Genomic DNA, 57,095 nt, shown 5'->3' with positions numbered 1-57,095 from the left:
CTGCCGATCTCGTGCATCCGCACCAGGCGCTGCAACCGCAGAGGCCGAAGGTACCTTACCACCTCGAGCGAGACGAGGCGGGTCTCCGCTCCGGTCACGGGGTCGGTGCGCAGGAGCTCATCGGCGAGGACCGTGAAGCGATCGACCCTGATGGTTTCCAGTCCCTGGTCGAGCGTTCCGGCCTCGCGCGCGGCTTCGATCCGCGCTTCCACCAGCCCGAGATACTCGTCGAATATGGCGTTCTGCAGCGCGATCGGCAGCGCGAGGATGCGGTTGAGCCAGCGCTGGATCGTGGGGAGATTGTCGGTCAGCCCGCCATCGGGATTTTCAAGCCGGAGGCCGGTGCGCTCCACGAAGTTGCCGAAGCTCGTGGCCTCTAGCTTGCCGTCATAGAGCAGCTGGAACCAGCGGCTGAGCGCGTCGCGTGCATAGTCGCTTTCGAGATTGTCTGCCGGATCGAACAGGTTCTGTCCGCCGGTCTGGCGCTGACCTCGCGTGAGCGCGCCCAATGCATCGAGCCTGCGGGCAATGGTCGAGATGAAGCGGCGCTCGCCCTTCACATCGGTGGTGACCGGGCGGAACAGCGGGGCCGAGGCCTGGTTGGTGCGGTTGGTGCGGCCGAGCCCCTGGATGGCGTTGTCAGCGCGCCAGCCCGGCTCGAGCAGGAAATGAACCCGGCGCTGCTGGTTCCTGGCGCCCAAATCAGCATGGTAGGAACGCCCAGTCCCGCCCGCATCCGAAAAGACCAGGATGCGCTTAATTCCTTCCATGAAGCTTTGCGCTTCTGCCACGTTGGCGCTTGGGCTTCGCCGTTCGAGGCGCTGCTGGCCATCGCGCCCCAGGACAAGCCTGCGGGTTCGGCCTGTGACCTCGGCCACGGCTTCGGTTCCAAAGTGCTCGATGATCGCATCGAGCGCTGTGGCGATCGGCGGCAGCGCGCAGAGTTGCTCGATCAGTGCATCGCGTGCTGCCACGGCGCGCGGGCAGAAAACGGGATTGCCCTCCCCGTCGCTCATCGCCTCGGAGCGAAGATTGCCATCCTCGTCGGCGAAGACCTGCATCAGGCGCACCGGGAAGCTCTTCGCAAGATAGTCGATGACGTATTCACGCGGCGAGAGATCGATATCGAGCGCTTCGCGTTCCTCGTCGGAGAGGTCGGCGAGGCGCCGGTCGAGCATAGCCTCGGCGGTCGAGACCAGCTGCACGACAACCGAATGGTCTTCGCCAAGCGCCGCTTCCATCGCGGGGATCAGGCTCGGCAGTTTCATGGAGAGCAGGAGCTGGGCAAAGAAGCGCTGCTTGGTGCCTTCGAAGATCGACAGCGCCGCAGCCTTGGCGTTGCGGTTGAGCGTATCGCCGCTGTCCTCGTCGACCACGCGGGTCGCTTCGAGCGCCGCCTCGAGATTGCGGTGAATGATCGCCCAGGCCTCGGCATAGGCATCGTAGATCCGCACCTGTGCTTCGCTCAGGTTATGTTCGAGGATTTCGTACTCGACCCCGGCGAAGGACAGCGCACGGGCGAGATAGAGGCCCTGCGCCTTGAGGTCGCGGGCGACGAGTTCCATCGCCGCGACGCCGCCAGCGCGGATCTCGGTCATGAAAGCCTCGTGGGTCGGGAAAGCAGTCTCGGGTCCCCAGAGACCAAGCCGGGATGTGTAGCCAAGGTTGGCGATATCCGAAGCGCCAGTGGCAGACGCGTAGAGCACCCGGGCGCGCGGCAGATGGTTCTGCAGCCTGAGGCCCGCCATGCCCTGTTCGGAGCCCCTGACCTTGCCGCGGTTTGAAGAGCCACGGAGTGCATTGGCCATGGCGTGAGCCTCGTCGAAGGCAATCACGCCGTCGAAACTCTCACCCGCCCAGGCAAGGATCTGGTCGAGCCGCGTATCCTCGGCACGCCCCGAGCACAGCGTCGGATAAGTGACGAAGAGAATACCTTCGGACATCGTGACCGGGTGGCCGAGTTTCCAGCGCGAGAGCGGCTGGAGATCGAGCGGCAGCCCGCCAAGCGCTTCCCAGTCGCGGCGTGCATCTTCGAGCAGCGCCTCGTTCTTGGTGATCCAGACATGTCGGCGCTCGCCTGCGAGCCAGCGATCCATGATGACCGCGGCGATCTGCCGTCCTTTGCCCGCTCCGGTTCCGTCGCCGAGGAAGAAGCCTTGGCGGTAGGAGTGTCCGTCCTCGGAGAGTTCCAGCGAGGTGCCTTCCTGGCTCACGTTGAACTGACCCGGAAGATCGCGCGCAAATGCCTGGGCAGCGTAGACCAGTGTCTCGCATTGCGCTTCGGACAGCAGGCCATCGGCCTGCCAACATGCGGGAAGGCGCGGGCAAACATCGGGCTGCGGTGCCGCGACCGAACCCATGGCGACCGATTCCACGAGCGGGGTGGGATGGACCGGAGCATCTTCGAAGGCGATGCGGCTGGGCCGGTAAGGCAGGTATATGCCTGCCTGTTCGGGCACAGGCGCGGGGTCGGCGAGGACCGAATAGGCAAGGTCGATCGCATTCGCCGTGGCTGCTGGTGTCGCAGCGAACGGCGCCAGCGGCCGCACCGGCGCGCTTTGGGCCGAAGTCTTGCCAACGAGGCGCACTGGCTTGCCGAGCGGCAGGCGATAGATGTTGGCGGAGGTCTGTACGCGTGGCGGAAGCGCGGTGATAAGCTCGTGGAGCGAGATGAGGTCGGCAGTATCTCCGATGATCGCAGGCGAGGACGCAGTCGGCGTCTTGTCGAACACAACCAGGCGAACAGCGATCCCCGTCCCTGTCCGGCGAAACATCTGCTGCAGCCGAGCATCGAGGAGCAGCGATGCTTCGTCCTGTTCCTTGGCGAAGGTGGAGGCGTCGAAGCCTTCAGGCATAATGGCGACGATCCTCGCCCGATTAGCAGCGGCCCGGATTGCACCGCGTAGGTGACGCATAGCGGTCTCACCGTCCTTGCCGCGTTCCAGGCTGTGAGCGAACGGCGGGTTCGTCAGCACGGCAGACGGAACATGGCCGCGAAGCAAGTCGGCGATCAGTTCCCCGTCATGCGCAGTGATGGTGGCCGTGGGGAAGACGTGGGCCAGACCGTCTCGTCTTGCCGGATCGATCTCGTTGAGAAGCAGCGAAGCGTTCTGGAGGCAACCCCAGAGAGCAAGGGCACCATCGCCTGCGGACGGTTCGAGGAGCGTGTCTTGCGCGCAGACAGCTGCGGACTTCGCCATCAGCCAGGCCAGCATTGGCGGGGTCGAGAACTGCTGGAGCTCGACCTGTGCTTCGCTGCGAACGTGCCGCGGCGGCAAGGCTGCTTCGAGCCAGTCGAACCGCGCTTCGGCTTCGTGTACATTCGTCGCCAGATCGATCCGTGAGGACTCTCGAAGCCAGAGTAGTGCGGCGATCTCGACCGCGCTGTTGTAGTCGTCGATCGTCCAGGCACCTCCCCAGTCCAGAACACCGGCCTCTTCGGCGAACAGCCCGGAAATGTCGGTACGGGTAAGATGACGTCCCGAAGCAAGAAGCGCGGCAACTCGGGTGCCAATGGCATAGGCCATGGGCATGGACGGCAACTGCTCGCCGGCGGGAAACAAGTCAGATTGAAACATGGCAATTCGTCCTCCTGATGGGGGCATCGGGACACGCCCTCTGCCGGATCAGGAATTCGAGAAGCTTTCTCTCCTCTACCGCGCCGCTTTGCGGCGCAGCCATGCTGTAAGTTCATCGTTCCAGTCGGTGTCGCGTGAGGATGGTTTGCGAACGTGGATCGTCCGCCCTTCGCGGGCATAAGCGGCCAGGCCACGCGACGCGGCCAGCTCGCCGCCAGTATCGTGATCGACGAAGAGGTGAAGCTCGGTCACGCTCTCAGGCACGCTGACGAGACCGAAGCGCTCATTGCCCAGGGTCGCCCAGACGGGAATGCCGGTGAGAGCATAGGCCGACATCGCGCTCTCGACCCCCTCGGCAAGGCCAAGCTTGCCGGAAACTGGAGCGAAGAGACGAACAGCAGCTTCACCGAGCGCGCCGAGCGCGCGTTTCGGCTTTTCGAAAGCGGCCTTGCCTGAAGCCTCGGTAGACAGGAACGTGCGGTGGATGGCGATCGGGCCCTCGTCGAGGCTGACTGCCGCGATCATGGCGGGCAGAAAGCGGGCCCGTCCTTTCGGGCCAAGCGGCGTTCGTGGAAGGAAGCGGAGCGCCGGAGATGCGGCGAGGATGCCGCGGCTTTCAAGATATGCCTTTGCCGGACTAGCACGCAGTGGCTGTGCATCGCGCCAGATCCTCAGCGCTACCGCCGAGGGTTTGCAGGTGCTGGTTGATTCGGGTTCGTTGGTGGTCGCAGAACCTGAAAAAAGCGCCGGTGCCTCGAAACCTTCACGCGCCAGAGCAGCCAGCACGCTCTGCTGATCGCATCCCGCGAAACAGTGGAAGAGGATGGCCTGTCGGCCGAGCGACACACCGAGTGACGGCGTGCGGTCATCATGCGCGGGGCAACAGGCCATGCCCTTTGTGCCGGACCATTTGCCCCCTCGCGATTCGCAAATGCGACGGGCGGTCTCGGCAAGCGACCGGTTGGGATGAGTTTGGACAGACAGGGACATGCGAGCTCCTCAGCATGCAAAGTGGCCCCCTCATCAGCGTTCCTCTCCTCTCCCAAAGGCAGGCATTCGCGGCTTTCCTACAGGCACATGTTCTTTTTATGTTCTCTTTCGATTCGAATCAATGGAGCACAAGACGAGATGAACTGCCTCAATTGTCTGACCGCGCTAGCGGTCGCCTGTCTGGGGATGATCGCGACCTCCTCACAGCAAGTACGCGCCCAGGATTTCACCTTGTTCGAGCACGCGATCGTTCCGCCGAAGACGGGCCAGCAGCCGGCAAGGGAATATCTTCCTGCAATCTACCAGGCCGAGCCAGCAAACGTATCCTACCGGGAAGGCTTGTATATGGCGGCGATAGCCGAGGCTGAACGCCGTTACGGGCTTCCGACCAACCTGCTTCGTGCTCTTATCTGGGCTGAGTCCCGCTTCAATCCGATGGCTGTTAGTCCAGCCGGTGCTGCCGGGCTGGCTCAGCTTATGCCGGCCACGGCGAGAGAACTGGGCGTCCGGAACCGTCATGACCCTCTTGCATCGATCAACGGTGGCGCCAGGTACCTTCGCGATATGTTGGACCGGTTCGACGCAGTCCACCTGGCCTTGGCTGCTTACAATGCTGGCCCAGGTGCCGTCTCCCGATCACGCGGCATTCCCAACAATGGTGAAACGCCGCAATATGTCCGGTCTGTGTTGGGACGTTGGCAAGCAATTGGTAGGTACAATTGACGAAACTACCTGATTTCCGGCTATTGTCTGAAATCATGTGCCGGAATGAAGACGGACAACGCCAGTGAATGAGACCCCAGGTGAGCCGTTCGACTTTCGCAAGGCGTTGAAGGCACAGAAGCGCCGGAAGCTGAGAAAGGAGATCGCGTTGGGTTTGGGAGCATTCGCGATCGTATTTGCTGGAGGGATGCTGGCACTCAACTGGCCAGTCCATGATGCCAGCCTTGCTAACGACGATCAGCAGCCTCAGGCTTTATTCCAGCAAGCAAGCTCCCCACAATTCGACATCTGCGGATCCATCCGGCGCACATGCGTCGTGGATGGAGATACTTTCTGGCTTGATGGCGTGAAGATCCGGATTGCCGACATCGACACTCCCGAGATCAGCGAGCCTCGTTGCGACTATGAATACCAGCTCGGCATGCGCGCGACACACCGCCTTGTCGAATTGCTGAATGGCGGGCCCTTCGAACTGAGGACCATCGGTAGCAGAGACGAGGATCAGTACGGTCGCAAATTGCGGGTTGTAACGCGCGGCGGCCGCTCGCTTGGCGATCAGCTGGTCAGCGAAGGCCTGGCGCGAACCTGGACCGGGAGACGTGAACCATGGTGCTGAACCGCGATCAGGAATTGTGGGCCGTCGCGCTCTGGGTCGAAAAGAACCATGGCGAAGAGGGAACCGCGTATATCGCGCAGCAAATCCAGCGGCTATCCAACGAAGGGGGCGAGGCAGGCATAGCAACGTGGAAGACTGTTGCTGAGCGCTTCGATCAGCTTAGCTGCCAAAGCTCTACGAACTGAGGCTCGGCACGATGCGGAAGTGGCTTAAGGTCTGGGGCATCAGAATTGAGTTCGCCTTGCTCGCGTCAGTGTCCCTGATAGGGCTCGTCCTGAGCCTTCAATCCTGCACTGGCTGAGAAGAAATTCGTTCTTCCGATCAACCATTCGCAAACTTTCCCATGATGACCTTTCCTCCTGTCCGGAGCTCATCGAGGTAGTCGCTCCACCATTGAGCCATGCGCACGCGCTCTTCCCAATGTTTGCCGCGATGGTAGATGCCACGCACAACATTGCTGTCGCCATGTGCCAGGGCACGCTCGATCGCATCGGGATTCCAAAGGCCCGACTCGTTCAGGAATGTCGATGCTGTCGCCCGGAGTCCATGCGCGGTGACTTCTTCCTTCGAATATCCCATGCGACGAAATGCGGCATTGAGCGTGTTTTCACTCATGGGACGCTTGGAGCTGCGCGCAGACGGGAAGACATATCCTTCGCGGCCGAGCATCTCGGCCAGGTCTGTGAGATAACCTCTAACTTGCTTGGACAGCGGGACGGCATGCGCTCGGCGCGCTTTCATTTTACCGGCAGGGATCTTCCAGACCCCATCGACCAGGTCGATCTCATGCCATTCGGCGTGGCGGAGTTCGCCGGGACGTACGAACACATGCGGCGCGATCTGCAAAGCAAACTTGGTCACCATGTAGCCAGTGAAGTCGTCGATTGCGCGCAGCAGCCCGCCTAGCTCGGTGGGCTCGAGGATTGCTGCATAATGCGTGGCTCTCGGCGTTACGAGAGCGCCCCTCAGCATACTGGTCGGATCGGATTTGCAGCGGGTGGTAGCGACACCGTAGCGAAACACGCGGCCTGCGAACGAGCGGCATTTCTTCGCAGTCTCGTGCTTACCAGTGGCTTCCAGTCGTTTCAGAGGAGCCAGGACTTCGAACGGCTCGATCTCGTGGATGGGTCGGTTACCGATGGCAGGCGCAAGCTTGTCGAGGAAATAATTGGCCTTGACGATCGTGCCATCGGCGCGGCCATTCTGGACCATCATCTGCTCGATATATTCACGCGCGACTGCCTCGAACGTCTGTGCAGAAAGGAACTCGGCGCGGATTTTCCGCTTCCGCTTCTCAAAGGCCGGGTCGCCCCCAGAAGCAACAGCTCGTCGTGCCTCGTAGGCTGCGTCTCGGGCTTGCTTGAGGCTGATGTCAGGATAGCTGCCGATGCAGAGCTTCTTTTGCGCACCACCGATCCGGTATCGGAATCGCCAAAGCTTGCTGCCGGTCGGCGTGACCTCAACATATAGGCCGCGCTCATCGGTTACCTTGTACGGTTTGTCCTTGGGCTTGAGAGTGCGGAGGCGAGTATCTGTCAGCGGCATGTGGGGGCCTTTTCATCTGGGCCTTTGCGAAACGGCCTCAAAAGGCCCACAAAAGTGTCTGGAACCCCCGAGAACAGGCGGGACGATCCGGAACGATCCAAGGGCCAAATCCCTAGGATTTCTGCGGGTTTTATAGATTATTTGGGTGAACGTGAGAAGAACAAATGGTGCCCAGAAGAGGACTCGAACCTCCACGCCCTTGCGAGCGCCGCCACCTGAAGACGGTGCGTCTACCAATTCCGCCATCTGGGCACACATGCGGCAACCGGTCGTCTGTGCCGGGCCGCGGGTAGGAGCGCGCCACTAGCGAAGGGGGACGATTCTTGTCAACTGCAATCGCATGGCTCTCGAAGCCGTCGCGCTCCTCAGAACGCTTGCGGCGCGGCGCGGGTTGTGGCTAGGGGCGCAACGACAATTCTTACGATCCGGACACAGGCAGTAGCGATGGCGAAAAGCAGTGCGTTGAACGGCAAGCTCGTGGTGCTGATGGGCGGCAGTGGCTTCATCGGCAATTACGTGGCGCAGGCCATGCTGGAGCGCGGGGCGCGCGTGCGGATCGCCAGTCGCAACCCGGAAAAAGCCTTCACGCTGAAGCCGCTCGCCAATCTCGGCCAGCTGCAATTCGCGCGCTGCGATGCGACCGACCGGCAGAGCGTCGAGCGCTGCATCGAGGGCGCAGATGCGGTCGTCAATCTGGTCGGCAGCTTCGAGGGTAATCTCTACAAGCTGATGGGCGAGAGCCCGGGCTGGATGGCCGAGGCAGCCAAGGCGCAAGGTGCGAGCGCTTTCGTACACGTCAGCGCGATCGCGGCGGAACCGGACGAGGACACCGAGATCGAATATGCCGGTGCCAAGAAATTAGGCGAGGAGCGCGTCATGGCGGCCTTCCCCAAGGCAACGATCCTGCGCCCCTCGATCCTGTTCGGCAAGGACGACGAGTTCCTCAACATGTTCGGCGGGCTGATCGCGCGCCTGCCCGTGCTGCCCGTGTTTGCGCCCGACAGCAAATTGCAGCTGGTCTATGTCGATGACGTTGCCGAAGCCTGCGCCCGCGCCGCCGAAGACCCGGCGGCGCATGGCGGAAAGACCTATGAGCTGGGTGGGCCGGAACAACTCACAATGATGGAAATCAATCGCCGCATCGCTGCCGCGCAGGGCCGCAAGCGCACCTTCCTGCCGATGCCCGATCCGGTCTCGGGCGCGTTTGCCGCGCTACCGGGCACACCGATGTCGAGCGACCAGTGGAAGCTGCTCCAGCAGGGCAATGTCGTTTCGGGCGAGTTCCCCGGTTTCGCGAAGCTGGGCATCGAACCCAAGCCGGTCGGCCTGTTCCTCGACAAGTGGATGGTCCGCTACCGCAAACACGGGCGTTTCACCGATCTGATGGGCGCCTGACGGGTCAGCGACCGGGGTAATCCGCGCCATAGACTGCCGCGCGGATGTCGCGGTGGAGGCTGGCATCGAAATCGACTTTCTGCGTGGCGAAGACGACCGCCATGTCCTGGAGCGGATCGACCCAGAACAGCATCGAGGGATAGCCATCCCAGTAGAATTCGCCGACGCTGCCGCGCGCTTCTTCGGATGTGAGCGGCGGGCCGGTGCGCACGAAAAAATCGAAACCGAAGCCGCCATTGCCTTTGCCGACCAGCCATGAGCGGTCCTCAGCCGCAATGCGTGGATCGAGATGGTCGGTCGCCATCAGCTCGACAGTGGCAGGATCGAGGATCGTCACTCCATCGAGGCTCCCGCGTCCAAGCAACATGCGGGCGAAAAGCATGTAGTCGTCAACCGTGGTGACGATGCCCGAACCGCCCATGGTCATAGGCTTGGCCATGAAGTTGGGTTCAAGCCATGTGTCGCGCGGCATGGGGGCGAGCGCGCCATTCTCCTGCGCTACGTATATCCGCGCCAGCCGCGGCAGGTCGGCCTCGCTCCGCCGCCATCCGCTGTCGACCATGCCGAGCGGTGCGAAGATATGGTCCTGCACATAATCGGCGAAGGATTGCCCGGAGAGGACCTCGACCATCCGCGCCTGGACGTCCACTCCGGCGGAATAGTTCCAGTGCGTTCCGGGTTCGTAGAGAAGTGGCACCTGCGCCATGGCGCGCGAAAACTCGGCGAGCGTCTTATCGACGGAAAGCGGGCTGCGGTCCTCCCATATCCGATCGGCCGCGTTCTGCGGATTGCCCCCGGCGCCGTAAGTGAACCCCGCCGTGTGGCGCAGCACGTCGCGCACGGTGATCTTCCGTTTCGGCGACCGGGTGATCGGGTTGCCATTGCCATCTTCACCAACCAGCACTTCGATGGTCGCATATTCTGGCAGATGCCATTCGAGCGGATCGTCGAGACCGAACCGGCCCTGCTCCCACAATTGCATCAGAGCGACGCCGGTGACCGGCTTGGTCATCGAAAATATCTGGACGAGCGTATCGCGCGTGAAAGGACGGTTCGTCTCGCGTTCGGCATCGCCTGCAACGGCAAAGCAGGTTTCCTCGCCATCCTTGTAGACGAGCGTCGATGCGCCGACCGTGCGTCCTTCGGCTACCATGCCGTCGAGCGTGGCAGCGATCGCCGAACAATCGGGCGCGAAGGGCTCACTTTCCTGCGCGGCAGCCGGCGTGGCGACAACGAGCGCCGCGATAGCGTACAGTCTTTTCATAGAACGTCGGCGTACATCGCCAGCAGATTCGACCACGCGCGTTCGGCCTGCACCTCGTTATACGAAGGCGAGTCGAGCACGCACCAGCCGTGATCGGCGGGATAGACCTCGATTTCGGCAGTCGTGTTCGCCGCATCGGCTGTCTCGCGCAGCGCGGTCTTGTCGCCCGGTGCCTTCTCGTCGTCGTTCTCGGCGATAGCGATCAGGTAATGCGCATCCTCGCGCAAGGTGCGGTGCGGGCTGGAGGGATCGTCGGTCACCAGGCCGCCGCCGTGGAAGCTGGCCCCGGCATGAATATGCTCGTCTGCGCTGGGGGCGACGACGGCATAGCTGCCGGTCATGCAATAGCCCTGCACGCCGATCCCGCGATCCCCGTCGACCTCGGCCTGCGCCATCAGCCATTCTGCGCAGGCGCGATTGTCGATCTGCTTGGTGGAGGTCGTGAACCTGTCGCGCCACGGTTTAACTTTATCGAAGCCGCCGCTGCCAGCGAAAGTTGCGAAATCCTCGAACTGCTGCCCGGCGACGTCGCGATAATAGGGGTTGGCGAGAAGCACCGCGTAGCCCGCCTCGGCCAGCCGCTGCGCCATCTGCCGCTTGGCCGGACGGACGCCGGCGATATCGGGCCACATAATGACGCCCGGCCGCGCAGTACCGCTGGCCGCAAAAAATTCTCCGTCGAGCGTGCCGTCGGGCGTGCGGAAGCTGACCGGGCGGCTGGTGAGTGAGCCCGCAGGCGCGTCTCCTCCGGTCGCCGCATTGTCCATCGGGGCACAGGCCATCGCGGCCCCGGCCAATGCGCCCGCGCCGAAGCCCCGGCGGCTGAGGGTGGTCTTAGCCCAGCGGGCAAGGTCTTCGCGGTCGCACATATTTAGGTCTCTCCAGCTTCCCGTCCGCTGCGCATCCTACCTGCGATTGGGCGATGGACAAGCCCGCGACTTCGATGCAGGATAGGTTTCATAGAGCGACCGATAGTCGCCAGGGGAGAGGATGATGACGAGGATCGTGCTGGCGGCGCTGGCCGCGCTATCGCTTGGGGCGTGCAATCTGGGTGCGGAGGAGGTGCCGGAGGGCGGCATCGACAATATCCGCCTGGTGAATGCAGGCCAGGATCCGGCCAACTGGATCACCCATGGCGGCACCTATGCCGAGCAGCGCTATTCCCCGCTGATGCAGGTCGATCGCGACAGCGTGGGCGATCTCGGCCTCGCCTGGTTCGCAGATATGGATACGGCGCGCGGGCAGGAAGCGACGCCGCTGGTCATGGATGGCAAGCTCTACGTCACCAGCGCGTGGAGCAAGGTCTTCGCCTTCGATGCTGCCACGGGCGAACCGCTGTGGAGCTACGATCCACAAGTGCCGGGCGAAACCGGCGTGAAGGCTTGCTGCGACGTGGTCAATCGCGGGCTGGCTGCGTGGGGCGAGCACCTGTTCCTCGGCACGCTCGACGGACGGCTGGTCGCGCTCGATCGCGATACGGGCGAGGTGGCGTGGGAGAAGGTCACTGTCGACCAGAACGCCAGCTACACCATCACCGGCGCGCCGCGCGTGATCGACGGCAAGGTGCTGATCGGCAATGGCGGCGCCGAGTTCGGCGTGCGCGGCTATATCGCCGCCTATGACGCGGCCGACGGCGAGGAGCTGTGGCGCTTCTACACAGTGCCGGGCGGCGACGACGACGAGGCGGAGCCGGAATATCTCAAGGCCGCAGCGGAAACCTGGTCGGGCGACACGCTTTACGGCGAAGAGAGCATCGGCGGCGGGGGCACGGTGTGGGATTCGATGGCCTACGATCCCGAACTGGACCTGCTCTATTTCGGGGTCGGTAACGGCAGCCCTTGGAACCGCGCCTATCGCAGTCCCGGCGCGGACGGGACGGGCGAAGGGGACAACCTCTACCTGTCCAGCATCGTCGCTATCCGCCCCGATACCGGCGAATATGTCTGGCATTACCAGACCACGCCGGGCGAAACCTGGGACTACACCGCCACGCAACACATTGTCCTGGCCGACATGGAGATCGACGGGCGCGAGCGGCAGGTGCTGATGCAGGCGCCCAAGAACGGCTATTTCTACGTGCTCGACCGGGCGACGGGAGAGTTCATCAGCGCCGAACCCTACATTCCGCTCAACTGGTCGACCGGGATGGACGAGAACGGGCGGCCGATCATGAACCCGGAAACCCGTATCGACGTGACGGGCGAACCGGCGCTGGTCATGCCGGGGCCGCTCGGCGGGCATAACTGGCATCCGATGGCCTACAGCCCGGACGAGAACCTCGTCTACATCCCGGCCTTCGAGGCGGCGATGCTCTATGCGCCCGAAGCGGACTGGAAGCCCGACCGCGCGCGCGGCTTCAATGTCGGCTTCGATCTCGGCGCAGGCGACCTGCCACCCGACCTCGGTATTCGCCGCGAGGTACAAGGCACGATCACGGGCAAACTGATGGCATGGGACCCGGTCAATCAGGAAGCCAAGTGGACCGTCGAACATCCGGGTCCGTGGAACGGTGGCGTACTCGCCACCGGCGGCGGTCTGGTGTTCCAGGGCAATTCCGGTAGCGAATTCGCCGCCTATGACAGCGCGACCGGCGACAAGCTGTGGAGCTTTGCCGCGCAGACCGGCGTCGTCGCCCCGCCGATCACCTATACCGTGAACGGCGAGCAATATGTCGCCGTCTTGGCCGGCTGGGGCGGTGCCTTCGCATTGAGCGCCGACGGCGCGTTGATCGATCAGATGAAGCCGGTGCGCAACATCAGCCGCCTGCTGGTGTTCAAGCTCGGCGGGACGGTTGCCCTGCCCGAAGCGCCGACGCTGGCCCGCGCTCCGCTCGACCCGCCGCCCAGCCGCGCGAGCGCCGCGACGATCGAACTCGGACGCGAAAAATACGCGCGCTATTGTGCCGTGTGCCACGCGCCTGGCGCGGTCGGCTCGACCGTGCTGCCGGACCTGCGCCGTTCGGGCGCGCTGGAGAACCCGGCGGCGTGGCTGCAGATCGTCCACGACGGAGCGCTGAAGGACAATGGCATGGCCAGCTTCGCCGACTCGCTCTCCAAGGAGGAAATGCAGGCGATCCGCGAATATGTGATCAAGCGCGCCAACGAGGACAAGGCGATGGAAGCGCAACTGGCGACCGACCGGGTGGCGCGCCGCTAGACCAACCCGCGCTTTCCTACAGCCCTTCGCCCGGTGCATGCCGGATGCATGGCCTACGCCCTTTCACGGATTCGCGATGTTCGCGCTGCTATTTCCACCTCGCACGCCAACAATGCGAAAGGTGACAGGTCGCGACGCGAAGCCCATCGCAACATATTGAATCAGTGCATTTTCGCGGCGCAACGCAGTTTTCCAAAAGCGCCGCTTCGGTGGTCCAAGTCCCAACCGTCGTCAGGCGCTGCGCAGGCTCTCCCATGGGCCGGTGATGGCATAGGTGAAGCCCGGCTCCTGCACGTTGACGAACAGCGTGCTGCCGTCGGGCGAGAAGCACGCGCCGCAGAATTCGGCGCTGTCCTCATGCGCGTTGCGGGCGAAATCGTAGATCGCGCCGTCGGGTGTAAGGCCGCGCAAATAGTTGTCGCCGCGGCCGTCCTCGCAGATCATCAGGTCGCCCCACGGCGTGACCGCGAGGTTGTCGCACAGGTCGAGCGTGTCGGCTCCCGGGCTCTCGTAGATGAGCGTCAGCATGTCCGCCGCGCCGTCCCTGCCCGGCGCGAGCTGCCAGACCTGCCCGGTGTGATCGGCGCCGCCCTCCGTACAGTTAAAGAAATGCGCGCCCTGGCCGTCGCCGCGCGAACCGTAGGCGAGCCCTTCCCCGCGCGTGAACATCGCCGCGCCGGCCGCGAAGCCGCGCTTGCGCAGGTCACCCTCGGGCGATTCGACATCCTCGAGATCGATCCAGCGGACGGGCAATGCTTGCCCCGCCTCGATCCGCTCGGCCGAACCACGGCTCCAATCGCGCGCATAGTTGCGGGTGTCTGCGCTGTCGCGCCCCTCGATGGCCAGTGCCTGCAAGCGCCCGCCCGCGGCGAGCTTGCCGCGCTCGGTCGGGATGAAGCGATAGAAAAGGCCTTCGCGGTCATCCTCGGTCAGGTAGACGATGCCGCTTTGGGGATCGACCGACACCGCTTCATGGGCGAAGCGGCCCATGGCGGTCAGCGGGACGGGATCGACCGGGCCAGTGGCATCGGCAGGCACTTCGAAGACGAAACCGTGGGCCCGCTGCGCGTCTTCTTCACCGACCGTGAGCGGCTGCTCCTCGCAAGTCAGCCAGCTGCCCCAAGGCGTCGTGCCGCCCGAGCAGTTCGCCGCAGTGCCGAGAAGCGAGATGTTGTCGCGCACGACCTCGCCCGAGACCGCATCGATGACGACATTGGTCGTGCCGCCGAAGAATGGATCGCCCTCCCGCCGCGCGTCGTAGATGCGCGAAGTATCGAAGTCGGCGAGCGATTTCGATCCAGCCGCAAACGGACGGCCGTCGTCGGTGCTCGCCCAGTTTTCGTGATTCCGCACAAGGACCCAGTGGTTCGCCATCGTCGGATGCGCGAAACAGCCCATGCCGTCTGGCCGGCCCGGTGTGGCGAACCCGTCGCTCATCAGCGTGCCGGTCTGCGTCAGCAGGCGATAGGAAAAGCCTTCTGGCAGATCGAGCAGGCCCTTCGGATCGGGCACGAGCCGCTTGCCGGGGTTGACACTGTAGGCGCGGGTGAGGCTGCCCGAACCGAGTGCCGCAAAGGCGACGAAGGCGGCGCTGGAGGCCTTGAGGAGGTTACGGCGGTCGATGGTCATGATTGGTATCCTGCGAAGTGTGCTGCCAGGCTAGCTATCGCAGACGGCACCACCATGACAGGTTCTTTCTGCCATCCGTCAGCTGCGAAAGACCACCGTCCGGCGGCCATTGAGGAGAACCCGTTCTTCGAGATGAAGCCGCACAGCCTCCGCCAGCACACGGTTTTCGATCTCGCGGCCCTTGCGGACCAGCTCTTCGGGCGTGTCCGCATGGCTGATGGGCTCTGCGGCCTGATGGATGATCGGCCCTTCGTCCAGATCGCTGGTGACGTAATGCGCGCTTGCGCCGATCATCTTGACCCCGCGTTCATAGGCCTGGTGATAGGGTTTGGCGCCCTTGAAGCCCGGCAGGAAGCTATGGTGGATATTGATGCAGCGCCCGGCGAAGTGGGCCGCCTGCTCGTCCGACAGGATTTGCATGTAGCGCGCCAGTACGACGAGCTCGGCGCCGGTCTGCTCGGCAACCCCGCGCACCTGTGCTTCCTGCTCGGACTTGGTATCGCGGGTGATCGGCACATAGTGGAACGGGATGTCGCCCAGATACGTGTGCCCGATGGCGTCGCGCGGATGGTTGGAGACGATGGCGACCGGCTCCATCGCAAGCTCCCCGATCCGCCAGCGATACAGCAGATCGGCCAGACAATGGTCGAACTTGCTCACCATGATGAGCACACGGCGCGGCCGATCGCGGCTGACCAGCTTCCAGTCCATCCCGAACGCGCCTGCAACCTCTGCGAAATCCACTCGCAGACTGTCCGCCGAGGCGCTGCCCGGCTCGAATTCGACGCGCATGAAAAAGGCATCGGCGGCGCGGTCGTTGAACTGCTGCGCCTCGAGGATATTGCCGCCACGTTCGAACAGGAAAGATGTGACGCGCGCGGTGATGCCGGGGCGGTCCGTGCAGGACAGGGTGAGGACGAGTGGGGCGGACATATCCATTCGTTTGCCCCGCAGCCCGGCACGCGACAACCGCAAACCGCCTATGGCGCGTCCAATGATGGCTTAGTCGTCGAACACCACTTCGCGCATGCCTGCTTCGCGCAAAGCAATGGCAACGATGTCCTTCTGGCTCGGCGACAATGGCAATTCGGTCGACACCACATGCGCGATCGGGTCTTTGAGCGAAAAGCCGCCGACCAGAAGTTGCCGGATGGCACGGACGATCGTGTCTTCGAGGAATCGCGTGTTGGCGATCAGCGAGCTATCGGACGAGAAAGCATGCTGTGCCGTCTGGTCGACGAACTTGCCGGTCGTGCGGTCTGTCACCTGTATCCGGTTGCGATAGATGGACACGTCCACATCGAGGCGGCGGATTTCCATGCGGGTCAGCGGCGCGTGAGCGCGTCCTCGCTTTGCGCCATCAGCTTGTCGATGATGGTCGCGACTGGTTCCTCTTCCTTCAGCATGCCGACCGACTGGCCTGCCATCAGGCTGCCGTTCTCGACATCGCCGTCGATCACCGCGCGGCGCAGGGCGCCGGCCCAGTAATGCTCGATCTGGAGCTGCGCCTCGGCCATCGCGATCTCCTCGCGGTCGAGCACCGCGGCGACTTCGCGCTGCTTGGCGGTGAACTCCTCGGTGCCCTTGTTTTTGAGCGCGCGCACCGGGATGACCGGCAAGCGCGCATCGACCTGCACGCTGGCGACGGCATCGCGGGCGCTGGCGCGGAAGAAGGCCTTCTTGAAATCGGCGTGCGCGATGCTCTCCGTCGCGCAGGCGAAGCGCGTGCCGAGCTGGACGCCCGCCGCACCCATCTCCAGATAGCCCGCGATCGCATGGCCGCGGCCGATTCCCCCGGCGACGAAGATCAAATGCTCCTCGGCCAGCTCGGGCAGCATTTCCTGCGCCAGCACGCTGGTCGAGACGGGGCCGATATGGCCGCCCGCTTCCATGCCCTCGATCACCAGCGCATCCGCGCCCGAGCGCAGCAGCTTTTTCGCCAGCGCGAGCGTCGGGGCGAAGCAAATGACCTTGGCCGGGTTGGCACTGCCCTTGATCGCCTCGACGCTGCCTTTTGGCGGAATGCCGCCCGCAAGCACGACATGGCCGACCCCGTGCTTCCCGCACACCTCGATCAGATCGAACAATTGCGGGTGCATGGTGATGAGGTTCACGCCGAACGGCTTGTCGGTCAGCGCCTTGGTCGCGGCGATTTCCTTGTCGAGCAGGCCCGGGTCCATCGCCCCGCAGGCGATCACGCCGAAACCGCCCGCATTGGAGATGGCGGAGACCAGGTTGCGCTCCGACACCCAGCTCATCGCGCCGCACAGGATCGCTGTCTCGCTGCCGAGGAAGTCGATGCCGCGTTGCATCAGGCCGGTCGTTCTTGTGTAATTCTTCATCCGCAGGGCGCTTACTGCCGCTGTGCCGGCACGGCAAGCGGCAGTGCATCAGTCGCCGTAGTGGATATGAACCTTGTTTGCGGCCTCACGTGCCACATGTCTCGCCGCGTCGGTGTCGCCCGCTGTCGCCAGTGCGACGCCCATGCGGCGATAGGGCCGGCTGCTCGGCTTGCCGAAGATGCGGACGTCCGCGCCGTTCGCCATCGCCTCGGCCAGCCCGCCATAGAACAGCGTTTCGCTGTCGCGGTCGGCAAGGATGACGGCGCTGGCGGCGGGACGGGCGCGTAGTTCGGCGGGAACCGGCAGCCCCAGTATCGCGCGGGCGTGAAGGTCGAACTCGGTCAGGTTCTGGCTGAGCAGCGTGACCATGCCGGTATCGTGCGGACGCGGGCTCAATTCGGAGAAGATCACGTCCTCGCCCTTCACGAAGAATTCCACGCCGAACAGACCATATCCTCCGAGATTGTCTACCACCTTGCGCGCCATGTTCTGCGCCTTGGCGATGGCTTCGTCCGACATCGGTGTAGGCTGCCAGCTCTCCTGATAGTCGCCGCGCTCCTGCCGGTGGCCGATCGGCGGGCAGAAGGTGACGCCGCTCTTGTGGCGCACGGTCAGCAGGGTGATCTCGTAATCGAAATCGACGAATTGCTCGACGATCACGCGCTGCCGGTCGCCGCGCATATTAGCGACGGCATAGTCCCACGCAGCCTCGAGCCCGCTTTCGTCGCGCACGGTCGTCTGGCCCTTGCCGCTCGACGACATTACCGGCTTGATTACGCAAGGGAACGCGGTGTGCTGGGCAGCGGCGCGCACTTCCTCGAAATTCTTGGCGTAACGGTAGCGTGACGTCACGAGGCCAAGCTCGTTCGCGGCGAGATCGCGAATACCGTCGCGGTTCATGGTAAGCTGCGCCGCCCGCGCCGAAGGAACGACCGTGAAGCCTTCGCTCTCGAGTTCGGCGAGCACCTCGGTCCGGATCGCCTCGATCTCGGGCACGATGTAATCGGGCCGGTGTTGCTCGACGACAGCGCGCAGTCGCTCGCCATCGAGCATGGAGAACACCTCGCGCGCATCGGCCAGCTGCATCGCCGGTGCATCGTCATAAGCGTCGCAGGCGATGACATAGGCACCCAGCCGCTTGGCCGAAATAACGAACTCGCGGCCAAGCTCACCGGAGCCGAGAAGCAATATTCGCGCGATGTTGCTCACGCAGCCTCATCCGCCGCGTCGAGTTCGTAAGCGGTGTGCAACACGCGCACTGCCAGTTCGGTCTCGTCCTCGTCGATCATCACGCTGACCTTGATCTCGCTGGTGGTGATCGCCTGGATATTGATCCCGCGATCGGCCAGCGACTTGAACATGGTCGCGGCGACGCCCGCGTGGCTTTTCATGCCAACGCCAACAACGCTGATCTTGGCGATCTTGCTGTCGGTGATCAGGCGGTTGAAACCGATGTCGTCGCGCTTGTCTTCCAGCAAGGCCTGCGCGCGGGCGAGGTCGGCCTGGGGCACGGTGAAAGTCACGTCGGTCTCGCCCTTGTCGCGCCCGACGTTCTGGATGATCATGTCAACGTTGATGCTGGCCTGCGCGAGCGGTTCAAAGATGTGGGCCACCGCACCGGGCTTGTCGGGCACGCGGGTGAGGATCACCTTCGCCTCGTTCTTGTCATGCGCGATGCCGGTCACGTGCTGGCGTTCCATATCGCCCTTCTCCACCAGTTCGTTCATTTCTTCCTCCGACACGATCATCGTGCCGGGGTGTTCGTCGGCCGGGATGGCATCCTCTCCGACAAAGCTGGAGAGGACCTGCACGCGCACACCCTCCTTCATGGCGAGACCCACCGAGCGCGTCTGGAGCACCTTGGCCCCGACGCTCGCGAGCTCGAGCATTTCCTCGTATGTCACCGCCTTCTGCTTCCTCGCCTTGGCAACGATGCGCGGGTCGGTGGTGTAGACGCCATCGACATCGGTGTAGATGTCGCAGCGGTCGGCATCGATCGCCGCCGCCACGGCGACCGCCGAAGTGTCGGAGCCTCCGCGGCCGAGCGTGGTGATGCGGCCATCGTCCGACAGGCCCTGGAAGCCCGGGATGACGGCGATCTCGCCTGCCTGCATGCTGGCGATCAGGGCCTCGGCATCGATGTCATCGATACGCGCCTTGGCATGCGCCTCGATCGTATGGACGGGCAGCTGCCAGCCGAGCCAACTGCGCGCCTTGCAGCCTAGCGATTGGAGCGTGAGCGCGAGCAGCCCGCTGGTGACCTGTTCACCGCTGGCGACCACTACGTCGTATTCGGCCGGATCGTAAAGCGCATTGGCCTCGCGGCAGAAGTTTACCAGCCGGTCGGTCTCGCCCGCCATCGCGCTGACGACGACGGCAACCTCGTGCCCGCGCGCCTGCTGTTTGCGCACGATATTGGCGACGCGGCGAATGCGCTCGGTCCCCGCCATGGAAGTGCCGCCGAATTTCATCACGATACGGGCCAAGCGCGTGCGTCTCCGTGCTGGAATGCGTGGGCTAAGGCTGCTAGCCAGAGCGCATGAGCGATGCAACCACGCAAGCGCGTAGCAATACTTCGGCCGCCACAATATCGGGCCGGACGATCCGCCCCGACGAAGCGGCGCATTTCGGCAGGCTGGCGAAGGACTGGTGGGACCCGAAAGGCTCCTCGGCCATGCTGCATCGGCTGAATCCCGTCCGGCTGAAATTCCTGCGCGACGCGATAGACCTCCATTGGGCGAACGACATCGAGGCGCGCAAGCCGCTGGCGGGCAAGAGCGCGCTCGATGTCGGTTGCGGCGCCGGGCTGCTCTGCGAACCGCTCGCGCGGCTCGGTGCAGATATCACGGGGGTGGACGCCGCGCCCGAAAACGTTGCGGCGGCGGCGATCCATGCCGAGGGTGCCGGACTCGATATCCGCTACATGGCGGGGGAGATCGGCACGCTCGATATCGGCTCATTCGACCTGGTCACCGCTATGGAGGTGATCGAGCATGTCTCAGACAAGCGCGCCTTTATCGCCGCCCTTGCCGCCAGGCTCGCTCCCGGAGGCTTGCTGGCGCTATCCACTCCCAACCGGACACCACAGTCACGCCTGCTGATGATCGGCGCGGCCGAAACCTTCGGCCTGATCCCGCGCGGCACGCACCACTGGGACGATTTCGTCACCCCGGAGGAACTTGGCGAGCTGCTGGACGAAGCCGGTCTCGACATGGGCGAGCCGACGGGGATCGCCTTCTCGCCCACCAGGGGGCTGCATCTGTCGGACGATCTCTCGCTCAATTACCTCGTAACTGCGCGAGCGCGCTGACGACCAGTCCGGGATCGTCGGTGAACACCCCGTCGACGCCCTGTACCTTGAGCAAGTTGACCATGCCGGGCACATCGCCTGTCGCGCCCGGGGCATCGCCGCGCTGCAAGACGGGCGGCAGGTAGGCATCCTCTTTGCGCAGCGTCCAGACGTGAACCTGCAGCCCGGCCTGCCGGGCCTCGTCAACGAGGCCAGAAGGAATACCCTCAGGCCCGAAGAGCAGTTGCAGATCCACTCCGATCGCGTCGGCATAGCTGGCGATATCGACCAGACCGGTAGTGCTCAACATTTCGTCGTAGCTCGTCGCCGGAATGTCGGCCGGCCCGCCCTCGGCCTTCACCAGCTGGACAAGCGGCACCTCGATCATGCTGTCGAGCCGCCGCAACGGACCGACTTCGAAACTCTGCACGAAGACGAGATTATCCGCATCGTCGAGATCGAGCGAGCGGAGCTGCGTCACCAGCAAGTCGACCATGTCGATGCCGGCCTCCTGCAACAAGAAAGTCGGGTTCTTGAGTTCGGGATACAGCCCGATGCGCCGTCCGGTCTCCCCTTCCTTGGCGCGGACCAGCTGCACGATCTCGGCAAAGGTCGGGATCGCATAGAGGCCGTCGTAGCGCGCGTTGGCCGGGCGGATCGCAGGAATACGCTCTTTGGCACGCAGGGTCCGCAGCTCGGCGAGCGTGAAATCTTCCGCGAACCATCCGGTGACCAGCCGCCCGTCGATGGTCTTGGACCGCCGGCGATCCTCGAACTCCTCGCGCACGGCCACATCAGTCGTTTCCGACAGTTCGCTTTCATGCCGAGCGACCAGCACCAGATCCTTTGTCGCCACGAGGTCCGGCTCGATATAGTCCGCGCCCTGGTCGATCGCACGTTCATAGGCCGCCAGCGTGTGCTCGGGCCGCTCCCCGCTCGCGCCGCGATGGGCGATCACCAGCATGTCGCCGTCCTGCGCCCAGCTTATGGTTGCCGCGCCGGCAAGGATGAGCGTTAAAAGGGACTTAACGAACGCCCCTGCAATTTTCAGCGCCATGATCAAGAAACTCCTCCTAGCGACGATGGTCGTTCTTGGCCTGGTGTACGGATCGGGCAAAGACCTGTCTTCGGTGAAACGCATGGTGACCAGCGCCTCAAACGAGAATGCGCGCGGGGTCACGGGCAATTCTCACGACGGCTGGGGCACCGGCAGCGGTTACTGAAGCGCGGCCGCCCACTCGCTTTCCGAAAAACCGACCAGCAGGCCACCGGGGTGTTCGACCACCGGTCGCTTGATCATGCTCGGGTTCGCTTGCAGCAATGCGACAGCCTTGGCCGCATCGACATCGGCTTTCTGGTCATCGGACAGCTTGCGCCAGGTCGTGCCGCGCCGGTTCAGCACCGTATCGACGCCCTCCGCATCGATCCACGCGGCCAGCTTTTCGGGATCGGCGCCTTCCTTCTTGTAGTCGTGAAAGGTGTAGTCGAGCCCCTGCGCATCGAGCCACTTGCGCGCCTTCTTGACCGTATCGCAATTCGGAATGCCATAGACGTGGATCATGGTGTCGCGAACTCCATTAGAAACGTTGAACGAGGTGCGCGTCGGCTATCGCAACGGCCAGAGCATCGGCTGCGTCGGTGCCCGCGATCTGCGTGCCGGGCAGTAGGACCTTCAGCATCGCCTGGACCTGTGTCTTGTCGGCCCCGCCCGTGCCGACCACCGCCTTCTTAACCAGCCGCGCCGCGTGTTCGTTCACGGTCAGCCCGGCCGCGCCACACGCCGCCAGCACCGCGCCGCGCGCCTGCGCCAGCTTGAGCGTCGATTGCGGGTTCTTATTGACGAAGATCTCCTCCGCCGCCGCCCGATCGGGTCGGTGCGCTGCGATGACTTCGGCCAGCGCCGACTGCAATGTGGCCAGCCGCTCGGTTATCGGAGCCTTGGGGTCGGTCGGCACCTGACCGTTCGAGACATGCGCAATGCGCGAGCCTTCCGCGCGGATCACGCCCCAGCCGGTGCAACTGAGCGAAGGGTCGAGGCCGAGAATGATCATGCGCCGCACTCGTTCACGACAGCCCGATCAGCCAGCCGAGCCGCCATGCGATCGCCAGCAGGAAGCAGGCTCCCAAGACTCCGGCGATGGCCCAGTCGCGCATGGTTGTCTCCTGATTGCACTCGAGCCAGGTTTTTGTTGCGTGCGGTCGGGACATCCGTCCCGACCTTGCTGTTCCGGCCGCAAGCCGTCGACGGATGTCGAAGGCGCATCCAGCAGCCTTCTTACCCCTCCAGCTTGTCCATCACCTCGTCGGAGATGTCGTAATTGCCCCAGACGGTCTGCACGTCGTCGTCGTCGTCGAGCGTGTCGATCAGCTTGAGCAGGGTCGCGGCGTTCTTCTCGTCCATGTCGACGGTGAGGTTGGGCTTCCACGCCAGCTTGACGGTCTCCGCCTCGCCCAGCGCCTTTTCGAGGTCGCTTGACACCTGGTGCAAATCTTCCGCAGCGGTCCAGATTTCGTGGCCATCATCGGTCGAGGCGATGTCTTCTGCGCCGGCTTCCATTGCCGCTTCCAGCACCGCATCCTCGCTGCCCGCGTCCGCCGGATAGATGATCAGGCCGAGCCGCTCGAAGCCGTGCGCCACGCTGCCTTCCGTGCCGAGATTGCCGCCGTTCTTGCTGAAGGCGGTGCGGATGCTGGTGGCCGTGCGGTTGCGGTTGTCGGTCAGCGCTTCGACGATGATCGCGCTGCCGCCCGGGCCATAGCCTTCGTAGCGTACTTCCTCGTAATTCTCGCCGTCCTGCGCGCTCGCCTTGTCGATCGCGCGCTGGATGTTGTCCTTGGGCATGGATTGCGATTTCGCCGCATTGACCGCCAGCCGCAGGCGCGGGTTCATGTCCGGATCGGGCATGCCCATCTTGGCTGCCACGGTGATTTCGCGGGACAGTTTGGAGAACATCGCACTGCGCTTCTTGTCCTGCGCGCCCTTGCGATGCATGATGTTCTTGAATTTGGAATGGCCTGCCATGGTGTCGCTTTTTGCAATGCTGTGGTGGGAACCACCTCGGTGGAATCAGGGGGCAGCCTTAGCCGCATGGACGCAGTAACCACAAGTGCAAGCGGCGCGATCGCGTCCGCCGGTTCCACCATGGGCGAATGGCGCCAGTTCGGTCGCTTTCTCAAGCGCCCGACCCTACCCCCCCGCGCGCCGATGCCGCGGATGGCCAGCCTCTTGGCGACTCTAAGACTGCTGCTGCTCGATTTCGCGATCATGCTCGCACTGCTGGCGATCGCGGGTATCGTGATGGCTGCGGGGACGGAGCTGCCGGAGACGGCCATTGCCGGGATGGAAATGACGGCGGGACTTGTCTTCGCCGCAGTCGTGGTTGCGCCGTTGTCCGAGGAGATCGCATTCCGCGGCTGGCTATCCGGGCGGCCGGGGCATGTTCTCGCGATCGTTCTTGCAATCCCGGCCGCCCTGGTCGCGGTGGCAGTCACGTCGGCATTTGCGGGAGAAGGTTTGGGAGAAATCTGGCTCGGCGCCTTGATCGGAGTACTGGTCGCAGCCGTAGTCGCGCTGGCAACGATCTATGTCTTGCGCCGGCGCGACGCGATGGGCTGGTTCCAACGGCTCTTCCCGCTGTTCTTCTGGCTCAGCACGCTCGCCTTCTCGCTGATTCACATCTTCAACTTCCCGGCAGACCAGATGGTCATGGCGCTGCCGCTCGTCCTGCCGCAATTCGCGACCGGCGCGATCCTGGGCTACGTCCGCGTGAATTACGGGCTGTGGGCGAGTATCCTGCTGCACACGCTCCACAACGGCACCTTCGTCGGCCTCGTCCTGCTTGCAGGGCAGGCGGCCGCCTAGCTCAGACCTTCACTGCCGTGCCGCTGGCGCTGACCATCAGCATCGAGCCTGTGTCCCCGATCACCTCGTAATCGAGGTCGATCCCGACCACCGCATTGCCGCCGCGGCTGGCCGCTTCCGCCTGCAGTTCCTGGATCGCCTGCTCGCGCGCGTCGGCGAGGATGCGTTCGTAGCTCCCGGACCGCCCCCCGACGATATCGCGGATATTGGCGAACAGGTCGCGAAAGAGGTTGACCCCGACGATCACCTCGCCGGTGACGATGCCGAGATATTCCCGGATTGGCTGGCCTTCGATGGTCGGCGTGGTCGTCACGGTTACTCCGCGCGCGTCTTTCCAGTGTGGGGGCATGTCTCTCTCCTTGTGTGTGTTATTTATATAACTCACCAATTGCCGGTTTCAAGGCGGTGCCGACGCGCAAGCTGATTCGACTGAACGGCCACGTCGCTAATCGTATCAAAGGAAAATGGTGAACGGACTGTCGGAGAAACTGCCTTGCGCGATCCCAGAATCTCATGACAACAAGGGCAAGTAACCTAAATATAAACGTTGCGTTTACCTTAGTCGTACTTCAATTCTCAACTATGTTTAGCACGCAAATCCTATGGAAAATACTTTAGTCCCCCAAGAAATTACCAGGGGAAATTTTATGCGTCGTCCATTCATGAATAGGCTCGCCAGAGATGAAGGGGGCAATGTTCTCCCGCTCTTCGCGGCAGGCATCTTTCCGCTGATCGCGCTCGTCGGCGGGGCCATGGACATTAGCATAGCCTATATGGCGCGGTCCAAGCTCCAGAAGGCGTGCGACGCGGGTGTTCTGGCCGGCCGACAATCGATGACCGGAACCCAGTTCGGCGATTCCGAAAAGGGCCAGGCGAAGAAGTTCTTCGATTTCAACTTCCCCAATGGTCTCTACAATACGAAGAATCTGAAATTCAACGTCGCGCAGAACAGCTCCGCGGCATCAGAGCTGAAAGGGACCGCATCGGCCGACGTTCCGACCTCCTTGATGCGGGTATTCGATTACACCGAGATTTCGATTTCGGTGAGCTGCAATGCCAAGAAGGACCTCGGCCATAACGACATCGTCATGGTGCTCGACGTGACGGGATCGATGAACGACGCACCTTCGACGGGCGGTGGTTCGAAAATCTCCAAGCTGAGGACGGGCGCATCTGGCCTCTATCGTGCGCTGGAAACGAATGACGGTTCTACCACGCGCTACGGCATCGTGCCCTATTCGCACACAGTGAACGTTGGCCGTTCACTCCGCAACAGGGACATCGTGGTCGAGCAGCAGTATGTCGACGGATACTTTTACCAGAATCGCGGACGCACCTATTTCGCCAATAACGGGCTGAAAACCGTGCACATAAACCAGTCTAGCTGGAACATTGGCAACGGTGGCGGCAATTCGGGTGGCAACCGCCAAGGGTTTCGTACCAGCGGTGATGCCTGCATCGAAGAACGGGCGTCGAACGGGTACAGCAGCAATCCCATCGAATATGCCGACACGGTCTCGATGGAGGATGTCGACGGCGTTCCCGCAAACGGCAATGATTCCGCAATGCAGTTCGGCCGCTACGATCCCGGGGTCCAGAACGGCCATACGCAGGATGGTTGCCCTTCTGAGGCGACCACCTTGCGCGAATACGCCAACGAAACGGCATTCAATAACGCCATCAGCAACGCCACGGCGCGCGTGACCGGCGGTACTTATCACGACATCGGCATGCTGTGGGGCCTGCGTTTCATATCGCGGAACGGGTTCTTCGCATCCGACAATCCCGAAACGCGCGGGCAATATCCGGTCAATCAGCACATTGTGTTCATGACCGATGGCAAGCTCGACACCGGCCCTTCTCTTTATTCCGCATATGGCGTCGATTGGTTGACTGACCGCATGCAGGGCAGTGGCACTCAGACACAAAAGCACGTCAATCGCTTCGAATCGATCTGCACCCTGGCAAAATCGATGAAGGTCACCGTCTGGGTGATCGCGCTCGATGTCACCAATGTCGACGATATCAAGAAATGCGCGACCAGCGATTCCCACTTCCACGCCAGCGATGGCAGCGACCTCGAAGAAGTCTTCGAAACGATCGGTCGCGGCATCGGCAATCTCAGGCTGACCGAATGATGCGTGTATGTAGCCAAAGGCAGGCCGCCCGACTGAGCCGAGACGAAACCGGGGCGACGGCGGTCGAGTTCGCCCTGCTGCTGACGCCGTTCCTCGTCATGCTTATCGGAGCGATGGACCTGGGCCATCAGTTCTACATGCGCGGCGTGGCGCAAGGGGCGCTCGACGATGTGAGCCGCCGGGCATCGGTGGAGGAACCCAACTTCATCGCGTCCGGCTCGACCCTGGAAGAACGCGTCGAGAATACGTTGAAGCTGCAGATCAACAATGTCGCTCCGAAAGCGACATATACGATCACGCAAAAGAACTTCTTCGATTTCAACGGGATCGGCAATCCGGAACGGCTGGTGACGGACGTGAATGGGAATGGCCAGTTCGACAATGCCGATGCCGATTGCTGGGAAGACCTGAACGAGAACGGGACCTACGATCTTGACTCCGGTCGCGTCGGGGTGGGCGGTGCCAACGACGTGACCTTCTACTCCGTGCGCGTGCAGCATCCGCGACTGTTCCCGACGCCGGAGCTGATCGGCTTTTCGGACACGATCGATTTCACGGTCGAGACCGCGGTGCGCAACCAGCCGTACGCCAACCAATCGACCCCGCCGGTCCTGTGCGGAGATGGAACATGAAGCTGAAGCCCGCTGCGTTCACGCGCCGCCTCGCCCGTTCGGAAGATGGCATCGCCATGCTGGAATTCGCCCTGATCGCCCCGTTGATGGCGGCGCTGACCATCGGCGGCCTGGAGCTCGCCAATCTGGCCATCACTCACATGCGCGTCAGCGAGATCGCCAATACGGTGTCCGACAATGCAGGACGTGTGACCAACGGCATGGACGAGGCGAATGTCTACGAGATTTTCGCAGGGGCAGGCGTGCTCGGCAAATCCATCGACTTCGAGCCGGAGGGACGAGTGGTCATTTCCTCGCTGCAGGACAATGGCGGCAAGGGTGGGGCCAAGGGCCAGAAGATCGAATGGCAGCGCTGCTGGGGCGATCTCGCCGTCGCACCGAAATACGGCAAGCAGGGCAAGGGCAAGAACGATGCGACGCTGAAGGACGGCCTCGGCCCGCCAGGCAAGCGCATCAAGTCCGAAAACGGCAATGCGGTGATGTTCGCCGAGGTGTCCTACAAATACAAACCGCTGTTCCTGAATGGTTTCGTCAAGGAGCGGACGATCCGCTACGAAACCGCATTCAACGTTCGCGATTCCAGCAACCGCACGATCTCGAACACGCAGAACCTGGCGGTAATGTCCTGCTGATCGATGCGCGGCGCGCTCAGGCCATGCCGAGCGCGGCCTTGTAAGTGTCGAGGATCGATTCCTGCTCGCTGCGTTCGTCGGGCTTCATCTTCCTGAGGCGGATGACCTGACGCATGATCTTGGTGTCGTAGCCGACGGCCTTGGCTTCCGCATAGACGTCGCGGATGTCGTCGGCGATGCCCTTCTTCTCTTCCTCGAGGCGTTCGATGCGCTCGATCAGAAGGCGCAGGCGGTCGTCGGTGGCTTCGGCCATGGTCAGTCAGCTCCGGTAATGTGAGAATCGCCGCGAAGGCGCGTGGCGGATGCGATAGCCAGCCATGCCCTGCGGGTGAAGGGTGCGAATCCCTATTCCTGTGCGTGACCCTGTGCATTTTTCGCGACGCTGGCCTGCATCCGTGCGAGCTGCTCTGCGGTCGCGGGGGTTTTGCGGGTCGCCTTCCATTCGTCCTGCGGCATGCCGTGGATCAGCTCGCGCGCTGCGGCCTTGTCGCCCTCGTATCCGGCATCGCGGATCCAGTCGGCCAGGCAATTGCGGCAGAAGCCCGACAGGCCCATAAGGTCGATATTCTGCGCATCATGGCGATGGCGAAGATGGCGCACCAGCCGCCGGAATGCCGCCGCCGCCACGGCATCGTCCAACCTGTCGAGCGGGTCTGTATTCGTATCCATGAAGCACTTGTCCTTGAGTTGCAGCCTGCCTGTGCCATAGCCATCGGCCATGGCAAAGACCCCGTCCTCGCGCTCCAGCGCGCCCAAGCTCGATCCGCGCGGCCGCAAGGTCAAGATCCTCGCCACCGTCGGGCCGGCCAGCCGCTCCCCCGAAATGCTCGCGCGCCTGTTCAAGGCCGGGGTCGATGCCTTCCGCGTCAACATGAGCCATGGCGAACATGCGGACCACGCCGATACGATCAAGGCGATCCGCGACCTCGAGAAAAAGTTTATGCGCCCGATCGCGATCCTAGCCGATCTGCAGGGCCCGAAACTGCGCGTCGGCAAGTTCAAGGACGGCGAAGCGGTCATCCGCCATTCCGGCCATTTCACGCTCGATCGCGATCCGACGCCGGGCGACGAAACCCGGGTCCAGCTGCCCCACCCCGAATTGTTCGGCCTGCTCGAAAAGGGCCAGCGCCTGCTGATCAACGACGGCAAGATCCGCCTCAAGGTCATCAGTGCAGACGAAAACGCGATCAAGTGCTCGGCCGAAGTCGGCGGGGTCATCTCCGACCGCAAGGGCGTCAACGTGCCGGACGCCGAAATCCCCATCCTCGCGCTGACCGAGAAAGACCGCAAGGACCTCGCCTTCGCGATCCAGCAGGGGGTCGACTGGATCGGCCTGTCTTTCGTGCAGCGACCTGAAGACCTTGCCGAGGCGCGCAAGCTGATGGGCGGCCGCGGCTCGCTTTGCGCCAAAATCGAAAAGCCGATGGCCGTCCGCCGGCTCGACGAGATCATCGAAATGAGCGACGGCATCATGGTCGCGCGCGGCGACTTGGGCGTGGAGCTGGAGCCGCAGGAAGTCCCGCCGCTGCAGAAGCGGATCGTCAACGCGACGCGTCTCAAGGGCAAGCCGGTCATCGTGGCGACGCAGATGCTGGAAAGCATGATCGAGAGCCCCGCCCCGACCCGCGCCGAAGTCTCCGACGTGGCCAATGCGGTGTACGACGGTGCCGATTGCGTGATGCTGTCGGCGGAAACCGCCGCAGGCGACTGGCCGGAAGAAGCCGTGACCATCATGCATCGCATCGCGCGTCAGGTCGAAGGCGACGATAGCTATCTCGACCGTGTGCGCTTCCTCGACACGCCGCCCGATGCGACCACCGCCGATGCGCTGGCCCATGCCTGCATGACGGTTGCGGACACGGTTTCGATCAGCGCGATCACGGTGTTCACCGGCTCCGGCTCGACCGCCCGCCGCGTTGCGCGCGAGCGGCCGAGCGTGCCGATGCTGGTCCTGACGCCGAGCATGAAGACTGCCCGTCGCCTCGGCCTGCTATGGGGTGCACATGCTGTCGCCACCAAGGACATCGGCAGCTTCGAGGAGATGATCGCCAAGGGCAAGCGCATGGCGCTACGCCACGGCTTCGGCCAGGCGGGAAGCAAGCTCATCGCGCTGGCCGGGGTCCCGTTCGGCACGCCGGGCTCGACCAATCTCATGCATGTCGTGAACGTCAGCGGCGACGAGCTGGAGAAGCACGGCGGCTAGTTCGCGCACCGCGCTTTCATGATCCGTTTATTGCGGGCGTCGACGGTGCGGAACGCTTTCATCACCGAGAGATCGCGATCGACACGCCCCTCGTGGCCGAGCAGCCAGAGCTGCTGGTAGAACCAGTAGATACCGGCAAAACCGTTGACCGCCTTCATTGCCTGAAAGCGTTTGAGGAAACCCAGCCAGGCCGGCAACAGGTCGAGACCGTCTTCGTAACGAGCAAGCTGGCCAGCGCCTGCCAGGAGCTGCGCCGGAGCTTGCGTGTCGAGACACATGGGTCGGCCGAGCCCGACCACATCCGCCGCACCGCTTTCCAGCGCCTGCACCATCGCCATGCGGGTGCGGAATCCGCCGGTGACCATGAGCGGGATCGAAACCTCCGCCTGCATCGCTCTGGCGAAATCTACGAAATAGCCCTCGCGCGCGGCGGTTGATGGCGCAACGTTCTGCGGTTCCTCGGCTTCCTGCCCCGCGACACCCAGCAGCTTGGGCTGCTCATAGGTACCGCCCGAAATCTCGATCAGATCGACCGAAGCCGCTTCGAGCCATTGGACCACCTGGAGGCTGTCGCCGAAATCGAAGCCGCCCTTCTGGAAGTCGGCACTGTTGAGTTTGACCGAGATCGGGAAGGCGGGGCCCACTGCAGAGCGGACAGCCGCCAATATATCGAGCAGGAAGCGCGCGCGATTTTCGAGGCTCTCGCCATACTCGTCGGTCCGCAGGTTCACGCGCGGGGAGAGGAATTGCGAGATCAGATAGCCATGCGCGCCATGTATCTGCACGCCGGTGAAGCCCGCCTCCTGGCAAGCACGTGCGGCGATGGCCCAACGATTCACGAGGTCGGCAATCTCGTCTTTCGTCAGCGGCTCGGGCTTGCCGAATTGGCCCCCCGGTAGCGCGAGCTGGACGTCGGATGACGACTTGGGATGCGGGTTCACCAGCTTTTGCGTCTGCCGCCCGCCATGGCTGATTTGCGCCCAGAAATGGTTGCCACCCCGCGTGGCAGCCTTGGCCAGACTGGCGAGTCGGGCCTTCATGTCCGCGTCGGGCTCGTGCTCAATCACGACATTGCCGGGGCGTTCCAGATGGTCCCGGTCGACGATGATGTTGCCGGACAGAAGCATGCCCGCACCGCCATCGGACCAGATGCCGTAAAGGCGCTCCAGTTCCGGAGTCGGACGGCCATCGGGCGTTGCCATGCCTTCGGTCATCGCTGCCTTGGCGATGCGATTGGGAAGCACTGCCCCGCAGGGCAATTCGAGTTGCGAAGCCAGTGTCGGTGCCATGCCGGTCTCCCCCGTTATTGCGCGGCAGCCTCCTCCAGCCGCTCGCGCGCGCGCTCCTCACCGATCAGCGGCAGAAGCTCGCCCATATCGGGGCCGTGGTCCATCCCCGTCAATGCCTGCCGCAACGGGAGAAACAACTGCTTGCCCTTGCGCCCGGTGCGCTCCTTGAGCGTGGCAGTCAAATCCCGCCATGGGTCCTCGCTCCAGCTCAGCGCCTTTGCAGCCTCGCCTAGGTAGAGGCGATCCTCGTCCGAGAATTCCGGCGGGTCGATCGGGCCGGTCACCAGGCGCCACCATTCCGCCGCTTCGCCGACATGCGTGAGGTTCGGGCGAATGGCATGCCAGCCCGCCTCGTCCATGCCTTCGGGCAGGCGACGCGCGACGTCGGCGAAGTCGAGCTGGTGGACCAGGGCAGCATTGATCCGCTCCAGTTCGGCATCGTCGAACCGCGCCGGTGCCCGGCCGAAGGTAGACAGGTCGAAAGTCTCCAGTAAAACTTGCCGGTCCGCGATCGGTTCGACCGGCAGTGAAGTGCCGAGCCGGGCCAGCAGCGCGATTACCGCCTGCGGCTCGATCCCCTGCTCGCGAAACGCATCGCAGCCGAGCGAGCCGAGCCGTTTGGACAGCTTGCCCTCGTGTCCGATCAGCAGCGCCTCATGCGCAAACCGCGGCATTTGCTGCGCCGGATATAGTGCAGCAATGAGTGCGGTAAACATCTGTATTTGCACGGCGGTGTTACTTACGTGGTCCTCGCCGCGCAGCACATCGGTGACTCCCATATCGAGATCGTCGACCGCACTCGGCAGCATATAGAGCCAGCTGCCGTCGGCGCGGCGGATAACCGGATCGGACAGCTGCGCGGGATCGACTTTCTGCGCACCGCGGACGCCATCGTCCCACGCGATGGGCTCGTCATGGTCGAGCTTGAAGCGCCAGTGCGGCACCCCGCCCTCCGCCTCTTTCGCCGCCCGCTCCGCATCGCTCATCGCCAGCGCGGCACGATCGTAGATCGGCGGCAGTCCGCGGCCGAGCTGGATCTTGCGCTTCAGTTCCAGTTCCTGCGCGGTTTCATAGGCCGGATATACTCGCCCCGCCGCTTTCAGCGCCTCGAAAGCCGCTTTGTAAACCGAGAGCCGCTGCGACTGGCGCTCCTCGCCATCGGGTTCGAGACCGAGCCAGGCAAGGTCTTTCCGGATCGCATCGACATATTCCTCACGGCTGCGCTCCGCATCGGTGTCGTCGATCCGCAGCAAAAACGTGCCGTCCGCCTTCTTCGCCAGCATCCGGTTGTGAAGTGCGGTGCGGATATTGCCGACATGCAGGCGGCCGGTCGGCGACGGCGCGAAACGCGTTGTAATGGTCATGGCCGAGCCGATAGCCGAGCCCGCCTGCCATTGCGAGAGGTCAGGCGACGCGGCCTTCGCGCTTGCGCAGCACGGCTTCGCGCGCCTTGCGATAATCGACCACGTCGGGGCCGCGATCGGTCAGCGCCGCTTCCACCGCCTCGGGTGTAGCGAAGGTTTCCGCCGGAGCCGGCTTGCAGATCAGGAAGCCTTGCGCTTCCTGGCAGCCCAGCTTGCGGAGCAGGTCGAGCTGCTCTCGCGTTTCGATGCCTTCCGCCGTGCTCGCCATACCAAGCGCATCGGCAAGGCGGGTGATGCTGGAAACGATGGCCTGGCTATCGTTGTCCTCGACGACGTCTTCGACGAACTTGCGATCGATCTTGATGCGATCGAAGGGGAACCGGCGCAGGTAGCTGAGCGAGCTGTAACCGGTGCCGAAATCGTCCAGGGCGATCCGTGTGCCGAGCTCGCGCAGGCGCGCGAGCGCTTCGGGAATCCGCTTGCCCTCCTGCATCAGCACATGTTCGGTGATCTCGAACTCGATGCGGCCGGGATCGATGCCGCTGGCGTAAATCGCCTGGGCGACCTGCGAGACGAGTTGCGGGCTCCGAACTTGTGTCGGCGACAGATTGATCGCGATGCGGAAATCGCCCGCCCATGGTGCGGTTTCGGATAGGGCTTGCCGGATCACCCATTCGCCGATCGGGATTATCAGTCCGGTCGTCTCTGCGAGCTCGAGAAATTCGTTCGGCCCAATCAGGCCGCGCTGGGGATGGTTCCAGCGAAGCAGCGCCTCGTATCCGGTGGTCTCTGCGGTATCGAGATCTATCACCGGTTGGTAATGGACGCGCAGCTCGCCGCGCGAGAGCGCCTCGCGCAAGTCGTTTTCCAGATCGCGCCGCTCTCTCGCCTCGCGATCCATGGCGGGCTCGTACAGGGCGAGCGTGTCGCGTCCCTTGCGCTTGGCTGCGAACAGCGCGAGGTCCGCGCGCCGCATGAGTTCCTGCGCGTCGCACTCACCCTCGCTGCAACGCGCGACGCCGATGCTGGTCGACAGGCGATAGAGGTGCCCGTCGACTTCCAGCGGTTCCCGCACGGCGGAGAGGAAACGGTGGGCACGTTCAATGAGCATGCCCACGCCCGCCCGGCTTTCAAGCAGGATTGCGAACTCGTCCCCGCCCAGCCGCGCCACGATGTCCGATGGACGCACCTCTTCGCCGAGGCGTGCGGCAACCTGACGCAGAACCTTGTCGCCGGTGAGGTGGCCGCGGGTGTCGTTGATCGACTTGAAATCGTCCAGATCGAGGTAGAACAATGCCAGATTGGGGCTGCGGGAGTGTTTGGCTCTCAGTGCATTGCGCAACCGCTCGTCGAACTGGTGGCGATTGGCGAGCCCGGTCAGACTGTCGAAATGCGCCATATGGGCGATCTGCTCTTCGGCGCGGCGACTGTCGGTGACGTCGCGAGCCACTCCGCTCATCCGGCCATCCTGACGCGGGTGGGCGGAGAGCCGCCAGAAGCGCCTCGCACCCTCTACATGGAACTGGACGAGCAGGTCGCGGAACGGTTCGCCTGCGGCCAGATGATCGATCAGTTGTTGGCGACTGTCGGTGTCGTCGAAATATCCCGCCAGCGCGGTGCCTTCCAACGCATCGATATTGCTGCCGAAGGCGGCGGCCAGACGCGGTCCCACGTCGCGCAGGTTGCCGTTGGGCCCTACGGTCCAGAGCCAGTCGGTCGTGTGCTCCTGATAGTCGTTGAGCAGCATGCGCACGGTTTCTTCGGCCTCGCGCCGGTCGATCTCGGAGCGGACCGATCGCTTGAAGTTGCGTTCGTAGAGCCAGACCGCCGCAAGCAGCACGGACCCGAATGTGCCGATCAGCAGGAAGGTCGGCCAGCTACGCCATCCGGCGACGAGGAAGGCACACCAGCCGAATACGCCGGACAGCGCCAGAATGTGAAAGGTCGCCGCGCGGGGGCTGCCGCGATGGACGATCAGCGTGGCGCAGTAGACGGCCGTCGCGATGATCCCGAGAACCGACATTTCGCGCGGTCCAGCCACGGGCGTGAGGTAGGGAAAGATCGCCATCCAGCCGGCCGTGATGAGGCCCTGCGTGAACTGGATCAGCCCCCACCGACGCCGCAATCGCGCGAGCGGCGCTTCATCGAGCTGCATCCGGACGAAGAACGCGGCAAGGAGGCCGACGAACAGGAACTGGACGCCCGCCCAGCCCGCCAGGGATATCGGCGGGACGTCGTCGGAAAAGATGAAAGCGATGACGAAAACGGCGAAGAATGACGGCACCAGCAGGATCGCCGCGCCGCTGCGCGCATCCGCCAACCGCCAGCGCAAGCTCAGCGCCTGCGCGAGGTGCTCCCCCGAATATGTCATCGGCCTGTCAAGCGCGCCACTCCTGCCCCCGGACGTCTCGCTTCCCATTTAGTCGAGACACTATGCGCCAGTTTTCCACCGATTCCAACAGCTTCTCCACACGCACCCGAAAAGGCCCTTGGCAGCAACGAAAAAGCCCCGCGGATCGCTCCGCGGGGCCTTCGGGATTTGGCGGATGACCGGCCGGCTTATTCGCCGTCCTTGGCATCCTCGTTCAGGTACTCGCCCGCGTCGGCGTCGGTGCCGTGGGTCTCGCCTTCCATCGTCGCCAGCGGATCGTCGCCGATGGCGGCTTCGGGGCCCTGGGCGAGTTCGGCTTCATGCTCTTCCTCGGCAGTGTTGGCGGCGATGATCGCTTCCTGTGCCTTCTTCCACTGGGCGCGCAGGGCAGCGTCGCGGCTGGAGGCGGTGATGCGCATCCGGTTCATGCCCGCGCCGGTACCGGCGGGGATGAGACGGCCCACGATCACGTTTTCCTTCAGACCGATCAGCGTGTCCTTCTTCCCTTCGACCGCCGCCTGCGTGAGCACGCGGGTGGTTTCCTGGAAGGACGCGGCCGAGATGAACGAACGCGTCTGGAGCGAAGCCTTGGTGATGCCCAGCAGGATCGGCGTACCGGTTGCCGGCTGCTTGCTCTTGGTGAGCTTGGCGTTCTCCTCGGCCAGTTCCTCGGCATCGACCTGTTCGCCCGGCAGCAGCACGGTATCGCCGCCATCGGTAATCTCGACCTTCTGCAGCATCTGGCGAACGATCACCTCGATGTGCTTGTCGTTGATCTTCACGCCCTGCAGTCGGTAGACTTCCTGGATCTCGTTGACGAGATATTCGGCCAGTGCCTCCACGCCCAGCACCTCGAGGATGTCGTGCGGGTTGGGCGAACCGGAAATCAGGGTATCCCCCTTCTTCACGAAGTCGCCTTCCTGCACGTCGATCACCTTGGTCTTGGGGATCAGGTACTCGACTGCATCGCCTTCCTCGGGAACGATCGCGATCTTGCGCTTGGCCTTGTACTCGCGAACGAATTCGATCTTGCCCGAAATCTTGGCGATGATCGAATTGTCCTTCGGCAGACGGGCTTCGAACAGCTCGGCGACACGCGGCAGACCGCCGGTGATGTCACGGGTCTTGGCCGCTTCGCGGCTGGCACGGGCGAGGATGTCGCCCGCTTCGACCTGCTGGTTGTCCTCGACCGAAAGCACGGTACCCGGCGCCAGCATGTAACGCGCATGCTCGCTCTCGTCGCCCGCATCGTTGAACAGGGTCAGGCGCGCGCGCAAGTCCTCGTTCTTCTTGCGGCCCGAAGTCTTCACTTCGGTGACGACGCGCTGGGCGATACCGGTGGCATCGTCGACGCGTTCTTCCATGGTCGTGCCGTCGATCAGGTCCTGGTACTTCACCACGCCCGAGGTTTCGGTGATGATCGGGAGCGAGAACGGATCCCATTCCGCCAGGCGCTCGCCTTCCTTCACCTTGCCGCCATCCTTGTGCATCAGCACGGTACCGTAAGGCACCTTATGGATTTCGCGCTCGCGACCTTCGGAGTCGATCACGGCCAGCTCACCATTGCGGGCGAGCGACAGGATACGGCCCTTCTTGTCGACGATGGTCGGCATGTCGCGATAGACGACCTTACCGTCCGAGATCGCCTCGAGATGGCTCGTTTCGTTGAGCTGTGCGGCACCGCCGATGTGGAAGGTACGCATGGTCAGCTGCGTGCCCGGCTCACCGATCGACTGCGCAGCGATCACGCCGACAGCTTCACCGATGTTGACCGGCGTACCGCGAGCGAGGTCGCGGCCGTAGCAGGTCGCGCAGACGCCCTGGTTCGCTTCGCAGACCAGCGGGGAGCGGATCTTGGCGACCTGAACTTCGGCAGCCTCGATTTCCTTGACCATCGGCTCGTCGATCAGCGTACCGGCCTTGACGATCACTTCGTCGGTCGCGGCGTTGACGATGTCTTCTGCCGTGGTGCGGCCGAGAATACGTTCGCCGAGCGACGCGATCACCGAACCGCCCTGCACGATGGCGCGCATTTCGAGCGCGTTCTCGGTCTTGCAGTTTTCCTCGACGATCACGCAGTCCTGCGACACGTCCACGAGACGGCGGGTCAGGTAGCCCGAGTTCGCCGTCTTCAACGCCGTATCCGCAAGGCCCTTACGAGCGCCGTGGGTGGAGTTGAAGTATTCGAGGACGTTGAGGCCTTCCTTGAAGTTCGAAATGATCGGGTTCTCGATGATCTCACCCGACGGCTTGGCCATGAGGCCGCGCATACCGGCGAGCTGCTTCATCTGCGCCGGCGAACCACGCGCACCGGAATGGCTCATCATGAAGATCGAGTTGATCTCCGCCTGCACGCCGTCCTTGCCGATCGGGCGGGCCTTGATCTTTTCCATCATGGCGTCGGCCACCTGGTCGCCGCAACGGCTCCAGGCGTCGATGACCTTGTTGTACTTTTCCTGCTGGGTGATCAGGCCGTCCTGGTACTGCTGCTCGTAATCGGCAACCAGCGCCTTTGTCTCTTCGACCATGCCTTCCTTTTCTTCGGGGATGATCATGTCATCCTTGCCGAAGGAGATGCCTGCCTTGAACGCGTGGCGGAAGCCGAGCGACATGATCGCATCGGCGAACAGCACCGTGTCCTTCTGGCCGGTGTGGCGATAGACCTCGTCGATCACGTCGGCGATGTCCTTCTTGGTCAGCAGGCGGTTGACGATGTCGAAGGGAACCTTGTGGTTCTTCGGCAGGCATTCGCCGATCAGCATGCGCCCGGCGGTCGTCTCGAACCGCTTCATGGCGATGTTGCCGTCCTCGTCTGCCTGCGGGACGCGGGCGAGGATCTTGGTGTGAAGCGAAACCTGCTTCGTCTCCAGCGCCTGGTGCACTTCCGCCATGTCCGAGAACATCGGCAGCTTCTCGACCTTCTCACCCTTCTCGTTCTCGACGAACTCGGGCGTCTTCTCCTGCCGTTCCATGGACAGATAATAGAGGCCCAGCACCATGTCCTGCGAGGGCACGATGATCGGCTTGCCGTTGGCGGGCGAGAGGATGTTGTTGGTCGACATCATCAGCACGCGAGCTTCCAGCTGCGCCTCGAGGCTCAGCGGGACGTGGACGGCCATCTGGTCGCCGTCGAAGTCGGCGTTGAACGCGGCGCAGACCAGCGGGTGAAGCTGGATCGCCTTACCTTCGATCAGCACGGGCTCGAAGGCCTGGATGCCGAGGCGGTGAAGCGTCGGTGCGCGGTTCAGAAGGACCGGGTGCTCGCGAATGACTTCATCGAGAATGTCCCAGACTTCCTTGCGCTCCTTCTCGACCCACTTCTTGGCCTGCTTCAGGGTCATCGAGAGACCCTTGGCGTCGAGGCGGGCGTAGATGAACGGCTTGAACAGCTCGAGCGCCATCTTCTTGGGCAGGCCGCACTGGTGCAGCTTGAGTTCGGGACCGGTCACGATGACCGAACGGCCCGAATAGTCCACGCGCTTGCCGAGCAGGTTCTGACGGAAGCGACCCTGCTTGCCCTTGAGCATGTCGCTGAGCGACTTCAGCGGACGCTTGTTGGCACCGGTGATGACGCGGCCGCGGCGGCCGTTATCGAACAGCGCGTCTACTGCTTCCTGCAGCATGCGCTTTTCGTTGCGGACGATGATGTCCGGCGCGCGCAGCTCCATGAGGCGCTTCAGGCGGTTGTTACGGTTGATCACGCGGCGGTAGAGGTCGTTCAGATCCGACGTCGCGAAGCGGCCGCCATCCAGCGGGACCAGCGGGCGCAGCTCTGGCGGGATGACCGGGATTACCTCGAGGATCATCCATTCGGGACGGTTGCCCGATTCGATGAAGCTTTCGACGACCTTGAGGCGCTTGATGATCTTGGCGGGCTTGAGCTTCGACTTGGTGGTCGCGAGCTCTTCCAGCAGGTCTTCCTTCTCCTGCTCGAGGTCGAGATCCATCAGCATCATCTTGACGGCTTCGGCGCCGATGCTGGCCGAGAAGGCGTCTTCGCCATACTCGTCCTGCGCTTCGAGCAGCTCGTCCTCGGTCAGCAGCTGGAACTTCTCCAGCGGCGTCAGGCCGGGTTCGGTGACGATGTAGCTTTCGAAATAGAGCACGCGCTCGAGCTGCTTGAGCTGCATGTCGAGCAGCAGGCCGATGCGGCTCGGCAGCGACTTCAGGAACCAGATGTGCGCGACCGGCGCGGCCAGTTCGATGTGGCCCATGCGCTCGCGCCGGACCTTCGTCACGGTCACTTCGACGCCGCACTTCTCGCAGACGACGCCCTTGTACTTCATGCGCTTGTACTTGCCGCACAGGCATTCATAGTCCTTCACCGGACCGAAGATGCGCGCGCAGAACAGCCCGTCACGCTCGGGCTTGAACGTGCGGTAGTTGATCGTTTCCGGCTTCTTGATTTCGCCGAAGGACCACGAGCGGATGCGCTCGGGGCTGGCGATGCCGATCTGGATCTCGTCGAAAGTCTCGGGCTTCGCGAGCTGGTTGGTGAATTTGGTCAGTTCGTTCATGACTTTTTCCCTAAACGGGTGAATTCAAATGGGCGGAAGAGCGGTGGGGAGCGCTGGGCTCCCCTATTCCGCCGCGATCGCGAAGGGGTCGTCGTCCTCGTCCTCGTCGCCATGCGACTTGAGTTCGACGTTGAGGCCCAGGCTGCGCATTTCCTTGACGAGCACGTTAAAGCTCTCCGGAATGCCGGCCTCGAAGGTGTCGTCGCCCTTGACGATGGCTTCGTAGACCTTGGTCCGCCCGATCACATCGTCCGACTTCACGGTGAGGATTTCCTGCAGCGTGTAGGCCGCACCGTAGGCCTGGAGTGCCCAGACCTCCATTTCCCCGAAGCGCTGGCCGCCGAACTGCGCCTTACCGCCCAGCGGCTGCTGGGTGACGAGGCTGTAGGGGCCGATCGAGCGCGCGTGGATCTTGTCGTCGACAAGGTGGTGCAGCTTGAGCATGTAGATGATGCCCACGGTGACCTTGCGGTCGAAGGCATCGCCCGTGCGCCCGTCGTACAGCACCGACTGGCCCGAGCTGTGCAGGCCGGCCTTTTCCAGCTCCACCGTCACGTCGCCTTCGCGCGCCCCGTCGAACACCGGCGTACCCATCGGGACGCCTGCGCGAAGGTTGGTGGCGAGTTCGACGATTTCCTCGGTCGAGCGGCTGTCGATGGCGTCGGTATACTGCTCGCCATAGACATCCTTCAGCCGGTCGATCACGGCCTCGGGCGGCTTCGCCTTGGCGTAATCTTCCGAAGCGTTCGGATTGGCCTTCTTCCACTCTTCGAGCTGCTCGCCGATCTGCATGCCCAGGTTACGGGCCGCCATGCCGAGATGCGTTTCGAAGATCTGTCCGACGTTCATGCGCGAAGGCACGCCCAGCGGGTTGAGCACGATGTCGACCGGGGTGCCGTCCTCCAGGAACGGCATGTCCTCGACCGGCAGGATGCGCGAAATCACGCCCTTGTTACCGTGGCGGCCGGCCATCTTGTCGCCCGGCTGCAGCTTGCGCTTCACCGCGACGAAGACCTTGACCATCTTGAGCACGCCCGGGGCGAGCTCGTCGCCGCGCTCGAGCTTTTCCTTGCGGTCCTCGAACTTCTCTTCGATCGTCTTGACGGCTTCGTCATACTGCGACTTGACCGCTTCGAGCTGCTGTTGGCGACCATCGTCGGCAACGGCGAATTTGAACCATTCGTGCTTGTCGACGCCCTCGAGAACTTCCTCGGTGACCTCGGTACCCTTCTTCACGCCCTTCGGCGCCGCCGAAGCGGTCTGGCCGAGCAGCATGTCGCGCAGGCGGTTGTAGGTCGCACGGTTGAGGATGGCGCGTTCGTCGTTCGCATCCTTGCGGAGGCGTTCGATTTCCTCGTTCTGAATGGCGCGCGTACGATCGTCGATCTCGATGCCGTGACGGTTGAACACGCGCACTTCGACGACGGTCCCGGCAACGCCCGGCGGCAGGCGGAGCGAGGTGTCGCGCACGTCGCTGGCCTTTTCGCCGAAGATGGCGCGCAGGAGCTTTTCTTCCGGCGTCATCGGGCTTTCGCCCTTGGGCGTGATCTTGCCGCAAAGAATATCGCCCGGGTGCACTTCGGCGCCAATGTAGACGATGCCCGCCTCGTCGAGGTTGCGCAGCGCTTCCTCGCCGACATTCGGGATGTCGCGGGTGATGTCCTCGGGCCCGAGCTTCGTGTCGCGGGCCATGACTTCGAACTCCTCGATGTGGATCGAGGTGAAGACGTCGTCCTTCACGATGCGCTCGGAGATGAGGATACTATCCTCGTAGTTGTAGCCGTTCCAGGGCATGAAGGCGACGAGGCTGTTGCGGCCCAGCGCCAGCTCACCGAGATCGGTCGAGGGGCCGTCGGCAATGACGTCGCCGGCCGAGACCGTCTCACCCACCTTCACCAGCGGACGCTGGTTGATGCAGGTATCCTGGTTCGAACGCTGGAACTTCTGCAGCGTGTAGATGTCCACGCCCGACTGGCCGGGTTCGACATCGCCGATCGCGCGGATCACGATACGCGTCGCGTCGACCTGGTCGACGATCCCGCCGCGGGTCGCGGTGATGGCCGCGCCGCTGTCGCGGGCGACGGTTTCTTCCATGCCGGTGCCGACCCAGGGCGCTTCCGCCTTCACGAGCGGCACGGCCTGGCGCTGCATGTTCGAGCCCATGAGCGCGCGGTTGGCGTCATCGTTTTCCAGGAACGGAATGAGCGATGCGGCAACCGAGACAAGCTGCTTGGGGCTGACGTCCATCAGCGTGATCTGGTCGTTCGGCGCCATGAGATTGTCGCCGTCGTGGCGGGCCGAAACCAGCTCTTCCACGAAGCTGCCGTCATCGGTCAGCTCGGCCGAAGCCTGCGCGACCGTGTGCTTCTGCTCTTCCATGGCCGAGAGGTAGATCACCTCGTCGGTCACCTTGCCGTCCACGACTTTGCGGTACGGCGTCTCGATGAAACCGTACTTGTTAACGCGGGCGAAGGTGGAGAGCGAGTTGATCAGACCGATGTTCGGGCCTTCCGGCGTTTCGATCGGGCAGATGCGGCCATAGTGTGTCGGGTGGACGTCGCGCACTTCGAAGCCGGCGCGCTCACGGGTCAAGCCGCCCGGGCCGAGCGCCGAAACGCGCCGCTTGTGGGTGACTTCCGAGAGCGGGTTGGTCTGGTCCATGAACTGCGAGAGCTGGCTGGAGCCGAAGAACTCGCGCACCGCGGCCACGGCAGGCTTGGCGTTGATGAGGTCGTTCGGCATGACGGTGCTGACGTCGACCGAGCTCATGCGCTCCTTCACGGCGCGCTCCATGCGCAGCAGGCCGACGCGGTACTGGTTTTCCAGCAGTTCACCGACCGAGCGGACGCGGCGGTTGCCGAGGTTGTCGATGTCGTCGACGTCGCCCTTGCCGTCCTTGAGGTCGACCAGTTCCTTGACCACCGCGAGGATGTCTTCCTTGCGAAGCGTGGTGACGGTGTCTTCGGCATCGAGGTCGAGGCGCATGTTGAGCTTGACGCGGCCGACGGCCGAGAGGTCGTACCGCTCGCCGTCGAAGAACAGGCCTTCGAACAGCGCTTCGGCGGTTTCCTTGGTCGGCGGTTCGCCGGGGCGCATGACCTTGTAGATCGCCTCGAGGCCCTCGTCGCGGTTCTCGGCCTTGTCGACCTTCAGCGTGTTGCGGATCCACGGGCCGGTGGTGACGTGGTCGATGTCGAGCAGGTCGACGGCATCGACACCCGCAGCGTCCAGCGCTTCGAGGTTCTCGGCGGCGACTTCGTCACCCGCTTCGATGTAGATGCGACCGGTCTTCTCGTCGATCATGTCGCGCGCGGCATAGCGGCCGAAGATTTCCTCGGTCGGCAGCAGCAGCGTTTCGAGACCGTCCTTGGCAGCCTTGTTGGCGGCTCGCGGGCTGATCTTCTGGCCGGCGGGGAACACTTCCTCGCCCGTCTTGGCATCGACCAGCGGGAAAGCCGGCTTCTGGCCGCGCCAGTTTTCGGCGACGAACGGGATTTCCCATCCGTCCTTGGCGCGCTTCCAGCTGACGATGTCGTAGAAGTGGTGGAGAATGTCCTCGCTATCGAGACCGAGCGCATAAAGCAGCGCGGTGACCGGCAGCTTGCGCTTGCGGTCGATACGCACGTTCACGATGTCCTTGGCGTCGAATTCGAAATCGAGCCAGGAACCGCGATAGGGAATGATGCGGGCAGCGAACAGCAACTTGCCCGAGCTGTGCGTCTTGCCTCGGTCGTGGTCGAACAGCACACCCGGCGAACGGTGCATCTGCGACACAATCACGCGCTCGGTACCGTTGACGATGAAGGTGCCATTGCCCGTCATCAGGGGCATGTCGCCCATGTAGACGTCCTGCTCCTTGATATCGAGGACCGAGCGGGTTTCGGTTTCCTGGTCGACTTCGAAGACGATCAGGCGCAGCGTGACCTTCATCGGCGCGGCATAGGTGATCCCGCGCTGCCGGCATTCGACGATGTCGTATTTCGGCGGTTCGAGTTCGTAATGGACGAAATCGAGTTCGGCGGTGCCGGCGAAGTCGCGCAACGGGAAGACTGAACGCAGCGTCTTCTCCAGCCCCGAAACATGGCCCTTTTCCTTGTCGGAACGCAGGAACTGCTCGTAGCTCTCGCGCTGGACCTCGATCAGGTTGGGCATGTCGACGACTTCGTGGATGTCGCCGAAGATCTTGCGGATACGCCGTTTCGCGGTGCCCGACGATGTGTTGCGGGGTGCCTTCGCCTTGGTAGCCATAAAGGTGCTGTGCCTCGTATCAGTGCTGCATCGGCCCGCAGAACAGGGCCGGAAGTTCATGTCTCATGCGCGTGAGAAGCCATACGGGACGCGAAAAAGCCGCAGGACATGCACACCCGGTCGGGCGGCGGCTGCAGCTCTTCTAGAACGTCGCGATATGGAAACGCCGCTTCCATCCTGGTTCCGATCCCCGCGCATGAATCGGACTCGCTCGAAGCGGTCGGTCGAGAGGGCATATAGGGAGCCACCGGCGCAGGGTCAAGCGGCGGACGCTCCGACAGGCATATCGTTTTTCGATATTATCGATTGACGATAAGGACGAAACGGCTCATATCGAAAATCGATAAGGGAGACTCGCTCGTGTTCGGAACCACCATCTGGCTGTTACGCATCGCAAACTGGCTCAACTGGATCGGGGCCGTGCTTTTCGCATTGCTCCTTGCTGCCCTGCTGCTGGCGAACGAGCACTTCTATCCAGCGATCACGCAGGCCTTTGAAGTTCAGGGGCGGCAGGCGGTCGAGGCCGTGTGGACATGGCTTGTGTCGGCATGTGCCCTCGTCGTGCCGATGGCGGTTTGCATCCATCTCATTTTCACTCGGCTCATCGCCTTGCTCCGGGACGCGGCCGAAGGTCGGGCATTCAGCGAGTTGAACGCCAAGCGCCTCATGATCGTCGGCTGGGCGCTGCTGGTCGTCAACATTCTCGACCTCGTATTCGGCCAGATTTCGATCTGGGCGAGCGAAGCCAGCGGCGAGTATTTCGGCTGGACTTTCTCGCTTACAGGATGGTTCGCTGTACTGCTGCTGTTCCTGCTGGCGCGAGTCTTCCGCGAGGGTGCTGCCATGCGCGAAGATCTGAAGGGCACCGTCTGATGCCCGCCGAAGATACGCACGCCATCGCGGTCCGGCTCGACGAGCTGCTGCAGGATCGCGGCATGACGCTGACCGAACTGTCCGAACGCATCGGACTGACGCTCGCTAACCTATCCATCCTCAAAACCGGCAAGGCGAAGGCGATCCGCTTCTCCACGTTGGAGGCGATTTGCCGCGAACTGCAGTGCCAGCCGGGCGATCTTCTGAACTACGACAAGTCCAAGGGGGACAATCGATGAGGAACTTTCTGACCGCCTTTCGCGACGTGCATCGCAGCAGCCTCGCCTTTGCTGCCGCCCTGCCGCTCGTCTTCGCGATCCCGCTGGTCGCCGAGTTCGTCCAGCACGTGATCGAAATGCAGATCGGCATGTACGACGGCGTGGAAGGAGCCAAAGCCGTGGAGAACGATCCGGCGCGCATGTGGTTCGGCTCCGCGAAGGTCGCGGCGTTGAACGTCGTCGGCTATTTCGTCATCCGCTGGCTGCATTGGGGTGGCGACCGGGCTTTCGCTCTCGCTTTCCCGCGCAAGGCGGTCACGCTCTTCGGCCTCATGCTGGCGCTGAGCCTGTTGCTTGCGTGGCTTTCGCTGTTCGTCTGGACCGACGGCTACATGGGGATCGGGTTCTTCGTCTTTTCCCTCATCTTCATGCCGTTGATCGTGCGGTTCGTGGTGGCGGCCCCGCTGGGCATTCTCGTCACGCCGGCCCAATCGATCAGGGTCATGGCAGGCGACGCGATATTTGCGATTATCTTCTCGATCGCGGCGATCCTGCCGCTCATGGCGATACACTACGCTTTGGGCATCGGCGCGATATTCGTCGAGGGCGACGGGCTGAAGTGGATGCTGCTGGTCGTCGACAGTTTCGTGACCGCACTACTCGGCATCGTCATGGTCGCGGCGCAGTACACGATTGCCACCCGGCCTGCGCCGATCGAAGGCGCTGCAGCGGGAACATCGGCGAGTTGAGGCCATTTCCACTGCAAACCCACGGAGACAGATCATGAAAACATCCGCCCTTCTCGCCGCCCTTCCCCTAACCATCGCGCTGGCCGCCTGCGGAGAAGCGCCCGACGGGGGAGACACGGCAGACCTCGCGCCCGAGGCCGTGACCGCTGGAACCGGCGAGACGACCGACGAGACGTACCAGCCGGGCGAAGACGGCCCGCTGCAGAACGACGTCGTGCCCGCCGACGAAACCATGGAGCCGATGGACGAGCCCCCCGTCATGGACGAGGACATGGGCACCCCTCCCGCAGAATAATTGAGAGCCCGGCGAAACGCGCTTTCGCTTGACTCTCCGCCAGAAAAGCTTAGAGGCCCGCCCCCGAAGGCGGGTGTCTTTATATCCGCCCTCATCCGTCCGAGACAGTTGGTGACCGGGATTGGCCGGTCTTAATTTCCGGCCTAGACGGGGAAAAGAGATTTTCCGGTGGGCCTTGCGCTCGCCGTTTCGCGTCAGAACTCCAAGCAGTCCGGCGCACTCCTTCCCCCATCAACGGACTCGCCCGTGTCGCCTAGGTGACATGGACAAACGTAGCCGGTCGCTGCGGGTTCGCCCGTTTCGGCCATAGTGAAGGAGTATGGCATGGATCGTTCGCAAAAAGCCGACGCGGTCGCCCAGCTCAGCGACGTCTTCAACCAGGCAGGCGTGGTCGTCGTGACCCGCAACCTGGGCCTTACGGTCGCCCAGTCGACCGAACTGCGTACGAAGATGCGTGAAGCCGGTGCGTCCTACCAGGTCGCGAAAAACCGTCTCGCCAAGCTCGCCCTGAAGGACACCGACTATGCGGGAATCGAAGAATTCCTGAGTGGTCCGACCGCCCTCGGTTATTCCGAGGATCCGGTCGCTGCGGCGAAAGCCGTGGTGGAGTTCGCCAAGACCACCGACAAGATCGAAATCGTCGGCGGTTCGATGGGCGCAAACGTACTCGACGAAGCTGGGGTCAAGGCACTCGCCTCGATGCCGAGCCTCGACGAACTGCGTGGCAAGATCGTGGGTCTCGTCAACGCCCCGGCAACGAAAATTGCCCAGGTCGTCAACGCACCCGCAGCCAAGCTCGCCCGCGTTTTCGGTGCCTATGGCGCCAAGGAAGCCGCGTAAGAGCTGGTTCTCGCAAAGAACACATATTCATCGGGGTCGATCCGTTCGGACGCCCCGGCCTATTATTTGGAGTGAAACATCATGGCCGATATCGCCAAGCTTGTTGAAGAACTGTCGAAACTGACCGTCATGGAAGCCGCCGAGCTCGCCACGGCGCTGGAAGAAGAGTGGGGCGTCAGCGCCGCCGCTGCTGTTGCCGTTGCCGGGCCCGCCGCCGGCGGTGCTGACGGTGGTGCTGCAGCCGAAGAAAAGGACGAATTCGACGTCGTCCTGACCGGCGATGGTGGCAAGAAGATCCAGGTCATCAAGGAAGTCCGCGCCATCACCGGCCTGGGCCTGACCGAAGCCAAGGCTCTTGTCGAAGGCGCGCCCAAGCCGCTCAAGGAAGGCGTCAACAAGGCGGAAGCCGAAGAAATCAAGGGCAAGATCGAAGCAGCCGGCGGTACCGTCGAGCTCAAGTAAGCTTCTTTCTTACTTTCGAAATCGAGGAAGGGCGGTGCCAGCGATGGCGCCGCCCTTTTTCGTTTCGTACGCCACCCGGGCGTTGGCTGCACGTGGTTTCCCTACAATACGGTCCCGGCGAGCCGGGCAGCAGCTCCACTGAGGCAAACGCCCGTTAACCAAGACCGGAAACCGTAGATTGACGATGGCGACCTAATCCATGCTGCATGGAAAAGCGCCTCACCTTTCCGAACCGCAAGGTCTTCGCCACGCTCGGCCTCGGACTCTCGGCTTGGATGACTGCCGCTCCGGCGACGGCGCAGGTTTACGCACCTGTGATCCTTCCCGCCCTGAGTTCGGCCTTGTCGACGGGCGTGTGTCCGGTTGCAGCGTCCGCGTCCCTCGCATCGTCTGGACCGACCGGTACGGGGGTCTCGAAGGCATCCGCGATTCTCGGCGGTGCGTCCAGTGCGCTCGAAACGATCCGCGCACGGCAGGATGGGTTCGAAACGATGGGCCCCTTGATGCCGGGGGCGGGAACGGCCGAACCGCCGGTCGAAACGATGTCCACCACGGCAGCGTTGGCCCTTCCCCCGATGGCAGACTGCGCTTCGAGCCCAGGGACGGCGCCCGCCAGACTGGCGCAGCTTTCTTCACCCATTGCCGACACAAGCTTGCCGGGACCGAACGACTTCCTCGCCAGCCGCCGGGTGCCGATCGCAACGACCAATTTCGACGCCTCGTGGGACCGGGTGAATCGAGAACGCGGTTCCGTGGGTCGCTCGGCGCGCCAGTTGCTCGGACAGTCCGAGGGACTCGAGGACAAACTCGCTATCGTTAATCGCTGGGTCAACCAGCGGATCACCTACAAGGAAGATCGCGACCTGTTCGGGCAGGCCGACTATTGGGCCGGACCCCGCAAGACCCTGCGCCTTGGCCAAGGCGACTGCGAAGACTACGCTCTTTTGAAGATGCACATGCTCGCTGCAGCCGGTGTGCCGCGCGAGGACATGTTCCTGACCATCACACGGGATCTCGCGCGCAGGGCCGATCATGCAGTGCTGATCGTGCGTACTCCGGACGGGTTCCGCATGCTCGACAATGCAAGCGACGCCGTTCTCGACGCCAGCTCGGCCAACGACTACCGGCCGGTGTTGAGCTTCAGCGGCCGCAAGAGCTGGCTGCACGGCTATTGATCGCCGGCGTCACCGTTCGGTCATCGCCCGATCCAGGGCCTTGTTTACCGGCTTGAACAGGTAGGTCAGGATGCTGTGGCGTCCGGTAATGATCTCCACGTCGCAGATCATGCCCGGCACGATCGGCAGGCGCTGGCCATTCTTGACGATGAACGACCGGTCGGTTTCGATGACCACGGTATAGTAAGCCTCGCGTTCGGCTTCGTCGTAGATGCTATCGGCCGAAACCTGTTGCACCTTGCCGCGCAGCCCGCCGTAGATCGAGAAATCATAGGCGGTGACCTTCACATTCGCGCGATCGCCGACCTTGATGAAGGCCCGGTCGCTCGGAGCGATGCGGGCTTCTACCAGCAGTTTGTCGCCAACGGGCACGACCTGCATGATCTTCTCGCCCGCATTCACGAACCCGCCCACCGTGGTAATCTGGACGTCATTCACGATCCCGTCGGCAGGCGCGCGCAGTTCGTTGCGCTGCTGGCGCGCTGCAGCGCCGCGGATCGATTCCTCATTGACCGCGAGGCGCGTGGTGACTTCGCTGCGCTCGGCAAGCGCCTGCTGGCGAAAATCGAGGCGTGCCTGGCTGAGATCCGCCTGCGCCTGCCGGATAGCCGCCGAAGACCGGCCCACGGCCTGCCGCGCCGCAGCCAGCCGGCCCTGGGTGTCCACGAGGTCCCGCTGCGCCTGGATCAATTCGGTTTGCGGGACGATATTCTTCTGGGCCAAAGGCTCCAGCATCTGCACCTGTTCGCGCGCGAGCCGTACGCTGTTTTCGAGGGCCGAGGCAGTCGCCTGCGCTTCCTGCAGGTCGCGGCGGCGCTGTTCGATGGCCGAGCCGAGCGCGCTCTCGCGTGCCCTGGCCGTCGCGGTGCGCACCTGTTGCAGCCGTCGTTCTTCGGCGCACAGGCTGCCCGCCTCGCACCCGGCCGCTCCGCCCGATGCTTCGTTCTCCAGCCGCTGGGCCCGCGCAGCAAGCCTGCGGTTTTCTTCTTCGAGCTCGCCCAGGGCGGAAGCCGACTGGGTATCGTCGAGCCGGACGAGGAGGTCGCCTTTGCTGACCGATTGCCCTCCACGGACCAGAATCTCCGAGATGACGGCCGGTTCGGCCGGCTGGACAAGCTGCGCCTTGCTCGACGGAATAACCTTTCCGGTGCCGCGGGTAATCTGTTCGACCTGGGCGAAGGCCGACCATGCGAGGAGCAGCAGAATCCCGACGGCCGCAATCGCGATCAGGCGCTGCGGCGCATCCATGCCCGCGAAGCGATAGCGCAACCCGCTCATTCTCCGCCTCCCGCACCCATCGGCTCGACGGAATTGCCTGCCTGCCCTGCAAGAGTGGCGCGATAGCCCGCGCTGGCGGAAACGGGATCGGGAATGCTCAGCGTCCAGCCCGTCGTCGTATCGAGCCGCCCGCCCACATCGGAAGCCGCGTGCCGATCGGTCACATCGGGTGCAACGGTGGTGCCGGGCACCAGATCATGCGCGATCTCTGCGCCCGCTTCTTCCTCGCTCGCGAAGCGGTCCCGCAGCTGGGCGAAATTCACCGTGGGTATCGCTTCGCGGCCCGACCAGGCGCGGTTGAATGCCATTGCCGAGCCCGCCCTGCCGGGAAAGCGATAGAATATATGCCGACCGATCTGCCGGATCTTGCCGAGGGTGAACGCCCAGCGCGGCACGACGTAATCGGCATGATAATGCGTTGCGGTGCCGACTTCGGGAGCCCTGCCGCCATCGAGCATATCGCGGGCGATCCGCTTGGCCGATGCCCAGTGGCTCGCCATCGGTTGGCGCAGCAACGACCCGTCGCAGGTGAAGCTGAACTGGCAGACGGGGCGCGACACCCCTTCGTAGACCACGCCGCAAACACTGTTCGGATAGGCGGGGTGTGCGACGCGATTGAGAACGACCTGCGCCACGGCACGCTGCCCCGAAACCGGTTCAAGCGCCGCTTCGTAATAGATCGCCTGCGCGAGGCATTTCTCGGCCGTCGCGAGACTGCCGGCAGACATGTCCCGGCGCGATATGTGGCCGGGTTGCTCGAGCCGCAATCTGGCCAGCGGGATCGCCGCGTTGCGGGCCTCCGCGCTCTCCGCCGAGACGCTGAGCGGCTGGTCCTCGCCCGTCGACATCTGGGCGATATCGCCGACGTCCGGCACCTGTGCCAGCTCCATGGCCTGCGCTTTTTGCGGCAGGGGTGCGATCGAAGGCGCTGCGGCCAGAAGGCATCCGGCCACCACGGTCAGAATGCCGCCGATGCGCGCGATCGGGAGGGAGGTCACGCCGGGTCCCCTTTCGCCAATTCGGATCCTGCCTGCTTCAAGACGTCCTGCACCGGACCATCCGCAACGATTTTGCCGCCATCGAGCACGATGAGCCGGTCGCAAATGGAGAACAGGGCCGGCCGGTGGGTCGCGATGATCAGCGTCTGTTGCGGCGCCAGAGCCTTGCCGAGACGCTCTACCAGTAGCTTTTCCGTGTGGCTGTCCATCGCACCGGTGGGTTCGTCGAGGAACAGGACCTCGGCATCGGTGACGAGGGCGCGTGTCAGCGCCATAAAGGCACGCTGCCCCCCCGACAGCATGCGGCCATCCTCGCCCACGGGGCGGTCGAAGCCACCTGCGTCGCGAGACAGGAATATGTCGGCCCCGGTTTTGCGCATCGCCTCGATCAATCGCTCGTCGGCTATGCCGTGACCGGAGATGGCCAGATTGTCCTTGATCGACCCGGTGAACAGCACGGCGTCCTGGCCAACGAAGCGCAAGGCCTGCCTCAACAATTCGGGCCTGAACTGACGGGCATCGATGCCATTCAACAGAAGGCTGCCATCGCTTGGCGGGTATAGCCCGCAGATCACCCTGCCCAGCGTCGACTTGCCCGAAGCGACCCGCCCCACGATGGCGACCTTTTCCCCGGGCGTGATCGTCAGATCGATTCCCGAAAGGGCGGACTGTGCCGTGCCTTCATAGGCGAACGAGAGGTTTTCCAGCCGGATCGTCGGCTTTTCCAGGGCCCCCAGCGCCAGACTACTGCCCTGCTTGCGTTCGTCCCCACCTTCGAAGAGCTTCTCGATACTGTCGAGCGCTTCTTGCGCCTGCCGGCCACGTGTCAGCAGGTAGGCAATCTGGCCCGCGGGCGCGAGCGAGCGGGACGAAAGCATCACGATGGCGATGATCGCGCCCATCGTGATGTCGCCGTTGGCGAACAGGTAATAACCGCCGACGATCAGCGATACGGTCGAAACTTGCTGGAAGGTCTGGGCCAGGCCGACCGCCAGCGAATTGATATCGCGCAGGCGCTGCTGGGAATGGCTGCCGATGTCCGCCAGCTTGTGCCAGCGCGACAGCATCGTCCCCTCACCCGAGACGCTCTTCAGTGTCTCCATGCCTGCGAGCGATTCCACCAGCATCGTCTGCTGGAGACCGTAATCCGCCTGTGCGTCCCGCGCCGCGTCGACCACCTTGCGCTGAAGCACGTAACCCGCCCCCAGCATCGCGAGAATGATCGTCAGCGGGACCAGCGCGAGCCAACCGCCGATGATGGCAATCACACCCACGAAAACGAACAGGAACAGCACGTCGATGACCATGACCAGCGTGGTCGAGGCGAAGAAGTCCCTGACGATTGCGAATTCGGACACGCGCGCAGCGAGCGATCCGGTGTGCCCTTTTCGCTCTTGCAGCGGGGAAGCAAGCAGGCGGCCGAAGATCTTTTGCGACAGTTTGAGATCGAGGCGACGAGCAGTCTGGTCGACCACCGCGGTCCGGGCCCGGCGCAGGAAGAATTCGAGCCCGAAGGCCAGAACCACGCCGACGGCGAGGACCCAGAGCGTTTCGGCCGCGCGGTTCGGGATCACGCGATCGTAGACATTCATGGTGAAGATCGGCAGCGCAATGGCCAGCAGATTGATCAGGAACGATGCGAGGAAAACCGGGCCGAAAGACCGCCGCTCCTTGCGCATTTCGGTCCAGAACCAGTGGCCGCGCGCCTTGGCATGCCAGGGCGCCTCGCTCTCGCGCATTTCGTCCGGATCGCCGAAAACCCGATAGAGCGTCCCGGCATAGCCCCCGGCAAGCCGCGCATGCGCCTCCCACTGTTCCAGCCCCGTCTCGGGTCGCCAGACGAGAATCTCGCCATCGCGCGCATCAAGCAGGAGTGCGGCTTCTCCATCGGCGAACTTCACAATGGCGGGGTAGTTGGCGGCCCCGACCGGGAGCCTGCGCGGATTGGCGGGATCGAAGTTCAGGCGCGCAAGATCGAGCGCCGCCCCGGCCTGGTGCCAGGGAAGAATGCCGCGCTCGTTCTTGGGCAGCTGAACGAGCAGCGTGGTGTCGAAAGAGGGGCCGAAGCGGCGCGCGGCTTCCGCGATACACTCGCTGAGCGAGTCTATCTCGACGCCTGCCTCAATTTCCCCCTCTTTGGACATCATCTATTGTCCCGCTCCACCCTCAGCCCGGTTCGACCCGGCGCTGCAATTCCGCAGGAACCGGAGGCCCGAAGTCGAAGCGTTCGCGCTCCGCCGCCCCGGCGCCGGCACCCGGCGCGATCTGCAACGCGTCGAGGAAGTTATTGGTAGCAGCAAGGGTCTGATACTGCGCAAACAATTGCGAGAAGCGTGCCGTTTCGAGACGCACCTGCGTGTTGTAACGCGTGTTCTGCGCATCGAGCACATCGAGCAGTGAACGCCTGCCGACATTGAACTGGCTTCTGTAAGACAGGAGCAAATCGTCGCTGACCTGGCTCTGGCGGTCGAGAGCCTGAACCACCCGCCCCTGCGTTTCCAGCGCCTGCCAGGCGAGGCGAACGTCTTCCTCGGCCTGCCGCTGGCGATCGTGCAGGGCGTAGCGCGCCACGCTGGCCTGACGGATCGTCTCCTGCGCGCGGGCGTATTTGATGCCGCCATCGAAGATATTCCAGCGCATCACGACGCGCCCCTGGATATCGTTGGTCTCGCCGGCAAAACCGTCGATATCCTCACCGACGCGCCCTCTTACTTCGAGGCCGACGGTCGGCCAGTAATCGCCCTCGGCCGACTTCACGAGCGCGTTGGCGGCATCCACGTCCGCCTGCGCTTCGCGAACCAGCGGGTTGCGCAGCCGCGCCTGCCCAACCGCCGTCTCAAGGCCTGGCGGCATCGCCGATGCGAGATTGGGCGGCATGCTCGCGCCCGTTACGTCGAGTCCGGTCAACCGACGCAGGCTGATAAAGGCGTTCTGCAAGCCCTGCAGCGCCTCTTCCTGCTGCACGAGCGCCGCTTGCAACCGCTCTTCGGCCTGCTGGCGATCCGCGATGCTGATCGATCCCTGCTCCACCCCCTGGCCGAGATCGGCCACGAGGCTGCGATGAAACGCCGCGTTGTCCTGCGATGCTGCGGCAACGCGCTGCTGCAGCAGCACATCGAGATACTGCCGCGCCACTTGCAGCGCGACGAATTCCGAACGCTCGACAACGCGCAGCGATGCACCGTCGACCCGTGCTGCCTGCCGCAGCAATTCACCGCGCCGCCGACCGAAGTCGAGCACGGTCCATTCGCCGGTGATGCCGGCTTCCAGGGGATACAGCTCGTCGGAAGCGATACCGAGGGTGCGGCGGGTATTGTTCTCCAGTCGCCGCACTCCGGCAGAGGCCTCGATATCGACCCGCGGGTAGTACAGACCCTGCGCCTGTTCGCGTTCGAACTCGATCGCCTCCTTGTTGAACTGCGCCTGCAGGATTTCCGGGTTGGACTGCATCGCGACGGCGATCGCTTCCTGCATGGTCACGGACTGGGTGTCGCCAGGCACTGCTTCCACCGCGGCGGTCTGGGCCATCGCTGCGGGCGCCACACCGCCGAGCAGAGCTGCGCCGATGGCTATAAGGGTTGGCTTACGCATGATTTCCCTCCTCCTATTGGTTGACCAGGATTTCGACGCGCCGGTTCTGTAGTTCGCGCACGCCATCGTCCGTCGGCACACGCGGGTTTTCCTCGCCGCGCGCCGTAGTATCGATCGATCCGGTCGCGATCCCGCGCGAGCCCAGGAGGCTGGCGACGGCATCCGCACGCCGCTGGGACAGGTCCATATTATAGGCGCTGCTGCCCGATCGATCGGCATGGCCGACCACGTTGAAACTGCGCCAGCTGCAAGCCGCCGCATTCTGGGCGACATAATCTGCAATCTGGCTGGCCTCCGTCCCGGGTACGGCGGAATCGAATTCGAAGAAAATCAGGCCGGGCAGCTCGGTGTTGCAGGCTTCGGCAGGAGGGGGAGGCGGCGGCGGCGGCGCCATCGCCCGCGTCGTCTGCGTCATGCGCGCATAGGCATCGCGGCATTTGCCGAGCGATACGGGATCCCGAGCCCGCGATTTGAGATAGCCGAGCGCGATACCGCACTGGACCTTGGCTTCGGATGCCCAGATGAACCGCGCGTCGTTCGCTTCGACCACCGCAGCGTCATCGGTAAGCGCCAGAGCCGCATCGTAGCGCTGCTGCGTCTCGCCGCGCAGCGACGAAATGTCCCTGTCCTGCCAATTGTCCTGGGCAGCTACGGGCGACGCTGCCAGCGCCAGCATGGCACTGGTGCCCACCACCATGATTTTTGTTCTTGTCATTGTTTCCCCCTGTTTCCTCCGAGATGGTCAGACGTCGGTCGGCGTATTCACCTGAATTTCGGCATCCGGCAGCACGGCCTGGCGTGCCAGCCCCCCGACATCGAATTCGACCTGCATCGCCAGCAGGCTCGCCATATCGTCGAAGCCCGCGGACCCGGCGCTCTCGATCGTCGTGATGTCCTCGGCAAAATGCTCGACCAGGCGATCGATCTCGGCCTCTGCCGCAATGTCCGCGATGGCCGGATGACTGTCGCTCGCGGCTCCACTTGCTGGAGCTTCAGCGGATGTCTCGGCCATCGCCAGCAAGGCTTCCATACCCGTCGTGTGATCGCCCAGAGGGACCGCGCTGGCAGAAAGCCCGGTCACCTCGATGTCGCTACCGTCGTACTGGAACGATTGGTCAGCGCCGCGCAACGCACTCCCTGCGACTGCCAGCGATGGCATGTCGGGAACGTCCTGCGCGGACAGCGTGGCACCATCGGGAACGACTGGGGCGAATTCCAGATTCATGCCGGTGCCCAAGCTTGCAGCATGTTCGAACGGCGCCGGCGTGGCTTCGAAAGCGACCGGTGAGGCAATGGGCTGCAGACCGATGGCTTCGAACCGGGCATCGCCGATCGGCAATTCGATGTGCGCATCGTGCTCGAACAACTGGTGGTTCATTGCGAGACCGACTGCGGCGGCCGCCATGGCACCTACACCTGCCTGGCGGGCCATGCCGTGATGCGGCAGCGCCAGAGAAAGCGAAGCTCCGACCAGCGACGCACCGGGCATTGCCTCGTCGATATTGGCGGCCAGCAATTGCACGGCCGCGCCATCGAATTCCGCCAAGGTCTGCGCGCTGCTTGGCGCACCGCTCACCGTAGGTGTGGTCGCGGTAATCGTTAGGCCCGCCGTGCCGGACACATCTCCGTCGAAATCCACCACTTCGACCGGCACGCCCCAGGTCACCGGGTCGGTAGTGATCGAAGACCCGCCGAACCCGCCGATCTGGAACGGCTCTCCGCCGACGTGTTCGTATTCGACGCTATTGAAGCCATCGTCGGTGAACACGGCGATCTGCGTACCGACCTGCGAATTCCCGGGATCGCCCTCGACGTTGTCGACCGTCACCGATCCGTCGGCGTTGAAGGTCACCACGAACTCGCGACCGTTGACGGTATAGGTGCCGCTGGCCGTCATCAGGTTCTCGCCTCCCGGCCCCTGATAGCCGACGCCGCGATAGACGATCGAAACGCCCGTAATGACATCCATCGCTCCGTCACCGACATCGTTCTCGGCGCGCAGGGTGTTGGGCGGATCGGTGGGCGACAGGCCGTCGTCGTCATCGAATGCGGAAATCCTGACGCTGGAGCCGCTGGTGCTTTTGAACAGGGCGAAAGCGCCGTTGACCGTGTAGTGATGGTCGAAGTCGAAGTCGCGGTTCGCAGGGCGATCGTAATCGCCCGTACCGTCGGCCGGATTCCCGGTCAGGTCGACCACGAAATCCACCCTGAAGGTCTCGGTCGCTCCGACTGCCGAACCCTGGCCCGGACCGCCGCCGACGCCACCGGCGAAATCGTTGGAGTTGATCGTACCGTCGTCGAGGCCGTTGACCTGTGGGGTCAGCAGCAGATCGAGACTGTCGTTGTCGATATCGGTAGTCGCGTCCTCGTTATTGGGGACGAAGCCTGCCCAGCTCGAATTGCCCCCGACGAAATTGTTCGTCAGCGGGTTGAACGTGATGTCGCTGGTCGAATCGATCGTTCCGTCCATGTCGACGCGATAGGTTGCCGTTGGCGGGTCGAGCGTAATTTCGAAAATCACCACGCCGCCGGCAACACCCTGCAGCGTGTGGTCGTCGACGCGATTGTAGATGATCGGCTGGAAGCTCGAGGTTAGGCCGCTGTCGGTCCCGTCGATGCTGTCGGGGAACCGGACGGTTCCCGGTCCATCCGCGCCATAATTATCGGCCAGCGAACCATCGAGATCGAGCAGGAACGGCCCGCTGATCGGCGCGGGACCGTTCGTCACGCCTGCCGGGCCGCCCGTGACGGCCACCGGACTGTCGTCATCGACCGTCACGGTCAGCGAGCCGGTGGCCGTGACGCTGTCGCCATCGGCATCGGTGCCTACCAC

Annotated in this window: 47 protein-coding genes, 1 tRNA gene and 1 pseudogene (1 of these 49 only partly in view); 19 read left to right on the top strand and 30 right to left on the bottom strand. The window is 63.5% G+C overall.

All coding sequences use genetic code 11. From position 1 onward, the window contains the following. Positions 1–3,578 carry the 5' portion of a strawberry notch-like NTP hydrolase domain-containing protein gene (locus tag ACSH0F_RS05020; protein WP_435200473.1) on the bottom strand. Its footprint begins 670 nt before the window's first position, so only the first 3,578 of its 4,248 coding nucleotides appear in the window; its start codon is at positions 3,576–3,578; the stop codon falls past the left edge of the window. A 75-nt stretch (positions 3,579–3,653) separates the two neighbouring features. Further along, positions 3,654–4,568: a DUF7146 domain-containing protein gene (locus tag ACSH0F_RS05015; protein WP_305933529.1), complete on the bottom strand. Its 915-nt coding sequence runs from the start codon at positions 4,566–4,568 to the stop codon at positions 3,654–3,656. A gap of 138 nt (positions 4,569–4,706) precedes the next feature. On the opposite strand from ACSH0F_RS05015, the gene ACSH0F_RS05010 reads away from it, so the two are divergent. The 3 genes from ACSH0F_RS05010 (at position 4,707) to ACSH0F_RS05000 (ending at position 6,092) form a co-directional block, all read left to right on the top strand. Continuing rightward, complete coding sequence (locus ACSH0F_RS05010) at positions 4,707–5,291, top strand: lytic transglycosylase domain-containing protein (protein WP_422785453.1); 585 nt, start codon at positions 4,707–4,709, stop codon at positions 5,289–5,291. Between the two features lie 64 nt (positions 5,292–5,355). Next, positions 5,356–5,907: a thermonuclease family protein gene (locus ACSH0F_RS05005; RefSeq protein WP_187335490.1), complete on the top strand. Its 552-nt coding sequence runs from the start codon at positions 5,356–5,358 to the stop codon at positions 5,905–5,907. Beyond that, a complete protein-coding gene (locus tag ACSH0F_RS05000) occupies positions 5,898–6,092 on the top strand; it encodes a DUF6961 family protein (RefSeq protein ID WP_305933531.1) in 195 nt (64 codons plus the stop codon). Before ACSH0F_RS05005 ends, ACSH0F_RS05000 begins: the two co-directional genes overlap by 10 nt. A gap of 136 nt (positions 6,093–6,228) precedes the next feature. On the opposite strand, the gene ACSH0F_RS04995 is transcribed toward ACSH0F_RS05000, so the two are convergent. Both ACSH0F_RS04995 and ACSH0F_RS04990 read right to left on the bottom strand, forming a co-directional pair. After that, entirely contained in the window at positions 6,229–7,452 is a 1,224-nt protein-coding gene (locus ACSH0F_RS04995) for a tyrosine-type recombinase/integrase (RefSeq protein WP_305933532.1), read from the bottom strand. A 165-nt stretch (positions 7,453–7,617) separates the two neighbouring features. Continuing rightward, positions 7,618–7,704, bottom strand: a tRNA-Leu gene (locus ACSH0F_RS04990). Between the two features lie 192 nt (positions 7,705–7,896). Between ACSH0F_RS04990 and ACSH0F_RS04985 the strand changes: the two genes are divergently transcribed. Beyond that, a complete protein-coding gene (locus ACSH0F_RS04985; RefSeq protein WP_435200469.1) occupies positions 7,897–8,847 on the top strand; it encodes a complex I NDUFA9 subunit family protein in 951 nt (316 codons plus the stop codon). Positions 8,848–8,851: 4 nt separating this feature from the next. On the opposite strand, the gene ACSH0F_RS04980 is transcribed toward ACSH0F_RS04985, so the two are convergent. Together ACSH0F_RS04980 and ACSH0F_RS04975 are read right to left on the bottom strand one after the other, a co-directional pair. Further along, on the bottom strand, positions 8,852–10,111 hold the full coding sequence (locus tag ACSH0F_RS04980) for a serine hydrolase domain-containing protein (RefSeq protein ID WP_435200467.1): 1,260 nt from the start codon (positions 10,109–10,111) through the stop codon (positions 8,852–8,854). Further along, complete coding sequence (locus ACSH0F_RS04975) at positions 10,108–10,980, bottom strand: dienelactone hydrolase family protein (RefSeq protein WP_435200465.1); 873 nt, start codon at positions 10,978–10,980, stop codon at positions 10,108–10,110. Before ACSH0F_RS04975 ends, ACSH0F_RS04980 begins: the two co-directional genes overlap by 4 nt. Positions 10,981–11,101: 121 nt before the next feature. Between ACSH0F_RS04975 and ACSH0F_RS04970 the strand changes: the two genes are divergently transcribed. Continuing rightward, positions 11,102–13,267 (top strand): PQQ-dependent dehydrogenase, methanol/ethanol family, encoded by a 2,166-nt coding sequence (locus tag ACSH0F_RS04970; protein ID WP_435200463.1) that lies wholly within the window; start codon positions 11,102–11,104, stop codon positions 13,265–13,267. A 231-nt stretch (positions 13,268–13,498) separates the two neighbouring features. On the opposite strand, the gene ACSH0F_RS04965 is transcribed toward ACSH0F_RS04970, so the two are convergent. The 6 genes from ACSH0F_RS04965 to ACSH0F_RS04940 form a co-directional block, all read right to left on the bottom strand. Further along, complete coding sequence (locus ACSH0F_RS04965) at positions 13,499–14,896, bottom strand: alkaline phosphatase PhoX (RefSeq protein ID WP_435200461.1); 1,398 nt, start codon at positions 14,894–14,896, stop codon at positions 13,499–13,501. Between the two features lie 78 nt (positions 14,897–14,974). Then, complete coding sequence (purU, locus tag ACSH0F_RS04960) at positions 14,975–15,829, bottom strand: formyltetrahydrofolate deformylase (protein ID WP_435200569.1); 855 nt, start codon at positions 15,827–15,829, stop codon at positions 14,975–14,977. Between the two features lie 69 nt (positions 15,830–15,898). Beyond that, positions 15,899–16,216, bottom strand: coding sequence for a hypothetical protein (locus ACSH0F_RS04955; RefSeq protein ID WP_435200459.1), 318 nt, complete (start codon positions 16,214–16,216; stop codon positions 15,899–15,901). Positions 16,217–16,221: 5 nt separating this feature from the next. Continuing rightward, the gene (locus tag ACSH0F_RS04950; RefSeq protein WP_435200457.1) at positions 16,222–17,238 is read right to left on the bottom strand and encodes an NAD(P)H-dependent flavin oxidoreductase; all 1,017 of its coding nucleotides are present in this window, start codon (positions 17,236–17,238) and stop codon (positions 16,222–16,224) included. A gap of 48 nt (positions 17,239–17,286) precedes the next feature. Beyond that, positions 17,287–18,447: a formate-dependent phosphoribosylglycinamide formyltransferase gene (purT, locus tag ACSH0F_RS04945; RefSeq protein WP_435200455.1), complete on the bottom strand. Its 1,161-nt coding sequence runs from the start codon at positions 18,445–18,447 to the stop codon at positions 17,287–17,289. Continuing rightward, a complete protein-coding gene (locus ACSH0F_RS04940) occupies positions 18,444–19,724 on the bottom strand; it encodes an aspartate kinase (protein ID WP_435200453.1) in 1,281 nt (426 codons plus the stop codon). The genes purT and ACSH0F_RS04940 overlap by 4 nt, the downstream gene beginning before the upstream one ends. A 53-nt stretch (positions 19,725–19,777) precedes the next feature. On the opposite strand from ACSH0F_RS04940, the gene ubiG reads away from it, so the two are divergent. After that, positions 19,778–20,548: a bifunctional 2-polyprenyl-6-hydroxyphenol methylase/3-demethylubiquinol 3-O-methyltransferase UbiG gene (gene ubiG, locus ACSH0F_RS04935; RefSeq protein WP_435200451.1), complete on the top strand. Its 771-nt coding sequence runs from the start codon at positions 19,778–19,780 to the stop codon at positions 20,546–20,548. Here ubiG and ACSH0F_RS04930 read toward each other — a convergent pair. Then, positions 20,517–21,584 (bottom strand): glycerophosphodiester phosphodiesterase family protein, encoded by a 1,068-nt coding sequence (locus tag ACSH0F_RS04930; protein WP_435200449.1) that lies wholly within the window; start codon positions 21,582–21,584, stop codon positions 20,517–20,519. The two genes, ubiG and ACSH0F_RS04930, sit on opposite strands and share 32 nt — an antisense overlap. Between ACSH0F_RS04930 and ACSH0F_RS04925 the strand changes: the two genes are divergently transcribed. Beyond that, the gene (locus ACSH0F_RS04925; protein WP_435200447.1) at positions 21,583–21,750 is read left to right on the top strand and encodes a hypothetical protein; all 168 of its coding nucleotides are present in this window, start codon (positions 21,583–21,585) and stop codon (positions 21,748–21,750) included. The genes ACSH0F_RS04930 and ACSH0F_RS04925 overlap by 2 nt on opposite strands. Here the strand turns inward: ACSH0F_RS04925 and ACSH0F_RS04920 are convergent. The 3 genes from ACSH0F_RS04920 to ACSH0F_RS04910 form a co-directional block, all read right to left on the bottom strand. Continuing rightward, positions 21,744–22,088, bottom strand: coding sequence for an ArsC family reductase (locus ACSH0F_RS04920; RefSeq protein WP_435200445.1), 345 nt, complete (start codon positions 22,086–22,088; stop codon positions 21,744–21,746). The two genes, ACSH0F_RS04925 and ACSH0F_RS04920, sit on opposite strands and share 7 nt — an antisense overlap. 16 nt (positions 22,089–22,104) lie before the next feature. Continuing rightward, complete coding sequence (gene ruvC, locus ACSH0F_RS04915; protein ID WP_435200443.1) at positions 22,105–22,578, bottom strand: crossover junction endodeoxyribonuclease RuvC; 474 nt, start codon at positions 22,576–22,578, stop codon at positions 22,105–22,107. A 224-nt stretch (positions 22,579–22,802) separates the two neighbouring features. Further along, a complete protein-coding gene (locus ACSH0F_RS04910; protein WP_278328865.1) occupies positions 22,803–23,549 on the bottom strand; it encodes a YebC/PmpR family DNA-binding transcriptional regulator in 747 nt (248 codons plus the stop codon). Between the two features lie 66 nt (positions 23,550–23,615). Here ACSH0F_RS04910 and ACSH0F_RS04905 point away from each other — a divergent pair, with 66 nt between their 5' ends. Further along, positions 23,616–24,389 carry a CPBP family glutamic-type intramembrane protease gene (locus ACSH0F_RS04905; RefSeq protein WP_435200441.1) on the top strand — a complete coding sequence of 258 codons (774 nt, stop codon included), beginning with the start codon at positions 23,616–23,618 and terminating at the stop codon, positions 24,387–24,389. 1 nt (position 24,390) lies between these two features. Here ACSH0F_RS04905 and ACSH0F_RS04900 read toward each other — a convergent pair whose 3' ends face one another. Next, positions 24,391–24,738, bottom strand: coding sequence for a heavy metal-binding domain-containing protein (locus ACSH0F_RS04900; RefSeq protein ID WP_435200439.1), 348 nt, complete (start codon positions 24,736–24,738; stop codon positions 24,391–24,393). 313 nt (positions 24,739–25,051) lie between these two features. Between ACSH0F_RS04900 and ACSH0F_RS04895 the strand changes: the two genes are divergently transcribed. Genes ACSH0F_RS04895 through ACSH0F_RS04885 form a run of 3 tightly spaced genes read left to right on the top strand, consistent with a single transcriptional unit; the run spans position 25,052 to position 27,791 of the window. Next, a complete protein-coding gene (locus tag ACSH0F_RS04895; RefSeq protein WP_435200437.1) occupies positions 25,052–26,527 on the top strand; it encodes a pilus assembly protein in 1,476 nt (491 codons plus the stop codon). After that, the gene (locus ACSH0F_RS04890; RefSeq protein WP_435200435.1) at positions 26,524–27,159 is read left to right on the top strand and encodes a TadE/TadG family type IV pilus assembly protein; all 636 of its coding nucleotides are present in this window, start codon (positions 26,524–26,526) and stop codon (positions 27,157–27,159) included. Before ACSH0F_RS04895 ends, ACSH0F_RS04890 begins: the two co-directional genes overlap by 4 nt. Beyond that, on the top strand, positions 27,156–27,791 hold the full coding sequence (locus ACSH0F_RS04885; protein ID WP_435200433.1) for a TadE/TadG family type IV pilus assembly protein: 636 nt from the start codon (positions 27,156–27,158) through the stop codon (positions 27,789–27,791). Before ACSH0F_RS04890 ends, ACSH0F_RS04885 begins: the two co-directional genes overlap by 4 nt. Positions 27,792–27,807: 16 nt before the next feature. Here the strand turns inward: ACSH0F_RS04885 and ACSH0F_RS04880 are convergent, their stop codons facing one another. Next, complete coding sequence (locus ACSH0F_RS04880; RefSeq protein ID WP_435200431.1) at positions 27,808–28,044, bottom strand: DUF2312 domain-containing protein; 237 nt, start codon at positions 28,042–28,044, stop codon at positions 27,808–27,810. Positions 28,045–28,136: 92 nt separating this feature from the next. Then, a complete protein-coding gene (locus ACSH0F_RS04875) occupies positions 28,137–28,460 on the bottom strand; it encodes a DUF1244 domain-containing protein (protein ID WP_435200567.1) in 324 nt (107 codons plus the stop codon). Positions 28,461–28,509: 49 nt separating this feature from the next. On the opposite strand from ACSH0F_RS04875, the gene pyk reads away from it, so the two are divergent. Continuing rightward, positions 28,510–29,994: a pyruvate kinase gene (gene pyk, locus ACSH0F_RS04870; protein ID WP_435200429.1), complete on the top strand. Its 1,485-nt coding sequence runs from the start codon at positions 28,510–28,512 to the stop codon at positions 29,992–29,994. Here the strand turns inward: pyk and ACSH0F_RS04865 are convergent. The 5 genes from ACSH0F_RS04865 to rpoB form a co-directional block, all read right to left on the bottom strand. Continuing rightward, positions 29,991–31,283 carry an NADH:flavin oxidoreductase/NADH oxidase family protein gene (locus ACSH0F_RS04865; protein WP_435200427.1) on the bottom strand — a complete coding sequence of 431 codons (1,293 nt, stop codon included), beginning with the start codon at positions 31,281–31,283 and terminating at the stop codon, positions 29,991–29,993. The two genes, pyk and ACSH0F_RS04865, sit on opposite strands and share 4 nt — an antisense overlap. Positions 31,284–31,297: 14 nt before the next feature. Then, positions 31,298–32,647 carry a glutamate--tRNA ligase gene (gltX, locus tag ACSH0F_RS04860; protein ID WP_435200425.1) on the bottom strand — a complete coding sequence of 450 codons (1,350 nt, stop codon included), beginning with the start codon at positions 32,645–32,647 and terminating at the stop codon, positions 31,298–31,300. Between the two features lie 40 nt (positions 32,648–32,687). After that, positions 32,688–35,018 carry a putative bifunctional diguanylate cyclase/phosphodiesterase gene (locus ACSH0F_RS04855; RefSeq protein ID WP_435200423.1) on the bottom strand — a complete coding sequence of 777 codons (2,331 nt, stop codon included), beginning with the start codon at positions 35,016–35,018 and terminating at the stop codon, positions 32,688–32,690. Between the two features lie 188 nt (positions 35,019–35,206). Next, positions 35,207–39,535: a DNA-directed RNA polymerase subunit beta' gene (gene rpoC / locus ACSH0F_RS04850; protein ID WP_435200421.1), complete on the bottom strand. Its 4,329-nt coding sequence runs from the start codon at positions 39,533–39,535 to the stop codon at positions 35,207–35,209. A gap of 63 nt (positions 39,536–39,598) precedes the next feature. Next, positions 39,599–43,783: a DNA-directed RNA polymerase subunit beta gene (rpoB, locus tag ACSH0F_RS04845; RefSeq protein ID WP_435200419.1), complete on the bottom strand. Its 4,185-nt coding sequence runs from the start codon at positions 43,781–43,783 to the stop codon at positions 39,599–39,601. Positions 43,784–44,143: 360 nt separating this feature from the next. Here rpoB and ACSH0F_RS04840 point away from each other — a divergent pair, with 360 nt between their 5' ends. From ACSH0F_RS04840 to ACSH0F_RS04810, 7 genes are all read left to right on the top strand, one after another. Beyond that, entirely contained in the window at positions 44,144–44,656 is a 513-nt protein-coding gene (locus ACSH0F_RS04840; protein WP_435200417.1) for a DUF2975 domain-containing protein, read from the top strand. Continuing rightward, positions 44,656–44,895 carry a helix-turn-helix domain-containing protein gene (locus ACSH0F_RS04835; RefSeq protein ID WP_435200415.1) on the top strand — a complete coding sequence of 80 codons (240 nt, stop codon included), beginning with the start codon at positions 44,656–44,658 and terminating at the stop codon, positions 44,893–44,895. Before ACSH0F_RS04840 ends, ACSH0F_RS04835 begins: the two co-directional genes overlap by 1 nt. Further along, a complete protein-coding gene (locus tag ACSH0F_RS04830) occupies positions 44,892–45,623 on the top strand; it encodes a hypothetical protein (RefSeq protein ID WP_435200413.1) in 732 nt (243 codons plus the stop codon). The genes ACSH0F_RS04835 and ACSH0F_RS04830 overlap by 4 nt, the downstream gene beginning before the upstream one ends. A 34-nt stretch (positions 45,624–45,657) precedes the next feature. Continuing rightward, positions 45,658–45,918, top strand: coding sequence for a hypothetical protein (locus ACSH0F_RS04825; protein WP_435200411.1), 261 nt, complete (start codon positions 45,658–45,660; stop codon positions 45,916–45,918). 324 nt (positions 45,919–46,242) lie between these two features. Then, positions 46,243–46,758 (top strand): 50S ribosomal protein L10, encoded by a 516-nt coding sequence (gene rplJ / locus ACSH0F_RS04820; protein ID WP_435200409.1) that lies wholly within the window; start codon positions 46,243–46,245, stop codon positions 46,756–46,758. Positions 46,759–46,839: 81 nt separating this feature from the next. Continuing rightward, complete coding sequence (gene rplL, locus ACSH0F_RS04815) at positions 46,840–47,220, top strand: 50S ribosomal protein L7/L12 (RefSeq protein WP_435200407.1); 381 nt, start codon at positions 46,840–46,842, stop codon at positions 47,218–47,220. 206 nt (positions 47,221–47,426) lie between these two features. Next, the gene (locus tag ACSH0F_RS04810) at positions 47,427–48,395 is read left to right on the top strand and encodes a transglutaminase-like cysteine peptidase (protein ID WP_435200405.1); all 969 of its coding nucleotides are present in this window, start codon (positions 47,427–47,429) and stop codon (positions 48,393–48,395) included. Positions 48,396–48,404: 9 nt separating this feature from the next. On the opposite strand, the gene ACSH0F_RS04805 is transcribed toward ACSH0F_RS04810, so the two are convergent. The 6 genes and pseudogenes from ACSH0F_RS04805 to ACSH0F_RS04780 all read right to left on the bottom strand — a co-directional run. Continuing rightward, complete coding sequence (locus ACSH0F_RS04805) at positions 48,405–49,673, bottom strand: HlyD family type I secretion periplasmic adaptor subunit (protein ID WP_435200403.1); 1,269 nt, start codon at positions 49,671–49,673, stop codon at positions 48,405–48,407. Next, positions 49,670–50,671, bottom strand: coding sequence for a cell wall hydrolase (locus ACSH0F_RS04800; protein WP_435200401.1), 1,002 nt, complete (start codon positions 50,669–50,671; stop codon positions 49,670–49,672). The genes ACSH0F_RS04805 and ACSH0F_RS04800 overlap by 4 nt, the downstream gene beginning before the upstream one ends. Continuing rightward, on the bottom strand, positions 50,668–52,818 hold the full coding sequence (locus ACSH0F_RS04795) for an ABC transporter transmembrane domain-containing protein (protein WP_435200399.1): 2,151 nt from the start codon (positions 52,816–52,818) through the stop codon (positions 50,668–50,670). Before ACSH0F_RS04795 ends, ACSH0F_RS04800 begins: the two co-directional genes overlap by 4 nt. A gap of 19 nt (positions 52,819–52,837) precedes the next feature. After that, on the bottom strand, positions 52,838–54,262 hold the full coding sequence (locus ACSH0F_RS04790; RefSeq protein WP_435200397.1) for a TolC family protein: 1,425 nt from the start codon (positions 54,260–54,262) through the stop codon (positions 52,838–52,840). A 13-nt stretch (positions 54,263–54,275) separates the two neighbouring features. Then, positions 54,276–54,977: an OmpA family protein gene (locus ACSH0F_RS04785; protein WP_435200395.1), complete on the bottom strand. Its 702-nt coding sequence runs from the start codon at positions 54,975–54,977 to the stop codon at positions 54,276–54,278. A 27-nt stretch (positions 54,978–55,004) separates the two neighbouring features. Beyond that, a pseudogene (locus ACSH0F_RS04780) lies at positions 55,005–57,095 on the bottom strand (hypothetical protein); the annotation flags it as partial.

It is taken from the genome of Qipengyuania sp. 902 (genome assembly GCF_051195295.1).
Classification (GTDB): domain Bacteria; phylum Pseudomonadota; class Alphaproteobacteria; order Sphingomonadales; family Sphingomonadaceae; genus Qipengyuania.
The sequence above is the reverse complement of the archived record's forward strand: the minus strand, read 5'-3'. Positions and strand labels throughout refer to the sequence as shown.

Excerpts from the sequence above, each read along its gene's own strand:
- ACSH0F_RS05015 (WP_305933529.1), bottom strand. The coding sequence starts at position 4,568 with ATGTCCCTGTCTGTCCAAACTCATCCCAACCGGTCGCTTGCCGAGACC.
- ACSH0F_RS05010 (WP_422785453.1), top strand. The coding sequence starts at position 4,707 with ATGAACTGCCTCAATTGTCTGACCGCGCTAGCGGTCGCCTGTCTGGGG.
- ACSH0F_RS05000 (WP_305933531.1), top strand. The coding sequence starts at position 5,898 with ATGGTGCTGAACCGCGATCAGGAATTGTGGGCCGTCGCGCTCTGGGTC.
- ACSH0F_RS04995 (WP_305933532.1), bottom strand. The coding sequence starts at position 7,452 with ATGCCGCTGACAGATACTCGCCTCCGCACTCTCAAGCCCAAGGACAAA.
- ACSH0F_RS04985 (WP_435200469.1), top strand. The coding sequence starts at position 7,897 with ATGGCGAAAAGCAGTGCGTTGAACGGCAAGCTCGTGGTGCTGATGGGC.
- ACSH0F_RS04980 (WP_435200467.1), bottom strand. The coding sequence starts at position 10,111 with ATGAAAAGACTGTACGCTATCGCGGCGCTCGTTGTCGCCACGCCGGCT.
- ACSH0F_RS04975 (WP_435200465.1), bottom strand. The coding sequence starts at position 10,980 with ATGTGCGACCGCGAAGACCTTGCCCGCTGGGCTAAGACCACCCTCAGC.
- ACSH0F_RS04970 (WP_435200463.1), top strand. The coding sequence starts at position 11,102 with ATGATGACGAGGATCGTGCTGGCGGCGCTGGCCGCGCTATCGCTTGGG.
- ACSH0F_RS04965 (WP_435200461.1), bottom strand. The coding sequence starts at position 14,896 with ATGACCATCGACCGCCGTAACCTCCTCAAGGCCTCCAGCGCCGCCTTC.
- purU (WP_435200569.1), bottom strand. The coding sequence starts at position 15,829 with ATGTCCGCCCCACTCGTCCTCACCCTGTCCTGCACGGACCGCCCCGGC.
- ACSH0F_RS04955 (WP_435200459.1), bottom strand. The coding sequence starts at position 16,216 with ATGGAAATCCGCCGCCTCGATGTGGACGTGTCCATCTATCGCAACCGG.
- ACSH0F_RS04950 (WP_435200457.1), bottom strand. The coding sequence starts at position 17,238 with ATGAAGAATTACACAAGAACGACCGGCCTGATGCAACGCGGCATCGAC.
- ubiG (WP_435200451.1), top strand. The coding sequence starts at position 19,778 with ATGAGCGATGCAACCACGCAAGCGCGTAGCAATACTTCGGCCGCCACA.
- ACSH0F_RS04925 (WP_435200447.1), top strand. The coding sequence starts at position 21,583 with ATGATCAAGAAACTCCTCCTAGCGACGATGGTCGTTCTTGGCCTGGTG.
- ACSH0F_RS04930 (WP_435200449.1), bottom strand. The coding sequence starts at position 21,584 with ATGGCGCTGAAAATTGCAGGGGCGTTCGTTAAGTCCCTTTTAACGCTC.
- ACSH0F_RS04920 (WP_435200445.1), bottom strand. The coding sequence starts at position 22,088 with ATGATCCACGTCTATGGCATTCCGAATTGCGATACGGTCAAGAAGGCG.
- ruvC (WP_435200443.1), bottom strand. The coding sequence starts at position 22,578 with ATGATCATTCTCGGCCTCGACCCTTCGCTCAGTTGCACCGGCTGGGGC.
- ACSH0F_RS04910 (WP_278328865.1), bottom strand. The coding sequence starts at position 23,549 with ATGGCAGGCCATTCCAAATTCAAGAACATCATGCATCGCAAGGGCGCG.
- ACSH0F_RS04905 (WP_435200441.1), top strand. The coding sequence starts at position 23,616 with ATGGACGCAGTAACCACAAGTGCAAGCGGCGCGATCGCGTCCGCCGGT.
- ACSH0F_RS04900 (WP_435200439.1), bottom strand. The coding sequence starts at position 24,738 with ATGCCCCCACACTGGAAAGACGCGCGCGGAGTAACCGTGACGACCACG.
- ACSH0F_RS04895 (WP_435200437.1), top strand. The coding sequence starts at position 25,052 with ATGAATAGGCTCGCCAGAGATGAAGGGGGCAATGTTCTCCCGCTCTTC.
- ACSH0F_RS04890 (WP_435200435.1), top strand. The coding sequence starts at position 26,524 with ATGATGCGTGTATGTAGCCAAAGGCAGGCCGCCCGACTGAGCCGAGAC.
- ACSH0F_RS04885 (WP_435200433.1), top strand. The coding sequence starts at position 27,156 with ATGAAGCTGAAGCCCGCTGCGTTCACGCGCCGCCTCGCCCGTTCGGAA.
- ACSH0F_RS04880 (WP_435200431.1), bottom strand. The coding sequence starts at position 28,044 with ATGGCCGAAGCCACCGACGACCGCCTGCGCCTTCTGATCGAGCGCATC.
- ACSH0F_RS04875 (WP_435200567.1), bottom strand. The coding sequence starts at position 28,460 with ATGGATACGAATACAGACCCGCTCGACAGGTTGGACGATGCCGTGGCG.
- pyk (WP_435200429.1), top strand. The coding sequence starts at position 28,510 with ATGGCAAAGACCCCGTCCTCGCGCTCCAGCGCGCCCAAGCTCGATCCG.
- ACSH0F_RS04865 (WP_435200427.1), bottom strand. The coding sequence starts at position 31,283 with ATGGCACCGACACTGGCTTCGCAACTCGAATTGCCCTGCGGGGCAGTG.
- gltX (WP_435200425.1), bottom strand. The coding sequence starts at position 32,647 with ATGACCATTACAACGCGTTTCGCGCCGTCGCCGACCGGCCGCCTGCAT.
- ACSH0F_RS04855 (WP_435200423.1), bottom strand. The coding sequence starts at position 35,018 with ATGACATATTCGGGGGAGCACCTCGCGCAGGCGCTGAGCTTGCGCTGG.
- rpoC (WP_435200421.1), bottom strand. The coding sequence starts at position 39,535 with ATGAACGAACTGACCAAATTCACCAACCAGCTCGCGAAGCCCGAGACT.
- rpoB (WP_435200419.1), bottom strand. The coding sequence starts at position 43,783 with ATGGCTACCAAGGCGAAGGCACCCCGCAACACATCGTCGGGCACCGCG.
- ACSH0F_RS04835 (WP_435200415.1), top strand. The coding sequence starts at position 44,656 with ATGCCCGCCGAAGATACGCACGCCATCGCGGTCCGGCTCGACGAGCTG.
- ACSH0F_RS04830 (WP_435200413.1), top strand. The coding sequence starts at position 44,892 with ATGAGGAACTTTCTGACCGCCTTTCGCGACGTGCATCGCAGCAGCCTC.
- ACSH0F_RS04825 (WP_435200411.1), top strand. The coding sequence starts at position 45,658 with ATGAAAACATCCGCCCTTCTCGCCGCCCTTCCCCTAACCATCGCGCTG.
- rplJ (WP_435200409.1), top strand. The coding sequence starts at position 46,243 with ATGGATCGTTCGCAAAAAGCCGACGCGGTCGCCCAGCTCAGCGACGTC.
- rplL (WP_435200407.1), top strand. The coding sequence starts at position 46,840 with ATGGCCGATATCGCCAAGCTTGTTGAAGAACTGTCGAAACTGACCGTC.
- ACSH0F_RS04810 (WP_435200405.1), top strand. The coding sequence starts at position 47,427 with ATGGAAAAGCGCCTCACCTTTCCGAACCGCAAGGTCTTCGCCACGCTC.
- ACSH0F_RS04805 (WP_435200403.1), bottom strand. The coding sequence starts at position 49,673 with ATGAGCGGGTTGCGCTATCGCTTCGCGGGCATGGATGCGCCGCAGCGC.
- ACSH0F_RS04795 (WP_435200399.1), bottom strand. The coding sequence starts at position 52,818 with ATGATGTCCAAAGAGGGGGAAATTGAGGCAGGCGTCGAGATAGACTCG.
- ACSH0F_RS04790 (WP_435200397.1), bottom strand. The coding sequence starts at position 54,262 with ATGCGTAAGCCAACCCTTATAGCCATCGGCGCAGCTCTGCTCGGCGGT.
- ACSH0F_RS04785 (WP_435200395.1), bottom strand. The coding sequence starts at position 54,977 with ATGACAAGAACAAAAATCATGGTGGTGGGCACCAGTGCCATGCTGGCG.